Source organism: Phocaeicola fibrisolvens, assembly GCF_025567125.1.
Lineage (GTDB): Bacteria > Bacteroidota > Bacteroidia > Bacteroidales > Bacteroidaceae > Phocaeicola > Phocaeicola fibrisolvens.
The window spans coordinates 57672-103674 of the sequence record NZ_JAOQJI010000010.1 but is presented as its reverse complement, the minus strand read 5'-3'; the positions used below and the strand labels follow the sequence as shown (position 1 = coordinate 103674).

Genomic DNA, 46003 nt, shown 5'->3' with positions numbered 1-46003 from the left:
ATTGCTTGATTCCCTAAAGATACGAAAAATTAGGGAGACGGGCAAGTCCTGACTGAGCGAAGTTTGGGCTTGCCCGATTTTTTTGCAGGCACAAAAAAGGCCATCTCAAATTATATTTCAATTTGAGACAGCCTCTTTTCTATGCTATGGTGATTTTTTAAATCAAGAATCCCAGCAAGATACCGGCAGCTACTGCCGAGCCGATAACACCGGCCACATTCGGACCCATGGCGTGCATCAACAGGTAGTTGGTCGGATCATATTCCGCACCGACAATTTGCGAGATACGGGCAGAGTCGGGCACGGCAGATACACCTGCATTACCGATAAGCGGGTTGATTTTGTTTTCTTTCTTCAATACGAGATTGAATATCTTCACGAAGAGCACTCCCGACGCGGTTGCTATCACGAATGACAAGGCACCCAGGCCGAAAATCTTCAGTGAATCCCATGTGATGAATTCTGAAGCCTGGGTGGAAGCGCCTACGGTCAATCCCAACAGAATGGTGATGGTGTCAATCAGCGGACCGCGGGCTGTCTCTGCCAAACGGCGGGTCACACCGCTTTCTTTTAACAGGTTACCGAAGAACAGCATACCCAACAGCGGAAGACCCGAAGGAACCAGGAAGCAGGTGAGCAACAGACCCATAATGGGGAACAATACTTTTTCGGTATGAGATACGGCGCGTGGGGCTTTCATGCGGATGAGACGTTCTTTCTTGGTGGTCAGCAAACGCATGATAGGCGGCTGGATAACCGGCACCAATGCCATATACGAATAGGCGGACACGGCGATGGCTCCCATCAGGTTGGGTGCCAGCTTCGATGAAAGGAAGATGGCGGTCGGACCGTCTGCACCTCCGATGATGCCGATGGCAGCTGCCTGCATGGGGTCGAATCCCCATTCAAGTGCAATCATATAGGCACCAAAGATACCGAATTGGGCTGCCGCACCGATAAGCATCAGCTTCGGATTGGAAATCAATGCCGAGAAGTCGGTCATGGCTCCAATGCCGAGGAAGATGAGTGGCGGATACCATCCCGATGTCACTCCTTGATATAAGATGTTGAGAACCGAACCCTGTTCGTAGATACCGACTTGCAGGCCGGCCTCCATATTGAAAGGAATGTTGCCCACCAGCATACCGAATCCGATTGGAATCAGTAGCATCGGCTCGAATTCCTTCGCCACGGCAAGATAAATGAAGAATATACCGACGGCTATCATGATGAAATGCTGGTAAGTCGCATTGTAGAAGCCGGTATAAGTCCAGAAATCCGCCAGGTTGCTTTGTAAGAAATTGATAAATTCTCCCATAACTATCCAATGATTATAAGGTCTGTACCTTCGAGTATTGATTCTCCCTTGCTCACCTTGATGGCAGTTACCTTACCGTCACGGTCGGCCTTGATGTCGTTTTCCATCTTCATGGCTTCCAGTACGAGCAATGTCTGTCCGCGTTTCACGGCATCTCCTTCCTTCACCTTGATTTCCAGAATCACGCCCGGAAGCGGCGACTTGATGCCTGACTTGCTTCCTGCTACAGCCGGACGGCTCACGGCGGGAGGAGGAGCTGCCGGTGTGGTAGCTGCCGTACGGACTACCGGTTTGATTTTCGGCCCGGTCTTCTTTTCCATTTCCACGGTATAGGCCGTTCCGTTTACTTCTACATGCACGTTATTGTCTTCTATATCTCCCACGGTCACCTTGTAGAGATTTCCGTTGATTTTATATCTGTATTCTTTCATGGTTTTCGTTATACTTTAGAGGTTATTTCTTATGAGGCGTTTCACGCAAGGTATAAATCTTGGAACTCCACGGTGAGTAGCTCCGTTTCACCCGGCTGATGGTCAGGATGGTTTCTTCCACATCGTGGTCGGCTCCCTGTGCTTCATGCAAGGCCATGGAAATGGCGGCAATGACTTCGCCCGGAGCTTCTCCCAGTCCGCGCTCCTTCGCTTCCTGCTTGTCGGTGACATTCTGAGCCTTCATGGCGTTGCGTTTACGCAGCTTGACGGCAACCTTGCCGATGATGCGGAAGCTGATGTACAATAGAATAAGCCCGATGAAAACCACGGTCATGGCAGTAATGGTCATGCCCAGCCCCGCCGAGTCGTGTTGTTCGAACTTGTCCATCTTCGGGTTTCCTTCCAGCGTCTGGTTGTTTGTGCTTGGAGTCACGTATTTGGTCTCGCTGTCATCCTTTACTTCCCATTGGTCTGCCCCGTCGCTTACCCGCGCATACGACTGGTCTGTCTTCAGTACACCGGCAGGCACAACCACTTCATCCAACAGTTTCCGTCCCGAATCGTATAATCCTACCCAGTTGTCACGGGTCTTGCTTAATACGAAATTGGTATGGAACGTGCCCCGGCGCGGTGCTCCGTCTGCCCAGAAGAGAGCGTGCTGGCGAGGGCTGATGGCAGTCAGTACATCTCCTTTGGGAATGAAATAAGACAGGGTGTCGCCCGGCTCACTGCTCACTTTCAGGTAACATCCTGCCAGGTTGACACTATTATAAGATGTGTTGAATATTTCCACCCATCCGCTATGCACGCCATAATCGTCCTGAAAGTTGTCTTGATTATCCACCAAGACTTCGTTGATGACGATTTTACTGCCCGTATCCGGTGCGGTGCACGAACTGAGCGCACCGACCATAGCAGATGCGAAGAATATTCCGGCTATGTATTTGTTCATAACTAAACGCATTAAAAAGGTGAATGTTACAAAGGAATATTACCGTGTTTCTTGGCCGGATTGGTCAGCTTCTTGGTCTGCAACTGCTGCAAGGCACGAATAATGCGGAAACGTGTGTTACGCGGCTCAATCACATCGTCAATGTAACCATACTTGGCTGCATTATACGGGTTGGCAAACAGCTTGGTATATTCGGCTTCTTTTTCGGCCATAAAGGCTTTCGGATCGGGTGCGTCTTTTGCTTCCTTGGCATACAGCACTTCTACGGCACCGGCTCCACCCATTACGGCAATCTCGGCAGTAGGCCATGCATAATTCATGTCGCCACGCAACTGTTTACAGCTCATCACAATGTGAGAACCGCCATAAGACTTACGAAGGGTCACCGTCACTTTCGGTACAGTAGCCTCCCCATAAGCATACAACAACTTAGCTCCATGCAGAATGACGGCGTTGTATTCTTGTCCCGTGCCCGGCAGGAATCCCGGTACGTCTACCAATGATACGATTGGAATATTGAAAGCATCGCAGAAACGAACGAAACGAGCGGCTTTACGGGATGCATTGCAGTCGAGTACTCCAGCCAGGAACTTCGGCTGGTTGGCTACGATACCGACTGACTGTCCGTTGAAGCGTGCAAAACCGATAATGATGTTCTTGGCAAAATCACGCTGCACCTCGAGGAACTCCCCATTATCGACAATGGCACCGATTACTTCGTACATATCGTATGCCTTGTTCGGGCTGTCAGGGATAATTTCGTTGAGCGAATCTTCCAACCGATCAATCGGATCCATACAGTCTACATAAGGAGGCTCTTCCAAGTTGTTCTGTGGGATATAACTCAACAATTTACGAATCAAGGCCAAGCCTTCTTCTTCTGTTGCTGCCGTGAAATGAGTCACACCTGAACGAGTGGAATGCACACTGGCACCTCCCAAATCTTCCTGTGACACATCCTCTCCTGTCACCGTCTTGACTACCTTTGGTCCGGTAAGGAACATGTAAGAAGTACCTTCCATCATCAAAGTAAAGTCTGTCAAGGCCGGAGAATACACTGCACCTCCTGCACAAGGACCGAAAATACCGGAAATCTGCGGAATCACTCCCGAAGCCAGGATATTGCGTTGGAAAATTTCCGCATAACCCGCCAACGCATTGATACCTTCCTGAATACGTGCACCTCCAGAGTCGTTCAAACCGATGCAAGGAGCCCCCATCTTCATGGCCATATCCATCACTTTACAGATTTTCAATGACATTGTCTCAGACAAAGAACCGGCAGAAACAGTGAAGTCCTGGGCAAAAACATAAACCAGACGGCCTTCGATAGTCCCGTAACCGGTTACGACGCCGTCTCCCAAATAATGTTTCTTGTCCATTCCGAAATTCGTACAGCGATGCTGCACGAACATATCCATTTCTTCAAAGCTTCCTTCATCAAGGAGCATGGCTATACGTTCACGTGCAGTGTACTTTCCTTTATCATGTTGCTTGTCGATGGCTTTCGTGCCTCCACCCAGACGAGCCTGCGCACGAAGCTCTATCAATTCTTTTACTTTTTCAAGTTGGTTACTCATGGTATTAGTCTTTATATGGATAAAATAAAAATGAGGTTCCTTTCCCAATTATTTCTCGCAGAGTTCGGTCAATACTCCCATGGTTGACTTCGGATGCAAGAAAGCAATATGCAGTCCTTCTGCTCCTTTACGGGGGGCCTTGTCAATCAAACGAATTCCAGCTTCTTCCGCCTGTGCCAACGCATTTGCCACTCCGTCTTCTACGGCAAAAGCCACATGATGTACCCCCATACCGCGATTTTCAATAAACTTAGCAATGGTGCTATCGGGACCCGTCGGTTCCAATAATTCGATTTTTGTGTCACCACATTTCAAGAACGCGGTTTTTACCTTCTGGTCTTCTACGGTTTCTATATTATAGCATTTCAATCCGAGGACATTTTCATAATAAGGAAGGGCTTCTTCAATACTCTTGACTGCGATGCCCAAATGTTCAATGTGAGAGATTTTCATAATGGATTTGTTTTTTATGGGTATTAATTTAAAGTTGTGTTTCATATACACGCAGACAAAGAAAAGAAAATTGCGGTGAAAAAAGAAACTTTTTGACGATTTTTTCAAAGAATACCCGTTGTTTAAAGAGAGGTTAATTCATTTTGTTCCTCCCCTACAAACGACTATACATAAATTTTAGTCAATACACGGTTAAGCCAGCCCCAGCGTACGCGAAACCAACGACGACTACTCATCTGCTTTCCTCCGAAACGCAGAATAAAATCACGGTAACCGTATTTCTTAAAAGGCAGACCGGCATCAATGAACTCAAAGTGATCGCAGCCATGCAAACGGGCATATCGAATAGCTCCCCATACAGCCAGCACACCTGGATACTGCAAAGGATAAGTTTTACGCATCCCTCCGGAAAACAAAAGGTAGGCATCACTCCCCGAGAACAGACATACGGACCCTCCAATAATCTTATCCTTGTAACGCACGATAAAAATCTTTCCACAATGGGAAGAATGTTCCAACAAAGTACTGAAAAAACCTATATCTGGCAAATAACGGTGAATCTTAGGTGAATAATAACGTTTTAACATACTGAAAAAGGCCTTCAGTTCTTCCTTCGTATGAGCCACCTCAATAACAGCTCCATTTTTAAGTCCGTGACTAATTTGCTTTTTACGGGAAGCACTCATCCATTTATCCAAGGAATCATGATGGAGAGAATTGCGTACCCGAAGCCAGCGAACTGGGAAATAACCGTTCTGGCGGAAATAACGATATCCAAACAAAGGCTCTTCCAAATTACGAAACTCCAGTATAAAAGCCCGTTCAGAAAATTGAAGGGTAAAATACGACAGCAACTCCCGAAAAATCTCTTCTTTCCGGTAAGAAGACGAAAAATACTCACCTACTCCATACGCATAGCCCTTCTCTACAAAACGACATAGACGTGTACTTCTACGTAAGATACACAATAATTTCCCAATAGGAGTTTCCCCCTCGTAGGCCACCAGTAAACGTGGACAGTAGCCGTTCGTCTGTTCCAGCACATGAAACAGTTCAGTAGAATGAAAGATGTTGGAACCCGGCAAATCGGGCACATCCTTAGCGTGATAATATGTAGCTAAACGGATGCTCATGTCATGCAAATTTACATTTTTTTATTGAGGATTTAACAGGGAAGCCTTATATTTGTCCACACAAATTTATTTTTTATGGAAAACTTCAGTGATTTAATCAGAAACAGACGAAGCATGCGTAAATTCACAGGCGAAGAACTTACCCAAGACCAGGTGCTCACGCTATTGAAAGCTGCATTGATGTCTCCTTCTTCCAAACGCTCCAATTGCTGGCAGTTTATTGTCATCGACGATAAAGACACGTTGGAAAAGCTGTCTTTCTGCAAGGAATCGGGAGCCGCTTTTGTAAAAGATGCCGCTATAGCCATTGCAGTTACAGCCGACCCGCTTGCCAGTGACGTATGGATTGAAGATGCCTCCATTGCTTCTATCATGATACAGCTGCAAGCCGAAGATTTGGGACTGGGAAGCTGCTGGGTACAGATCAGGGAACGCTTCACGGCCAACGGTGTGCCTGCCAATGAATATATCCATGAACTGCTGGACCTACCCTTACAGCTACAAGTGCTTTCCCTCATCGCCATTGGACATAAGGGAATGGAACGCAAACCTTTTGATGAATCACACTTGCAATGGGAAAAGGTACACATCAATAAGTACGGAGAGAAATAATGGCTACATCAACTGGTAAACACAAGGATACGTACCGAGCTACCGCCGTTTTCCTCGTACTGACGGGACTACTCTATCTGATTGACAAATGGGTTGGATTTGACCACCTCGGATTGCCGTGGGTGATGCAGAAGGATACCATGCTACTCTATGCTGCCGTAATTTTCTTATGGTTCAAGAGTGACAAGTCGGTAGGTCTTATTCTGTTGGGCATCTGGCTGATACAAAACATTGGCCTGGTAATCTCCCTGCTGGGGCAAATGTCAACCTTCCTGCTGCCTGCCGTACTGCTGGTCATTGGAGTTTTATTATATTTCTTATCTTCACGCGGATGATGGACACAAAAGATAAATCGATTGTATGTATCGGGGCCGGCAATGTAGCCACCCATCTTTCAAAAGCCTTGCAACAAAAAGGCTTCCAGTTACAGCAGGTGTACAGCCGAACCGAAGAGTCTGCCCGTACGTTAGCCAACACACTGGGATGCAAATGGACAAACCAACTGGCACAAGTTTACGAACAAGCGGATGTGTACATTGTCTCAGTCAAGGATGCTGTATTGGAAACAGTCATTGACCAACTGGCCCATTGCAATCCCGACGCACTCTATCTGCACACGGCCGGAAGCATGCCTATGGAGGTGTGGAAAGGGAAACAGAAAAACTATGGTGTAGCGTATCCCATGCAAACTTTCAGCAAACAACGAGAAGTGCGCATGGAAGAAGTACCCTTCTTCATCGAAGCCAACTCGACTGAAAACCTTTCGCAGCTCCGGGAGATTGCCGAAAGTTTGAGTTCCAAGGTGTATGAAGCCACTTCTGCACAACGGAAATACCTGCACATCGCAGCCGTATTTGCCTGCAACTTCAGCAACCACATGTATGCCATCTGCGAACATTTGCTCACGGCACATCAGTTGCCTTTCGAAACCATGCTGCCCCTGATTGACGAAACAGCCCGGAAAGTACACGAACTGTCCCCCATCGAAGCGCAGACAGGCCCAGCCCGACGGTATGACGAGAATGTCATCCACCGCCACCTGGACATGCTGAAGGAAGAGGAACCGCAACTGGCCGAAATTTACAGGTTACTGAGCCTGCATATCCACCAATATGAAACTGAACATCAAAAATAAGAATCCCCAATATGATTAATTACGATTTGACGAAAATAAAAGCTCTGTTCTTCGACGTGGACGGAGTATTGAGTGCAGAAACCATCTTCCTGCACCCGGATGGAGAGCCGATGCGCTCTGTCGACATCAAAGACGGATACGCCCTTCAACTGGCCGTGAAATGCGGCCTGCATGTAGCCATCATCACAGGCGGAAAGACAGAAGCCGTACGCAAACGTTACGAGGGACTGGGCATCAAGGATGTCTGCCTTGGAGCTGCCATCAAGATCCGCGAATATCAGGAGTTGCTGACCAAATACGACCTGAAACCGGAAGAGGTGCTTTACATGGGCGACGATATACCCGATTACGAAGTGATGCAACTGGTAGGATTGCCCTGCTGCCCGGCAGATGCAGCTCCGGAAATCAAGGCCATCAGCAAGTACATTTCTCACTGCAAAGGTGGATATGGTTGCGGAAGGGACGTGATTGAACAGGTGCTGAAAGCACAAGGAAAATGGATGGCCGGACAAGCCGCTTTCGGATGGTAATTATTAAAAAACTGACAGAAATATGAGACCATTGGAAAATGTTCAGCACTATAAAATTGTATTGGCTTCCAATTCTCCACGCCGACGGGAACTGTTGAGCGGACTGAACGTGAACTACACAGTAAAGGTGCTGCCAGGAATCGACGAAAGTTATCCAGACAATTTGGAAGGAGAGGAAATCCCCATGTATATCTCACGCAAAAAAGCGGATGCCTATCGCAATTCCATGGAAGAGGATGAGCTGATTATCACAGCAGATACAGTAGTATATATCCACGGGAAAGTATTAGGCAAGCCTAAATCACTGGAAGAAGCCAAAGAAATGCTACGGGAACTTTCCGGTGACACCCATCAGGTAATCACCGGCGTGTGTCTGACTACCCGAGAAACACAGCGCACATTCTCGGCTGTGACACAAGTCACCTTCGATGTGCTGACTGAAGATGAAATTGATTTTTATGTAGAGAAATACCATCCACTAGACAAAGCAGGTGCCTACGGAGTACAGGAATGGATTGGCTTTGTAGGTGTATCGAAACTGGAAGGATCGTATTTCAATGTCATGGGACTCCCGGTACAGCGTCTGTATCAGGAACTCAAAAAACTTTAATGCAAAACTCTAGAAAGGGCTGAATAGGTGTTTCGGCCCTTTATTTTTGCCTGCCAAATCAAACTGAAACTCCATCGTTCAGGAATTGTTTTCAACACGGTATTCGCCAAGTTCTGCCGACGGTCGGCTGCGAACTGTGGGCAGAGACGGTGAAATTCCTTCCGCGCCTCACACACGGCTCTCACATTGCCCCAATCGCCTTTCAACAACCAGACAAGGGCGGCACAATAATCCAGAAAAGTACGTACACGCATCACCGGAGCAAGCTCTTCTTCCGGCAAATTCTTATAGAGCATCAACAGATTGTTACGGAAATTCAGAAAGGTTTTCCGTGGATTTTCTTTCTTCAACGTAGCTCCTCCCACATGATATACCGTACTCGAAGGAACACAGACCAACTGAAATCCCCGGCTGCGCAAACGCCAGCACAAATCAATTTCCTCCATGTGGGCAAAGAAGCGAGCATCCAGTCCCCCCACTTTCCGATAGACCTCAAGGCGAATCAGCAATGCAGCACCTGTGGCCCAAAACACCGGGATAATCTCCTCGTATTGTCCTTTATCCTCTTCCACCACATCCATCACACGTCCACGACAAAACGGGTAACCATAACGGTCCATAAAGCCTCCACTGGCTCCTGCATATTCAAACATATTTCGATGACGATAGGACAAAATCTTAGGCTGGCAGGCAGCTGCATCGGGATGGGTATCCATATAAGCCACCATATCCCGAAGCCACCCTTCGGTCACCTCCACGTCACTATTCAACAATACCACATATTCGGCCTCAACTTGTTGTAAAGCTCGGTTATATCCCTCGGCAAAACCATAGTTCCGGTCCAGACGTATCAACTGTACAGAAGGAAATTCTTTTTCCACCACCGCACACGAATCATCGGTAGACGCATTGTCTGCGACATACACCACTGTTGCTTCCTCACAGGAACCGGTGACTACCGACGGAAGGAACTGACGAAGCATCGCCTCGCCGTTCCAGTTCAAGATGACCACTGCTGTCTTTATCATAAAATTGTTCCTTTAAGCGAGGTTTCGTCTTCATTGAAATCCCCTAAACGTACTTTCACCAGATGATTGTCCAACTTCTCATCGTGGGCTAATTCCACCCGGATATAGTTCTTAGTAAAACCGTGCATTGGGGCGCCAGCTTTGGATTTTTCCATCAGTACTTCAGCCTCCTGTCCTATGTGACGGGCATAAAAAGCCTTGGTTTTCTCATCCGACAACTCAAGCAACCGTTGACTTCTGACATGCTTCTCAGGCGCAGGAACTACATAGTCTATTTTTAAAGCCTGTGTACCGGGACGCTCGGAATAGCTGAATACGTGCAGTTGGGTCACATCCAAGCTTTTGATAAACTCATACGCACGTTCAAAATACTCAGGAGTCTCTCCCCGTGTTCCCACAATCACATCTACACCAATAAAAGCATCAGGCATCAAGGACTTGATTTTAGCTACCTTCTCTGCAAACAAGGCGGTATCATAACGACGGCGCATCAACTTCAACACTTCATCGCAACCAGACTGCAAAGGAATATGGAAATGAGGCATGAAGCGACGAGAACGGGCTACATACTCAATAATCTCATCCGTCAGCAAATTAGGCTCAATGGAAGAGATACGGTAACGTTCAATGCCTTCCACCTCGTCTAGCGCCTTGACCAAATCGAAAAAGGTTTCTCCCGTCGTCTTTCCAAAATCTCCAATATTCACCCCGGTCAACACGATTTCTTTTCCGCCTTCTGCAGCCGCCAGCCGGGCTTGTGCCACCAAATCCTCAATCTTACCGTTCCGACTCCTTCCACGAGCAAAAGGAATCGTACAGTAAGAACAGAAATAGTCACAGCCATCCTGCACTTTCAGGAAATAGCGGGTACGGTCTCCTCGTGAGCAAGAAGGTGAAAAAGTACGGATGTCTTTCGTGGCTGTCACTACCGCCTCACCGTGAGCATGCTTTTCCAGATTACCTAGGTAGTTCATGAGTTCTCCTTTCTGTTCAGCACCCAGCACCAAGTCCACCCCTTCTATCTCAGCTACTTGTCCCGGTTTCAACTGCGCATAACATCCGGTTACCACAATAAACGCACCAGGATGCTGCCGAGAAAGACGATGAATGGCTTGACGACATTTCTTGTCGGCCATCTCCGTCACTGAACAGGTATTAATCACACAAATGTCTGCTTTTTCACCTTTCCGGGCCGTACGAACTCCTGCTTCTTTTAAGGTTTTCCCAATAGAAGAAGTTTCTGCAAAATTCAACTTACAGCCTAGCGTATAGTAAACAGCTACTTTATCCTGAAAAATAGTTGTATCAATCATATCTCTTTATCATTTAGAAGTCTGCAAAGGTACATATAATTCACGACTCTTAAAACGAGTTTGTATGGATTGACTTCCTAATTAGACGTTTTTGGAGACTTTTCGGGCTTTCTTGGAAAAATTATCAAATCAAGAAATAAAAAGCTATGTTTTGCAACACATTATCATTCAGAGAGATAAGTTTTAAAACATATTTTTTTGAAAAAAAATCGCCTAAAAGTGAACAACGTATCAGAAAAGTCTATATCTTTGCAACGTTTTAAGAAAACAACATAAGTATTACAGATTAAAAAGCAAAGAAAATGAAAAAATTAGTATTTTTGTTCGTAGCATTTGCTGCAGTTTCTTTCGCTTCTTGCGGAAACAAAGCAGCTAACAGTGAAGCAGCAGCTGATTCAGATTCAGTAGCAGTAGTTGAAGAAGCAGCTCCGGTTGTTGATTCAGCAGCAGTAGTTTGCGATTCAGCAGCAGTAGCTGGTGACTCAGCAGTAGTAGCTGAATAATCTCGAACATCAGAGAGAATTGAAAGTCTGTAAGCTCAGCCTACAGACTTTTTTTATGCCTTTTCGCAACTTCAGACAACTCATCCCACCCCTTTATTTTTATCTTTAAATCCCAATATTGCACATCACTTCATCGCTCTTTTGAAAGATTCTCCTTAAAAGGATTACGTTTTAACAAACCCTGCCTCTATCCGACTGAAATCATTCCATCTAATTTATCCAAAAAATAAACTTCCAGTCACTCTTACATAACGTTCGAAAAAATAAAAAACCCCGAACAGACATACATCCATTCGGGGGATTTATCAAGTATTTACAGATACAAATTAAGCTTCTTCTGCAACTACTTCGAAAGGAATTTCTACAGAAACTTCCTTGTGAAGTTTAACGATAGCCTTGTAGTGTCCAACTTCTTTTACATTGTCCTTTACCACAATAATCTTACGATCAATGTTGTGACCCAACTTAGCCAATTCATCAGCAATCTGAATGCTGCCTACTGAACCGTAGATTGAACCAGTTGCACTAACCTTAGTAGCAATAGTCAATGAAACGCCCTTCAGTGTTTCTGCTACAGCTTCAGCATCTTTCTTAATCTTCTCCAATTTATGAGCACGCTGCTTCAACTCTTCAGCCAACATTTTCTTTGCAGCCGGAGAAGCAATCACTGCTTTACCCGTCGGAATAAGATAGTTACGACCATAACCAGACTTCACGGTTACAATATCATTCTTGTAGCCCAAGTTAACTACGTCTTCTTTCAAAATCAGTTCCATATTCTTATTCCTCCTTTATTATTTCATCATATCAGTTACGAAAGGCAGCAAAGCCAAGTGACGAGCTCTCTTAACAGCCTGCGCAATACGACGCTGGAACTTCAATGAAGTACCTGTAATACGGCGCGGAAGGATCTTTCCTTGTTCATTCAAGAATTTCTTCAAGAATTCAGGATCTTTGTAGTCGATGTACTTAATACCGCTCTTTTTGAAACGACAGTATTTTTTCTTCTTCACGTCTACTGAAGGCGGAGTTAAATATCTGATTTCTGATTGTTGCTGTGCCATGATTAGTTTTCCTCCTTTTTAGTTGATTTTACATTTCTTCTCTTAGCAGCGTATTCTGCAGCATACTTATCCATCTTGAAAGTCAAGAAACGGATTACTCGTTCGTCACGACGGTAGTTTACTTCCAGCTTCTCAATTACAGACGGTTCTGCTTTGAATTCAATCAGTTGATAGAAACCTGTAGACTTCTTCTGAATTGGGTAAGCCAATTTTTTCAAGCCCCAGTTTTCTTCATTGATGATCTCCGCACCTTCCTGAGTCAGGATAGCTTTGAACTTTTCTACCGCTTCCTTCATCTGAACATCAGACAAAACGGGAGTTAAAATGAAAACGGTTTCGTATTGATTCATACTATTCGTTAATTAAATTATTAATAATGATTTTTTATTTGCGCGGCAAAGGTACGATTTTTCAACTAAGAAACCAAAGATTCTCACCTATTTATACAATAAAGAATCTTAAAAAGAGAACAATTTATCATTTCATCTCTCTTTTACCTACTTTATATAGCTGAAATATACTATATTTGCAAGGTTGTTTAAACAATAATTACATGATAGAACAGTTTAATTTTGACATCCAACTGATATTTGCCATACTAAATGGAAAAGTGTCGGCTGCCATCAATCGAAAATTAATCCGCAACTTCAGGCTCAATGGTATGGAAATTACCCCAGAGCAATGGACTGTATTACTTTACCTTTGGGAAAAAGATGGAGTAACCCAGCAGGAATTATGCAATGCCACCTTTAAGGACAAGCCCAGCATGACTCGCCTGATTGACAATATGGAAAAACAACATCTGGTAATACGAGTACCGGATAAGAAAGACCGCCGAACCAACAAAATCCACTTAACAGAAAACGGAAAAAAACTGGAAGAAAAAGCAAGATTCATTGCAAACAAGACACTGAAAGAAGCGCTCCATGGCCTAACCTTGGAGGAATTAAGAGTCAGTCAGGAAGTATTACGGAAAATCTTTACCAACACAAAAGACTAGCCAGAATAACTTCCAACAAAAATATAGAGAGCTCACATCCGTGTAAAAAACATTACATTTGTCAAGCTTTTATAAAAGCCATGATATACATGCTTGAATTTCTGTTTTTTTTCACGAAATAATTTTCTGAATAGAAGAATTATGCTTTAATTTGTAACCATGAATAAATAAACCATAAAAAGAAGACACACATGAAAAGCTTATTACAGAATTTAGGAGTGATATTAGTCATTATCGGTGCTGTAATTCTCATTGCAGGCTATGCAGTAGGTAATGTGAACAACAACGCTGTATTAGGAGGTTCCTTGGTACTTGTTGTGATAGGACTAATTGCTTACATCATCCTGAACAAAAAAATTACAGACTGAATTTTCTCAGCCAACAAACAGCAATAAAAAAGCCTGAATTTTTCAATTCAGGCTTTTTTATTGCTCATCATTTCAAGAACTACATCTCATTCACCTTCTGGAGTAATCAATTTATATCCCTTTCCATGGATATTGATGATTTCAATCGAATCATCTTCTTTCAAATGTTTACGCAGCTTAGTGATATATACATCCATACTTCTTGCATTGAAATAATTGTCATCAATCCAAATGGTTTTCAATGCAAAGTCACGCTGAAGAATTTCATTGGCATGTGCACAAAGCAAACCCAACAATTCTGATTCTTTCGTAGTCAACTTGGTCTGCTTATCACCGATAGACAAAATTTGCTTCTGCGTATCGAATGTAAAACGTCCAATTTTATAAACGGTACTTTCACGATTACGTTTTCCACGAACACGGCGCAAAATCGCTTCAATACGGAAAGTCAGTTCTTCCATACTAAAAGGCTTCGTAATATAATCGTCTGCACCAATCTTGAATCCTTCCAAAATATCTTCTTTCAAGGTCTTTGCCGTCAAGAAAATAATAGGAACTTCTGCATTTGCCTGACGAATTTCCTGAGCCAAGGTAAATCCATCTTTTCTCGGCATCATTACATCCGTTACAACTAAATCGTATTTACTTTTCAAGAAAGCCTTAAATCCAGCTTCTCCATCCGGAAAAAGATCTGCATTATAACCTTTCGCCTGTAAATATTCTCTCAAAAGCATGCCAAGATTCTCATCATCTTCGCACAGCAAAATACGCAATTTGTCGTCCATATCTTATTCTTCTTTAAATAGTGGTATCGTAATAATAAACTTTGTTCCTACATTCAATTCACTTTCGGCCCGAATAGAACCTTTATGATCTGTAATTATCTTTTTCACGTAAGCCAGTCCAAGACCAAAGCCTTTCACATCATGCAAATTTCCCGTATGAACACGGTAGAACTTATCAAATATCTTCTTCAGATTTTCCTTTTTGATGCCAATTCCATTATCCTCCACAGAGATACACAACTTGCAGCCCTCATTCCATGTACGAATTTTCAGGGCAATATCTCTCTCTGGGTTCTTGTATTTCACAGCATTATCCAATAAATTGAAAATCACATTTGTAAAATGCATTTCATCTACAAAAATCACAGGATCTTCCGCCATCAGTTCCGCCTCAAGCGTTCCATTATCTTTTTCAACTTTCAAACGGAAAGTATTGACCACTCCATTGATAAGTTCATGGGCATCTATTTCCTTTTTCTTTAACGTCACACTTTGTCTCTCAAACATAGACATCTGCAACACCTTTTCCACCTGGAATCTCAGGCGCTTCGTTTCATCGTTGATGACGCCAGATATATGCTTGAACATGACAGGTGATTTGGCTACTGCAGGATCATTCAGCATTTGAGCCGCCAACGAAATGGTCGAAATCGGAGTCTTAAACTCATGCGTCATATTATTGATAAAATCATTCTTAATTTCAGTCAATCGTTTCTGACGGAAAATAATATAAATTGTAAAGATGAATGTAATCAATAGTACAACTGTAAAAATAATCGACGGAATCATAAACTTTACAGAACTGAAGATATAATCATCCAGCGTAGGGAAGGAAATATTTACAAATCCCATTTTGGCTGGAGGGTCTTTTTCAAAAATCAACCGAGAATAAATCTTTTCATCATCATGTACATAGTCCGGACACCGATACACTGTTTTCCCATCTCGGTCAGTCACAGAAAAATGATAAGGTATATCGATTCCATTGTTAAACAACTCCGTTTTCAAGAAATGATCCAACTGCTTAAAATTAACCCTTTCTTTCAACGGTTTATCACTCGCCGTATAAAGAATATTATATACAACTTCATCCAATAAAGCACGCTGATAAACATAACGTTCTTTAAGAATCTCCTGTAAAGCCCGCGAAGTCTGAGGTATAGTCTTTCCCGTGGAGATAACCACTTTCGGCACATTAGCCGGTCTGTTCATGATCGTTTTCAGTTCAAAAGTAGAATAAGTGGATCCATCGGGAGCAGTAATCGTATACTGATGATGCTCTACCACATTCTCTCCACTATTGTCACTCGCCGCCTGGTACTTTCTCGATAAAAGTGCCGCACGTTCTTGGGCCGCTACATCCTTTTCCAGATATCTTTTCGTTTCCACCAGTTCCAAATTATGCACAACCTTACCCAGACTACGATTCACGTTCTCTTCAAACTGGCTGCGACGCATCTTGACCATCTCTTCAATATAGCTCACCTGCAAATAGAGCAAGCTTAGAAAAGATAATCCCATTACAACTCCTAATATCCAAATAGTAGACTTTTTCATACGGGCAAATTTAACAACCTGACAAATACAACCCTAGTAGCTTAACAAGTTTTAATTGGGAGTTTGTCGTATATTAACCGAAAATCAGATTTTACCTGCGAAATTCTTCACCAATCTGTCTTTTCAGCTTGCACATATCGCAAAAATAATAAAAAATTGGATTAACAACAAATAAACAGTCCGTTTTGTTTAAGCTAAGTTAAACAAAAAAGCCGTGTCTTTTTAAGAAACACGGCCTTTTTACCTATAAAAATCACAACTAATGTTATGCTTCGTCCTTTTCCTGCTCTTCAAACTCCTTCATCAGCTTGTTCTGGACATCAGTCGGAACCAGTTCATAGCTGGCAAACTTCATAATAAATGAAGCACGACCTCCTGTCAACGAACTCAATGAAGTAGAATAATTGGACATTTCTTTCAAAGGCACTTTTGCGCACAACTTTTCATATCCTTTTTCACTGGTCATACCCATAATCATTCCACGACGCCCTTGCATGTCACTCATTACATCGCCCAATTTATCACTTGGCACAAATACTTCCACATCATAAATCGGTTCCAGAATCTTCGGCCCGGCATTCTTGAAGGCTTCACTGAATGCATGACGTCCAGCCAACATAAAGGAGATTTCATTGGAGTCTACTGGATGCATCTTTCCATCATATACGATAACACGCACATCACGTGCATAAGAACCGGTCAACGGACCTTGCTCCATACGGCTCATGATACCTTTCAGGATGGCCGGCATGAAACGTGCATCGATGGCTCCACCTACCACACTGTTCACAAATACCAGTTTTCCACCCCATTCCAGGTCGATTACTTCCGTACCTTTCACATTCATCTTATATTCCTGTCCGTTGAACTTGTAGGTTTCCGGAGCTGGCATACCTTCATAATATGGCTCTACAATCAAGTGTACCTCACCAAACTGACCGGCACCACCCGACTGCTTTTTATGACGATAGTCGGCACGCGCAGCCTTCGTGATGGTTTCACGATAAGGAATCTTCGGTTCATAAAACTGGATAGGCAATTTCTCATTGTTTTCCAGACGCCATTTCAACGTGCGCAAATGGAACTCACCTTGTCCGTGTACCAGAATCTGACGCAGTTCTTTGGATTGCTCTACAACCCATGTCGGATCTTCCTCACGCATACGATTCAATACCGCCATCATCTTTTCCGTATCCGCCTCATTAACCGGTTTGATAGCTCTTGTATATTTCGGATTCGGATACTTGATAAAGTTGAAACGGTTTTCACAATCCTTTCCGTTCAACGTATTTCCAGTCTTTACGTCTTTCAGTTTCACCGTACAACCGATATCTCCCGCACGAAGTTCATCCACCTTTTCACGGTTTGCTCCTGCACACACATACAATTGGGCCATACGTTCTTTGGAACCTCTATCCGCATTACTCAAGTCGTCTCCTTCGTGAACCACTCCACTCATCACCTTAAAATACTGTACATCACCGATATGAGGTTCTACGGCCGTCTTAAGGAAATAAAGTGAAGTCGGACCATTCGGATCAGGAGGAACAGGTACACCGCGTGTGTTATGCACCACCGGCATTTCATCTACAAACGGAACCACATTTCCCAAAAATTCCATCAAACGGCGAACGCCCATGTCTTTTCCCGCACACACGCAGAATACAGGAAACATCCCTCTGGCTGCCAAGCCCTTACGGATACCTTCACGCATTTCGTCTTCTGTCAGCGATTCAGCCTCAAAGAATTTCTCCATTAGGCTCTCATCATGTTCCGCAGCGGCTTCTACCAAAGTCTTATGCCATTCCTGTGCCTTTTCCATCTCTTCCGCCGGAATATCTTCGATAGTAGGGGCTCCACCGTCGGGTCCCCAAGAATATTTCTTCATTAAAAGTACATCAATCAACGAATTGAAGTCGGGTCCTGTAGCCAACGGATACTGAACCGGAACAACCTTAGAGCCATAATTCTCTTTCAACTGTTCAAGCACATGGTCGAAATCACATTTTTCACTATCCAGCTGGTTCACCAGGAAAATCACCGGTTTACCCAGTTTTTCAGTATAACGGAAGTGATTCTGCGTACCCACTTCCGGACCATATTGCCCGTTCAGCAACAAGATGGCAGTATCAGTCACATTCAACGCGGTAATAGCAGCCCCTACGAAGTCATCACTTCCCGGGCAGTCTATAATATTGAGTTTCTTCCCGTTCCATTCCACATGATATACAGTAGAAAATACTGAATATCCATATTCCTGCTCCACCGGGAAATAATCACTCACCGTATTTTTGGCAGTAATTCTTCCGCGACGTTTTATAATACCACTCTCATAGAGCAAGGCTTCTGTGAGAGTGGTTTTACCTGAGCCGTCATTACCGAGAAGGGCAATGTTCTTGATTTCGTTTGTCTGATATACTTTCATGGTATTTCAAGATTTAGTTTAGTAACGAAAGGATATGCTTTTCATATCTCTTATTTTTTAACGAAGCGCAAATTAGAGATTATAATTCAGAAAAACAATAAAAAGTTTCGTGTTACTAAACTATGTTTTCAGACATAGTAATCCAAAATTCTTTCCGTCCTCCCTAAATTATCCGTATATTTACACCCGCAAAACCAATTCTTACAGTTAATTGTTTATGGCTGGAATCTACCTTCATATCCCCTTCTGCAAACGACGTTGCATCTACTGTGACTTCTTTTCCACTACTGAAAATGAAAAGAAAGAGGCTTATATCCAAACCCTTGTCAAAGAGCTGAAACTCCGAAAAGACTACCTAAGTGGAGAAACCATAGATACCATCTATTTGGGAGGAGGTACCCCTTCTCAGCTGGAAGAAAAAGATTTTGCCCAATTGTTCGACTATATATATAAGGTATATCCTGTAAACCCTGAAGCCGAAATCACACTCGAAGCTAATCCGGACGATTTGACACCAGCATACGTGAACATGCTCCGCAGCCTTCCTTTCAACCGACTGAGCATGGGCATACAGACTTTCAAGGAAGACACCCTCCGCCTGTTGCATCGCCGGCATACAGCCGCCCAAGCCCGACAAGCATACCAGCGTTGCCGGGAAGCTGGATTTCAGAACATCAGCATCGACTTGATGTACGGACTACCCGGTGAAACACTGGAGGACTGGCAGAAAGACCTGCAAACAGCCATTGATATGTACCCGGAACATATTTCCGCCTATCACCTGATTTATGAGGAAGGCACCCCTTTGTGGAAACTGAAAGAGGCGCACAAAGTGGAAGAAACTGATGAGGACTTGAGCGTATCCTTATTCAAGGAACTGATCCATACCTTAAAAGCCCATGGATACGAACATTATGAAATATCCAACTTCTGCCAACCCGGATATTATTCACGCCACAATTCAAGTTACTGGACGGGCAAAAAATACTTAGGATGTGGTCCTTCCGCCCATTCATACGATGGAATCTCCCGCCAATGGAATGTGGCCTCCCTTTCCCAATATATACAAGGTATCCAACAGGGAACACCCTGTCAGGAGAAAGAAGAACTCGATCTCTATACCCGCTACAACGACTTTGTCATCACGCGCCTGCGTACAGTTTACGGAATTCCTACTGACCTATTGAAAAACACATTTGGAGAAACTTTATACAACTACTGCATGCGTATGGCCTCGTCTTATCTGAAACAAGGTCTGCTGACCTGGGATCATCATATTCTGAAGCTGACCGAAAAGGGGATATTTATCTCCGACGGGATTATGAGCGACCTGCTTTGGGTGGTAGATTAGATTTTTTAACAATTTCTACGTAGGGGATTTACTACATTTCTGCGTTTTCATAACAAACCCCTAAAAACAAATGTCATGGAAACTCAAAAAGTAATTCTTCCTTTCTTTTACGCGTTGTTCCTTCCGGACTTTCCTCAGGAAAACGAGTCAGATTCCCGTCCGACGGAAAACAATGAAAAATCACACTCCCAACCCATCCCTCAAATCACGCTGGAAAAAGAATAAAATCACACCAAACAACTTCTTATTCATTCAAAGTCACAAAAAAATCCCAGAATAAGGCAGAAGTACCATTTCCACCTCATTCCGGGATTCCTCTTATTACTCTTATTACTTATATAGACGTATAAAGCTACTTATTTGGCCAAGCTATACACGATATCCATAATCTGCTTACCCAATTCCTCTGCCGCTTCCATGGTAGAAGCTTCTGAATACACACGGATAATCGGTTCTGTATTACTCTTGCGGAGGTGTACCCACTTGTCCGGGAAATCAATCTTCACTCCGTCGATATCATTGATTTCTTCATTCTTGTACAATTCCTTCACCTTCGCCAGAATGGCGTCTACATCTGTTTCCGGAGTCAAGTCAATACGGTTCTTGGCAATGAAATAGTTCGGATAAGTAGCACGCAACTCACTTACCTTCTTTCCTTCGTGTGCCAGATGGCTCAGGAACAAAGCGATACCTACCAAAGCATCCCGTCCGTAATGAGATTCCGGATAGATTACTCCACCGTTTCCTTCTCCACCAATCACGGCATGTGTTGCTTTCATCTTGGCAACCACATTCACTTCACCTACCGCAGAAGCATTGTATTCCATGCCATATTTGCGAGTCACATCACGCAACGCACGGGTAGAACTCAAGTTAGATACCGTATTGCCCGGAGTGTGTTTCAACACATAATCCGCTACAGTGACCAACGTATACTCTTCTCCATACATCGCTCCATTCTCACAGATAATAGCCAAGCGATCCACATCCGGGTCTACTACGAAAGCCACGTCACAAGTACCTTTCTTCATCAATCCCATGATGTCGCCCAGATTCTTTTCCAACGGTTCCGGATTGTGCTGGAAATCACCCGTAGGTTCGCAATACAGTTTTTCCACATGCTGCACGCCCAACTGTTCCAACAACTGAGGAAGTACGATACCTCCAACTGAGTTCACACAATCGATAGCCACACGGAAATTAGCCTTACGGATAGCTTCTACGTCCACCAGCTTCAATGCCAGCACACTGTCAATGTGTTTCTGGTTGTATGTATTGTCTTCCCGATATTTACCGATGTGGTCTACATCTGCAAATTCAAATTCTTCTGCAGCTGCAATGCGCAATACTTCGTTTCCTTCGGCTGCATTCAGGAATTCACCATGTTCATTCAACAGTTTCAACGCATTCCATTGTCTCGGATTGTGACTGGCAGTCAGAATAATTCCACCGCAAGCCCCTTCCATTGTCACTGCAAGTTCGGTTGTCGGAGTAGAAGCCAGACCGATGTTCACCACATCGAATCCCATTCCCATCAAGGTACCGCAAACTACATTCTTCACCATCTCACCAGAGATACGTGCATCACGGCCTACTACAATCTTATTGGTTTTGATGGTAGTCGTTTTCCGAATCAACGTAGCATAAGCAGAAGTGAATTTCACGATGTCCAAAGGATTCAGTCCTTCACCGGCATGGCCGCCTATAGTACCACGAATACCGGAAATAGATTTAATAAGTGTCATAAAATAAAGGTTTTTATTTAGGTTATCTTGTCATGTTATAGGTTAGTTCATAAAAACACGGATATACGGACTGTGTGGCAGAAGAAGTTCCCTCACTATGTGGTACAATCAGTTTCACACGCGCTATTTTCTCCGAATCATTCGTACGCCCCGGTTTCAAATAGCGCAACGGAATCAGCCAACCTGATGGCACAGCCACTGTACCATACATGCCGTACATACTGTAACTATCACTCCGAGTGAATGAAGCAGAATAAGAATCACCACTGATAGTCAACTTAAAATCCTCCCCATTAATCGTATAAGAAGGATTGGCTACATGCATGTTTGCCAACAAAGTATCTCCGGCGGTCATCCCCAAGTCACTTCTCGTCTGAAGAGCTATTTCTACAAAACGGGCTACCATATCATACGTGCCGTTTCCCAACACTTCCTTCCCAGTACCACGATTGACTACATGCATATATACTCCACTTTCATCCAACAGCACATATTCATTTTCTTTCGTCGTAGAATCCTGCGCCGCAAACTCCGCCTCAGAAATGACCTTGATGTCGTTCTCTACAATAAACTTATTAATGGCATCAGCTTCATCTTCCTTCATTTCGGCGTAAGTTTTCCCATTGTTACAGCTTTGCAGCGTCCACATTATCAGGCCCGTCACAGCCCACAACAAATAGTTCTTTTTCATGTTACATGCATCATTTACATAGGCAAATGTAGTAAAATGTCTCCAAAACATCCCACTTATTTTGTCCAATTATGTCTAATATTGTTCAAGAATAAAATTTTAAATCAATTTTTCAATAACAGGTTTTCGTATTTCACCAATGCCTGTTTAAACAAATCTATGGCTTCATCCATTGTGCCATAGAATTCCCCTCCTGAAGCATTCAAATGTCCGCCACCGTTAAAGAATTCGGCAGCCACTTTGTTGCAAGGAAATGTTCCTACAGAACGGAGGGATACTTTAATCATGTTTTTATCCGTATCCTCACGCAAGAATACAGAAAAACAAATCCCTTTCATCTGAAGAGGCATATTGACAAAACCTTCCGTATCCCCTTTCACATACTGAAATTTACTTTGCTCATTTTTAGACAAACAAATCAATGCCGAACGAAACTGCGGATATACCTGCATTTTCTCATAGAGCACATACCCCATCAACCGCAGACGTCCTTCCGAATAGGTATTGAATACCTTGCGGTAAATTTCGTCTTTATCAATTCCTTTCGAAAGTAATTCACTGATAATGAAATAAATCTCCCGATTATTGGAATTATAGGTGAATCCACCGGTATCGGTCATCATACCGGTATAAATACATTCCGCTCCTTCCAACGTAATATCATCAAAGCAACCTAGCCGACAAATCAAGCGAAAAATAAGTTCAGAAGTAGACGATATTTCCGGATGTGAGATTGTCACCCGGCAGAAAGGTTCCGGATTCAGATGATGATCTATCATCACTTTACGTCCAGGAGCATTTCTTACCACATCAGCCATCTGGTCAATGCGCGACAAAGCATTAAAATCCAAGCAACAAATCACCTCCGCTTCCGTAATCAGTTTATCAGCAAACTCCGCATACTTATCATAACGGATAATATCTTTTGCACCTGGCATCCAACGCAGAAAATCAGGGAAGGCATTCGGTACAATGACGTTTACCGTCTTACCCTGTACCGACAGAAAATGGTATAATCCAAGCGATGAACCCAACGCATCTCCGTCGGGAGAAACGTGAGTCACAATCACTATTTTATCAGCCCGGTCGAAATAAGTCTCAACCTTATCGATGTGGGCCTGAAGAATCACTTTTGACAACATATTCTTTTTCTTAAACTTACACTTTTTGAAAGGAGCAAAAGTACAAATTTATTTTTACATACTACAGAACAACAGAGTAAGAACCACAAACAGAAAGGTCGGTATAAGATATTTTAAGTAATTGACATTCTTTTATCAGTCTTTCCCGATAACCGCTACTCAGGGACGCATCCAAAATAACCTGATGAATTTCGAAAAGTTCATTCAATCGAGTAAGGTTTCCCTTAAAACCACGACAAATATACGCATAGTCCAAAGGCAAACGCCAAGAGGCCCTACAGGTACTCCACCTGTCATCATCCAAAAGTCCTACACGAATGTTCCCAATTTGCATCAAGCCGGAATCAGAAGTATGGGTCGACACATCCTGCCCCTGACTGGTATAGACCTCCGAACGGAAAAAGGACAAACAGGTCGGTGTAGGTTGCAGCTGCCTTACCCAACAAGCTAATACAAAGAACTGACAAACCAGCAACAACCGGTACCAATCGTATGCCTTTCTTCCGGCTCCAACACGCCAGCATCGATAAACACAAACCAACACCCCTATCAGCAAGAAAGCCTGGAATGCAGACAAATAAATGGATGTAATCTGTGAACCATACATTTGTTGTACGATCCACATACATTGATTCAATCCAGAAGTAACTGTGTTCAGCAATTGCACCAGGCCACTTCCCAAAAGAGGAACAGAAGAAAAAAACAAGGCTGCCAATGCAAGTGAAAAGATACACACGGCCAATGGAGAAACGACCAAATTAGCCAACAAAAAATACGTCGGAAACGAACCGAAATAAACCAATACAAAAGGAAAAGTTCCCAGTTGGGCCGAAAAAGATACACACAACAACGTCCAAAGATAACGAAGCAGACGATTCTTCACAGTAAGAAGCCGGACACACAACGGATAAAATGCCAGAATAGAACTTACTGCGGCAAACGACAACTGAAAGCTGACATCAAAAAGGTAAAAAGGATTATAGGCCAACATCAGGAAAGCCGACAGCACCAATGAATGAATTCCTGCAAAACGTTCTTCTGAAAAAAAGGAACCCAGTACATACAAACTACACATCACCACGGCACGAACGACCGATGCACTCAGTCCGGACACATAAGCAAATCCCCATAACAAAAGAATGACACATACAGACAATAATCTGCGCCCATGCCGTAGATAAGTAAGCGGATAAAGAAAAACACAAAGTAGACCGGAAAGAATCCCTATATGCAATCCTGATAAAGCCAGTACATGGCTGGCTCCTGCCGCACTGTAGACCTCTTTCAGTTCAGCAGTCAATTCACTTTTATCACCTATGGTCAATGCAGAAACCACCGACCGTACCTCTTCGTCCAAGGGCCAGTTCCGGTAAATCTCCACCACCTTCTGCTGGCACAACCTGGCCTGCTGAAGCAAATCCAGCGACGATTTCTTGTTCAAACGATGCCAATGTCCAGCATAGGCCAATGCCGTTCCACTGATACCCTTCCGCAATAAATAATCCGCATAGTCAAATCCGGTCAGTTTCTTTTCTGAAAAAGGACGAGTCACCCGAGCATAAAAACAAAGATTATCTCCACAAGATAACGACTTTTGCAAAGAATCAGGCATCCAAGAAAGCAAAATGGTCCGACCCACTTGTTTCAGTTTTCCGTTTCCGACATATTCATCTGTCACATAGACTTCTGCACGAAAAGTTTTCCCACGTTTTTCCGGAACTGTCTGTACAATACCCCGATATACTTTCGGATTTTCTCCCCATTGGTAAGTCACAAATGTACGTTCCTGCCACACCCGCAGGCCACCCCATAGAAAAAAAGCACTGCCTGCTAAAAAGCCGAAAACCCAACGTTGTTTCCAAGCGCGGAGATAAAAAGCGAGACATGCGCATAAAAAGAGAAACACAAAAAACACCCCCGCCACAGGCCATTCCTCCCCTTTCGACAAATATATATCGAATAAAAAAATTCCGGCTGCCATACAAACAGTCAACCGGAACAATGGATAAGTCCTCCAAAGGGATGTGGTTTCTTGCACCTATTTCACATATTTCAGTTGATGAATCATCTGCAACATATCCGAAGCTTTAAACACAGCATTACCCGCCACCAGCACATCCACTCCTGCCTCTGCCAACAACGGTGCCGTCTGCATGTTCACTCCTCCGTCCACTTCAATACATGCTGAAGAACCCGTACGAGCTATCAGTTCACGCAATTGTCTCACCTTTTTCAACGTATTGGGAATGAACTTCTGTCCTCCAAACCCTGGATTCACGCTCATCAACAACACCATATCCACCTCCGTGATAATATCTTCCAGCATGGCCACCGGAGTAGAAGGATTTAAGGTCACCCCCGCTTTCATTCCACTCTCCTTAATCTGCTGGACAACCCGGTGTAAATGCGTACATGCCTCATAATGCACATTCATCATCATTGCTCCCAATGCTTTCACTTCTGGAATGAACTTTTCCGGCTGCACAATCATCAGATGTACATCCAGTGGTTTCTCACTCAACTCTGCCACATATTTCAATACCGGGAAGCCAAATGATATATTGGGAACAAATACACCATCCATAATATCCAAGTGCAGCCAATCAGCTTCGCTTCGATTGATTTTTTCCAGGTCACTTCTCAAATCTGCAAAATTCGCAGAAAGCAAAGATGGAGCTATCTTAATCTCTTTCGCCATAATAATGTTCATAAATACTTATCACAACAAAGATAAGCATATTTTCTTATGGGCACCTATCGGCAGAAAAATTTATTTTATCACATGGAAACGAAGCCCTAACTGCAGATTGAAATTGAAAGGATGTTCCTTCCGAATGGTTTCTACGCCACTATGGTCATCAAAGTAATAAGCTACTCCAGGTTCCAAATACAACCCCAATCGGGAAGTAAAATTGACCTGTGCTCCTGCAGCAGCTGCCACAGACCACTGCAAAGGATCCACCTCCAGCGATGTACGTTCCGACGTACGGTTTCCCCCATTGGTTACGGTAACCGATTCCAACCTTCCAGACACACATTTCTCTACAGCCCCTCCCACAGAAGCATATACCGAGAACCACCTGTTCTGCCAGATAGAACGACGTATCTTCAATGGAATTCCCACATAATGCAATTTCTGCGTTTCTTCCACGTATGACTTGGAACCCGAACGGATATCAGAAGAGAGTAATGTATAATTCAATCCTGTTTCCAATGTCCAGTTCTTATCCAGATTCCAGTCCAATGAGAAACCTATTGTTACCGGCATGTGATGCTTGACACTTGTCTGTGGACTCTGTGCTGCATTCTCCAATAAAATTTGACTGTATGCCAGTCCTCCGTTATTTACCGGAGCCATATTCAAGTCTGAAGAAACATAATAAGCCGACCGTGCCACAAAACTCCCCATTCCATCGAAAGTACTCAAAGAACCGTAAGGTGTATTTCCAGCTCCAACTCCCAGTGAAAATCCGGAAGACCGCGTTGATTTGCTCTTTGCTTCTTCCGCATTCTGCTTCATGCGTTCCCGGTCTGCCTCCCGACTCGCACGTAATCTCTTCTTTTGCTGAACCTGCGTATCCGCTGTTTCTGTCAGCGTTTCATTTTTTATCGTTTTCGATTCTTCCTTTTCCGGTTCTTCCACAATCACCTCATCCGTTTTCTCTTCTTCGACCGACACCTTCCGTACGGCCTGTTCCAAAACGACATCAGTACTTGCAGTAAGCTTCATTTCCGGTTCTGACTTTCCCGGCATAGCAACCTCGGCTGTTACCTGGTCCTGAATCGGACGATTCTCAGGCAAAGGGGTATCTTTTACCTCCACCGCCAATTGCTGATTCTGGAAGTCGGCTTCCGGAGACGACCAAAACCAATATGTAAGTGAAGACACCAACAAAATCAGCACAGCAGCTGCTGCCTGCCAGCGTCTCCATAAAGGAATCACTTTCGGCTTATTCTGTTCCTCCAACTCCGTCTCCAGTTTATCCCAAAGCCCGTCGGGAAGAGGTTCAGAATAATCTTCCATTTGACTACGCAAATTATTTATCCATTTTTCCTCATTCTTCATTGCCTACAATATGCTCTTTCTATATTCATTTATTTTTTTCGCCAACAAAGTCTTTGCACGGTAAAATTGGGAAGAAGAAGTATGCTCCGTAATTCCCAGTAATTGTGCAATTTCCTTGTGACTCTTATCCTCAAACACATATAAGTTGAATACCGTGCGATATCCGTCAGGCAGTTCCGCAATCATTTTCATCAGTACTTTCTGAGGTATATCTCCTATTCCCTCGTCCGTTTCCTCCGTATCGGGTAGCTGTTCCATCAAAACTTCTTGCTGCGATAACTGGTTGCGTTTTCTCAAATAACCCAACGCCTCATTTACCATCACACGCGAAAGCCAAGCCTTCAATGAGCCCTTTCCTTGATAAGTAAACTGAGCTATAGACTGAAAGATACGGATAAAGCCATCATGCAACACGTCTTCCGCTGCCTCACGGTCTCCTATATAACGAAGACAAATAGCCATCAGCGAACCGCCATACAGCTCGTACAACTCTTTGCGAGCCTGATTATCTGCCAGCTTGCATTTCGATGCCAATTCTTCTTCTGTCATATTCAGCTTATCGTGCTTTGATTAGTAAATGATAGGAGTACAAAAATACTGCACCTTTATTTCGAAATTCTTCGTTAAAATGTTTTTAACTAAAAAAGATGCAGTATTCACCTTTCATTGCATTTATCAGGTAAAGAATCATTCAGACATGAAATGGAATAAAAATACATTACTTCTCTTCTTGTTAGTTTTATTGTGCGAAATAGGAACTTCCTGTACAAGCCACGATGATGAACTCTTGCAATCATCAGGAATTGGAAGCTTCTCCACATTAGGTACAGTAGTCAATACAGCACGATTGACCGTCCATTCGGACAGTTATGGTCCTTTATTACCCATGAACACGGATATTTTCATAAAGAACAATGCAAATGCACTCGGGCAAAGAGTCTTACTGGAAGTTTTGTTTCTTGACAGTCAGCAGAAAAGCGATAGTTTGGAGATGAAGGAAGTGGAAGTTATCAGTCTTTATAAGGTATTGACGAAAGACGCCAACATCATACAGTCTGGAACTGCAGAAACTGCAGTCAACGATACTTTTGGAACTGCTCCTATTCCAATTACTTCCACCACCGTCAGTCAGGAGCACTTAAACATACAATATGAAATAAAAGGCTACAATGAAAATATAAGCCATCGCATCAGTCTGCTGGTTTCAGATAATGCACAACTAGATGAAAACGGGTTACTCCCCGTAGAACTTCGCCATAATCCGGAAACAGATGTACAGATTAATAGTTACTGGGGCGTTGTATCCTTTAATCTTTCAAGTATTCCCCAATATAAGAATCCGGAATTCAAGGGCTTCCGTATCCTTTATAAAAAATATGACGGAAGTGCTGCATACACTACCGTCACCTTTTAAAAGTCACCGCCTTTCGGTTATTTCTATTCCACATAAGAGTCTTCCACATGGCGATACCCGCGAAGGAAATCGGCCACGTCCATCCGTTTCTTTCCGGCCAGCTGCAACGACAACACACGCAGGAAGCCATCGGTTGAAGCGATGTGGAAATAAGTTTTCTTATCTGTCACTACCGTTCCCGGTTTCAAGGAATGAGGAGTAAACACCTTTTCCGTTTTAAAAATCTTCAACGACATGGGAGCCGCTTCCCCCTGATGCAACTCCGTCCACGCGGCTGGATAAGGAGAAAGTCCACGCACAAAATCATACACTTTCTTCACCCCGGCATTCCAGTCAATACGGCAGGTCTCCTTGAAAATTTTGGGAGCCGGACGCAATTCCGCAGCCGTAGCCAGCTGCTCTTGCGGAATGGTCTTGACATTTCCCTCCAGAATGGCATCCACCGTCTTCACCACGAGGTCGCCCCCCAGTTTCATCAGTTTGTCGTACACCACTTCCACATTGTCCGTATCGGCAATGGGTACCCGCACCTGATCGATAATTTCTCCAGTATCAATTTCATGCTTCAGGAAAAAAGTCGTAATTCCGGTTTCAGTCTCTCCGTTGATGACCGCCCAGTTGATAGGAGCTGCCCCACGATATTGCGGCAACAAAGAGGCGTGCAGGTTGAACGTACCCAGACTAGGCATGTTCCACACCACTTCCGGCAGCATGCGGAAAGCCACGACAATCTGCAAGTCGGCTTTCAGGGCCCTCAGCTCTTCCAGAAACTCTTCGTTTTTCAGTTTTTCCGGCTGGAGCACCTTCAGCCCCTGCGATACGGCATACTGTTTCACCGGGCTAGGCTGGAGAACACTTCCATGCCGCCCCATGGGCTTGTCGGGCATCGTAATGACTCCTACCACCTGATAGCCCCCTTCCACCAGGCGCTTCAAGCTTTCCACGGCAAATTCAGGGGTACCCATATATACGATTCGTAAGTCTTTCTTTTCCATATTTCTTGTTTGTTGTTTATTCTGCTGAAAAATCCACCATCACCTGACGGTACGTCGACAGGATACGCGACTTGGACACGAAGCCAATGTACTTGTTGTCTTCATCCACCACCGGAAGATTCCAGGAGCCAGTCTTGTCAAACTTATCCATCACGTCCTCCATAGAGTCTGTGGTAATGATACGTGCCTTGGGAGCCACCATAAAATTCTCCACATGGTACTTGTGATACAGTTCCTGACGGAAAATAATGTTACGGATATCGTTCAGAATCACGACCCCAAGCAACTCATTGTGCACATCGACCACCGGGAACAGATTACGAGCGGATTTGGAAATCGCCTTCACCATCTCTCCCAGATCCATGTCCGGACGAACCACCTGGAAATCAGTTTCAATCACGCTCTCCATGCTCATCATGGTCAGCGCAGCCTTGTCTTTATGGTGGGTAATCAGCTCGCCACTCTTAGCCAGACGCATAGAGTAGATACTGTGCGGTTCGAATACGATAATGGTCAGGTAGGCGCATACAGACACAATCATCAGCGGCAGGAACAGGTCATATCCTCCAGTCAGCTCCGCAATCAGGAAGATACCGGTGAGCGGCGCATGCATGACACCCGACATCAGCCCGGCCATTCCCATCAGGGCGAAGTTTTTCTCCGGAATGTAGGTCCCCCCCAAATGGAACTCATTGCAGACGTAGGAAAATACGAAACCGGCAATGCAGCCCAGAAACAGACTCGGAGCGAAGATACCACCGCAACCGCCACCGCCATTCGTCGCACTGGAAGCAAATACCTTAAACAGAATTATCAGTATCAGATACAGTACCAGCAAATGGGAGTTGCCATAAAACAAAGAATTGTTCATCACCGTATCCCAGTCGGCCGAAGAGGTTCCGTTGAGCAACAATGAAATGGTGTCGTATCCTTCACCGTAGAGCGGCGGGAACAAGAAAATCAGAATACTCAACATCGCACCTCCAATGACAAACTTCACGTATGGATTGCTGTAACGGCGGAAAATATTTTCAATCCAGTTCATGGAGCGGGTGAAATACCATGCCACCAAACCGCAGAAGATACCCAATGCAATGGCATAGGGAATACGTTCCAGCGAGAACGGATAATCCAGGTGAAACTGGAACATGGCTTCCGTACCCGTCAGCAGATACGACACAGAAGCCGCCGTCACACTGGTAATCAGCAAAGGCAGCAACGAAGCCATGGTCAAATCAATCATCAGCACTTCCAGCGTAAACACCACACCCGCAATCGGGGCCTTGAAAATGCCCGAAACGGCTCCAGCGGCTCCACAGCCCACCAGCAACATCAGCGTCTTGTGGTCCATGCGGAAAATACTGCCCAGATTCGACCCGATGGCAGAACCTGTCAGCACAATCGGGGCTTCGGCTCCTACAGACCCACCACAACCGATGGTGATGGCAGAGGCAAAAATAGAAGACCACACATTATGCCGCTTGATACGGCTCTGCTTCCGCGATATGGCATACAGGATTTTGGTCACACCGTGGCTGATGTCATCGCGCACCACTTTGCGAATGAACAGTCCGGTCAGGAAGATACCCACTACCGGATAAACCAAATACAGCCAGTTTACACCTGTGGAATCGAAGTTCTCTGTCAGGAACTCCTTGATGTACTCCACGAGAAATTTCAACAAAAAAGCGGCCAAGGCCGTAAAGATTCCTACCAGGAAACTTAAAATCAAGACGAACTGCTTGTCTTTTATGTGTTTCTCCCTCCAATGAAGAAATCCCTGCAGCAGTCCGTTTTTCTCATCTACCACTTTCATGAAAGGAACTATTTATTCTCTAATAATCTTTACTACGCCTCCTTTACCCAGCTTGATGATGCTGGAAGGTTTCGGATGTCCGGTTTCTTCCCGGCGATAATCGACCACATAATCCACAGCCTGCTTGATTTCTTCGCTGATTTCACTGAATACAGCCGGAGCCGGCTGTCCGCTAATATTGGCCGAAGTAGACACGATGGCCTTACGGAAACGGAAACACAGCTGTTTGGAGAACTCTTCCGAAGTGACACGGATGCCTACACTGCCATCGGCAGCAATCAGGTTAGGAGCCAGGTTGCGTGCCCCGTCGTAAATGATGGTCAGGGGCTTGGTCGTCATTTCAATCAAATCCCATGCCACCGAAGGCACATCCTGTACGTAAAAATCCACTTTCACCGGACTGTCCACCAACACCAGCATGGCTTTGCTGTCGGCACGCTGCTTGATTTCAAACACGCGCTTCACCGCCTCCTCGTTCGTGGCATCACATCCTATCCCCCACACGGTATCCGTAGGATAGAGGATCACTCCTCCCTTCTGCATCACCTCGCAGGCTTTCTTAATTTCATCTTTCATCATAATATCTTTAGTTTTTTGTGGTCAAAAAGTCATTAAAAGCGATTTTACAAACAGCAAAAATACAAATGATTTTTAGGATATCCCAAGAATGTTTTGTTTTTTTGCAGAAAAGCTATCAGCCCTTCCATGAATACCGAACGGAAAATCATTCATATAGACATGGACGCTTTCTATGCGTCGGTCGAGCAGCGTGACCATCCTGAACTGAAAGGAAAGCCCATTGCAGTGGGGCATGCGGAAAAAAGGGGTGTAGTGGCTGCCGCCAGCTATGAGGCCCGCAAATTCGGGGTACGTTCGGCCATGTCGTCTCAAAAGGCCAAGAAACTGTGCCCGCAACTTATCTTCGTGGAGGGCCGGATGGAGGTGTACAAAAGCGTATCGGCACAGATTCACGAGATTTTCCACGAATATACCGACCTCATCGAACCCATTTCGCTGGATGAAGCCTTTCTGGACGTCACCCACAACAAGAAAGGGATTCCCCTGGCCGTAGACATTGCCCGAGAAATCAAGCAGCGCATCCGCCAGGACCTTCATCTGGTAGCCTCAGCCGGGGTGTCCTACAACAAATTTCTGGCAAAGATAGCCTCCGACTACCGGAAGCCCGACGGACTCTGCACCATTCATCCCGACCAGGCCGAAGAGTTTATCCGGCATCTGCCCATCGAAGCTTTCTGGGGAGTGGGGCCCATCACGGCCAAAAAGATGCACACACTGGGCATTTACAACGGGGATACCCTCCGACAATGCTCCTTGGAAATGCTGCAACGGCAGTTTGGAAAGAACGGCCTCATTTATTTCAATTTCGCCCGCGGCATCGACGACCGACCCGTGGAAGCCGTCCGCATCCGCAAGTCCATCGGCTGCGAACATACGCTGGAAAAAGATATCTCAGCCGAGATGGCCCTCATCATCGAGCTGTATCACGTGGCGCGTGAACTCATTGAGCGGCTGAAAGCCAAGGACTTCAAGGGGAACACCCTCACCCTGAAGGTCAAATTCGATGACTTTTCCCAGATTACCCGCAGTGTTAGTGTACGGCAGCCTCTGCAACGCTTGGAAGAGATTCTTCCTTTGGCCAAACGGCTCCTGAAGGGAGTAGACCACAGTCAGCATGCCATCCGCCTGCTAGGGCTGTCTGTGTCCAATCCTCCGGAAGAAAAGGAAGGAGACACAATCGCCGCTTCCGGCCCCATCCAACTAGAGCTGGAGTTTAAAGAGGAATGACCCACCACCTATTCTCCGAACCTCCCCTAACCATAACTACAAACGTACTTGAATCATCTCTGTTTCACACTGCGGGATTTGTATTCCACAGTGTGAAATATGTATCCCACACTGTGGTTTTTATATCCCACACTGTGGGACAGAGAATTCGCCTAGTGGTTTCAAAGAAAACTCCAGCAGTAAAAGATGTATGAATCAGGAAGATACAAAAAAAGCGAAGACTCATCCCAGCCTCCGCTTCTTTCTGTTCGATTTATTTTCTTATCAATGTGTATGCACAATCTCCGTAGGTGCCTGTTCGGCATTGCGCTTTTCAGTCTGTATCACGACGTTGCGTGCCAAATCCATAAAGGCCATACCGGTGACTGAATTTTCATCGAGGGCAGCCGGTGTACCTGCATCGCCACTTTCGCAAATGCTCTGCACGATAGGAATCTGTCCGAGCAGCGGCACATGCAGCTCTTCTGCCAAGCGTTTGGTACCTTCCTTGCCAAACAGGTAGTACTTGTTGCCAGGAAGTTCGGCTGGAGTGAACCACGCCATGTTTTCCACCAGCCCGAGGATAGGCACGTTCACCTTGTCGTTGGTGTACATGTTGATACCCTTACGTGCATCGGCCAGTGCCACTTGCTGCGGAGTGCTGACAATCACGGCTCCTGTAATGGCCAAGGTCTGGAGTAAGGTCAGATGGATGTCACTGGTGCCCGGAGGAGTATCCAGTACGAAATAATCCAGTTCGCCCCAGTTGGCATCGGCTACCAGCTGCTTCAGGGCATTGCTGGCCATACCGCCACGCCACAGCGTAGCCTGATCTGGGTCTACAAAGAAACCGATGGAAAGCAGTTTGATGCCGTATTTTTCAACCGGTACAATCAGGTCGCGGCCGTTCACTTCTTCTGCATACGGACGAGCGTCTTCCACCTGGAACATCTTAGGCACCGAAGGACCGAAAATGTCCGCATCCAGCAAACCTACCTTGTAACCCAGTTTGGCCAAAGCCACTGCCAGGTTGGCGGCTACCGTAGACTTACCCACTCCTCCTTTACCGGAAGACACAGCAATCACGTTTTTCACCTGCGGCAACATCTTGCCCGGTTCGGGGCGGGCTGCCTGCTTGCTTTCGGTGGCAATCGTCACCTCCACATCCTTCGACACATAGGTATGAATGGCGGTTTCAGCCGATTTGACTACCGATTTCATGAAAGGGTCGGTCGGCTTCTCAAATATCAGCGAGAAACTTACCTTCATCCCGTCAATGCGAAGATTGTCGGCCACCATCTCCGCTTCCACAATATTTTTTCCGTTGCCCGGATAACGCACCGTAGCCAGTGCGTCCATAATCAATTTCGGATAAAGTGTCATATCTTTTCAGTTTTAAATCATTTGCTTGTTTTCAGTCCGCTCCGCTTGCTCCGGTTGTAGCTCCGGTAATCGTCCAGTTCGATTTCCACGTCGGGTTCCTGAAGTTCTCCTTCCTGCGGCAGACGGAACTGGATGTACTTGATGTTCAGGCCGCGATCGAGCCACTGCTGTTCGTAATAGGTGCGGATGCTCAGAATGTCATCGTCCATGCCGGAGTGATACAAATCGTCGGTGATGAATTCTACCGGGAAATGATTGGCCTCTACCATATATTTAGTATAGGTAAACATAAAATTACTGTCCGTCTTCAGGTGTACCAGTCCGTCCGGAATCAGGAAACGGCGGTAACGGTTCATGAAATAGGTAGAAGTCAGGCGCTTGGTAGCCTTCTTCATCTGAGGGTCCGAGAAAGTCAGCCAGATTTCGCTCACCTCACCCGGCACAAAGAAGCGGTCGATGATTTCGATGTTGGTACGCAAAAAAGCCACATTCTTCAAACCTTCATTCAGTGCTTCGGTGGCTCCCGTCCACATGCGGGCTCCCTTGATGTCCACCCCGATGAAGTTCTTGCCCGGATAGCGGCGTGCCAGTCCTACGGTGTATTCCCCACGTCCGCATCCCAGTTCCAGGACAATCGGATTCTCGTTCTTGAAGAAATCCTGGTTCCAGCGTCCCTTCATCTCGAAAGGGACCTCATCCACCACCGAATACGGATATTCAAACACATGCGGATATTCCGCCATATCTGCGAATTTCGCTAATTTTCCTTTTCCCATATTTTTCGTGAAACGTTTCCTTAATGCCCGCAAAGGTAAAGTTTTTCGATGGAACACACAACTTTACCCTCAATTACCCGAAAGAATCGGGAAACGAAACAGAAAACCTACGTTATTCTAGAAAAAAAGAAATATGAAAACAAACTTTTTTAGCCTCCAACTGATACTTGTTTTATTATTGTGCCTTGGTGGATGCACCCTCGACACCCTTCTGCCCACCATCCAAACTACATACATCCGAGGAGGAAAAATAAATGGTTTTCATCCTTCTTCACGCAATTCCACCCCCCAATCCTTACCGGTAGGGAGCCAAATAACATTCTACAGCCAGGGTGGACTCACTGCTGAAGGAACCCTTCTGACATACAATGGCAGCTACTGGGAAGGTGATATCGACCTCACCTGGAACACCGAGCATTCCCAAGCACAAACCTGTGCATTTTATCCCCCATTCTATCGCAATCACTCTTCCATTTATCAGGAAGGAAAGCTCCCTGACATCCTCTGCTCCCAAAAAGATTTCCGTCAAGGAGAAGAAATACGACTTTCATTCAGCCATCTATTTTCCCGTCTGACTTTTCAGGTATCACATAATCTTAACCAACGCTTGGAACGCATCACCTTCACCCCCTCCACTTCCGTTTCGGATATCCAACCAGAGACAGGAGAACTGTCCCTACAAAACGCTAAAATACCTCTGACATTGGAACATAACGATTCCGGAGAGTATTCTTTCTTACTACCTCCAACCAACCAATCTGTTCACATCCAGATTTCTACTCCCGACGGGAACAGTCTTGAAACGACCATGGGAACACACTCCTTTCTGGCAGGCTACGAATATACTTGCCCACTCAAACTGTCAGGAAATGATCCCGGCATAGAAACCGTAGAAGATTTTATTGCATTTACCCATCTGATAAACGGAGAAACATACGAAAACAGGTCACTGGAAGAATTCGGAGAAACAACTGGAGAAACAACAACTTATTATCTGCACAACGATCTAAGCTTCACGCCAGAAGAAGCCGCAAAAATACAAATGATCGGCATGTATGGCACAGCCAATGGCTCACAAAAGAGACTGTTTAACGACACGTTTGACGGACAAGGACACAGCCTCAGCAATCTCCTGTTCCAGCAATCGTATCTCGGTTACTATTATGTAGGACTGTTCAGTGGAGTATCTCCATCAGGTGTCATCAAGAATCTGATTATCAGCGAAGCTACATACGATAAAACGAAAGACACTAAAAGCGCCTCTTTTTTGGCCGGCCTTAACAGAGGTATCATTGACAACTGCATCATCAAAAACTGCATCATCAAAAATGTCGATGATGAAAGTGAATTCGGCAGCATATCCTCTCAAAACGAAGGACTGATTATCAACTGTCAGGTAGACAATATCTCGCTAAAAAGTGTCATAAACTATGCCAGTGGAATTGTCCGTTACAACAACAAAGGAAAAATCCTGAACTGTTTCGTTTCAAACTGCAACTTCAGTAAAGCCAAACTCGGAGGATTTATCTGTACAAAAAGTCTGAACGGAGAAATTCAAAACTGTTACGTTACTGGCAACGCATACAAATGTAATCCCATCAGTTTCGCCACCGAGTATACCAACGTAATCAGATGCTGCTATTATCCTCAATCGAACAGTAAATCCCCTGCAGGTAATGCCCATACAGTATTAAAATCCGATTCGCTCATGAAATACGGCTCACTGCAATCCATCACTGTAGAAAACTTATATCACACACTGAACCTATGGATTCAGGGAACTGGAGCTACCACATACCCTGAACTTTCGTTTCGTTCTTGGGAAAAAGGAGAAAGTCTGCCTGCTGTTTTGGTTTCTCCTTAATACTATTTTTTCCTAAAATAAAAACGTGGTCTCCACAAAATGTTGTATTTTTGTGCCAAATGCAAAAATTAAAACCATGAGCAACAACAAAAAACTGATTATTGCAATCATCATATTGGCAGCAATCGTAGCCATTGTATCTTTCTTCGCGATAAACGAAGCTCGCAAAAACAGCGAAATGAGCCAGCTTTTCGCTGTGGAAAAACAAGAAATGGAAAACGAATACAGTACTTTTGCCACACAATACGATGAATTACAGGTTCAAATAAACAACGACTCCCTTCGTGAAAAACTGGAAAGCGAAAAATTAAAGACGCAACGCCTGCTGGAAGAACTTCGTCAAGTAAAAACCAGTGACGCAGCCGAAATCATGCGGTTAAAGAAAGAGCTGAAAACGGTACGCGCAGTCCTGAGAAGTTATGTCATGCAAATCGACTCCTTGAACAAAATCAACGCGGCTCTGATGCAGGAAAACCAGGAAGTAAAAACAAAATATACAGCTGCTACCGCCCAAATTTCCAATTTGTCGGAAGAAAAGAAAAGCTTACATGAAAAGGTAACACTCGCAGCACAACTGGATGCGACCAATATTCAAGTAAAAACACTGAACAAAAGAGGACGGGAAACAGAAAGGGTAAAGAACATAAAGAAAATTGCCATTTCGTTTACCATCGTCAAGAATATTACAGCGCAAACTGGAAACAAAACGGTTTACATACGAATTGCCAAACCTGACAACGAAATCCTGACCAAAAGTGCCGGAAACCAATTTAAATTTGAAGACAGAAACATAGCCTATTCCATCAAGAAATACATTGAATACACCGGTGAAGAACAAACCGTTACGGTATACTGGGATGTGGAAGAATTCCTGTCTGCAGGAACATACCAAATCTATATCTTTGCCGATGGCAATATGATCGGACAAGGTTCATTCAGAATGAAATAACCACTGCAACCATGAAAAAAGACATCAGCCGCCTGCTATATGCCTGCCTCGCCTTGATGGGACTACTTTCTTCGTGCGGCGAGGACCGTTCGGGAGAATATTACGCACTTATTGCTACAAAAACCTGGATTTATGAAGTGATGCAGGAGAATTATCTTTTTTACGAAGATATTCCGGCGGAAGAAAAACTGAACTTTTTCAAGAAACCTGCAGAATTTCTTGCATCGGCAGCTTCTTCCAAAGACCAAAAAAACGGCTATGTATTTTCACACGTAGATTCTGTACTCACACGTGCAACCAGCACATACCCCTGCTTTGGATTCGAGGCGGTATTGGTACGAACCGATGGAGGTTCCAATGCCTTGAGGGTCTTATATACTGAACCGGATTCTCCGGCAGAAGAAGCAGGATTGAAACGGGGAGATTGGATTATTGCCATCGACAACAAAAAAATCTCAACCAGTGACTACACGACTTATATTAATCGGCCCACAAAAGCGTACAGCTTTACTTTAGCCAACTACAACCCGTATCCGGAAGAAGTGGATGACCCGGAGTTTAATTACGTGGAGTTTGATACACTAGGTACTATACAAATGCCCTCACCAAGATACGTAGAAGAACAAGATATCTTAAAAACAGGAACAATCTCTGCTGGCAACCGAAAAGCTTTCTACATATTATATAATGAATTTGGTGAGAACACGGATGTACTGAAAGAACTCTTCTCACAATTAAACGGACAAACATTTGACGACATCATCCTCGATTTAAGGTATAATCCAGGAGGATACGTATCTACTTCACAATTAATGGGAACGGCACTGGCTCCTGCCTCTGCCATGGGGCAACCTTTCCTGCAAATGACCTACAATGACAAAATCAACAAAACTGAAGTACTGAATTTCGACGCCAGCCTACTGCCAGGAAGTACAACCTTGTCTTATCAAAACTTATACATACTTACCTCTGGCAACACGGCTTCTGCTTCTGAAATTATCATCAACTGCCTGAGACCTTATATGGAAGGCAGGCTGTACCAAGTGGGTATGCCTACTTTCGGAAAGAATGTAGCACAACAGCTTTTCACAAATGAAGAAGCACCTAATATCGAGTTATGGCTCACTACAACCTACCTGAGCAATTCTCAAGGTTTTTATGAGTACTATACCAACGGACTACAGCCTGATTTTGAGGTGGAAGAAAATTATGCAGAAAAACTGGGAGAGCTTGGTTCAGAAGAAGACCAACTCATGCAACCTGTATTGTATAGAATGGCCTATGGAAATTTCCCTTCTTCAGGAAATTCAGAAGAAAACATGTCCAGACACATCTCCACACACCCCCGAGTACAAGTACTGTACAACTCTATTTCACAAAAGCCTCATGCAAATCTGCTGAAATAAATTTGTAATTGGATACACTTGGCAGGAAAAAATAAGTTTTATTACCTATTCTTTTCAACAAAACACTTTGACTATTTGTTGTAAAGTCATACATTTGCAATGTTGCATAAGCAACCAAATAAAAGTCAGCATCAGCAATGAAAAGAATTTCAAGTTTACTCTTACTGCTCGGCACGGCATTCAGCTGTTATGCCCAACAGATACTCACTCTGGACAGCTGCCGGGCATTGGCCTTGGCCAACAACAAAGAGCTCCGGATTTCACAGGAGAAAGTGAATGCCGCCCACTACGAGAAAAAAGCAGCATTCACTAATTATCTGCCTAAGATTGACTTGGCAGGAGGGTACATGCGTACACAAAAAGAAATATCCCTGCTCAGTGATGCCCAAAAGCAAACCATCGGCAATTTAGGAACAAACGTCGGAGGACAACTGCAACAAGGTATGCAGTCTGCAGAATTTCAGGCCGCCATGCAGCAACTTGCAGCCTCCAACCCCGGATTGGCAGCAGGACTGCAAGGTCTTCTACCTGGAGCCGTAGCCGGATTGACAGATGGATTAAACAGTATCGGACAAAGCTTGGTAGATGCCTTCCACACCGACACACGAAATCTGACTGTGGGAGCAGCCACGCTTACTCAACCCATTTTTATGGGAGGAAAAATTATTGCTTACAACAAGATTACCAAATATGCAGAGCGGTTAGCTGAATCACAGCACGCTACCGGAATGCAGGATTTAATCCTACAGACAGATCAGGCCTACTGGCAAATCATTTCACTTGTCAACAAAAAGAAATTGGCAGAAAACTTCTTGCAATTGGTACAGAAACTGGATTCAGATGTGGACAAGATGATTCAGGAAGGGGTGGCCACGAAAGCCGATGGATTAAGTGTCAAGGTGAAAGTCAACGAAGCTGAAATGATGCTTACGCAAGTAGACAATGGATTAAGTCTGTCGAAAATGCTGCTCTGCCAGCTATGCGGACTCCCGCTGGATACCCCACTTCGACTGGCTGACGAAGACATGCAAGATCTTCCGCTTCCCAATACCTATACGGAAGCCAACGTCAGTACGGCACTCAGCAACCGGGAAGAACTCAAAAGTTTGGAACTGGCTTCCGAAATATACCGTCAAAAAGTAAATGTAATCCGGGCTGATTTCCTGCCTTCCGTAGCACTGACAGCCAATTACCTGGTGACGAACCCTTCACTTGTCAATGGGTTTGAGAATAAATTCCGCGGCATGTGGGCAGCAGGAATTATTGTAAAAATACCAGTATTCCACTGGGGAGAAGGTATATATAAGGTCAAAGCCGCCAAGGCAGAAGCAAACATAGCCCGCTACAAACTGGAAGATACCAAAGAAAAAGTTGAACTTCAAGTAACCCAAAACTCTTATAAAGTAAACGAATCGACCAAGAAACTGGCCATGGCTGAAAAAAACATGGAAAAAGCAGAAGAAAACCTGCGATACGCCAACTTGGGATTTAAAGAAGGAGTAATTCCGACAAGCAACGTACTGGAAGCACAAACTGCATGGTTCTCTGCTCAAGCAGGGAAAATAGACGCACAGATAGACGTCAAGATGAATGAACTTTATTTAAACAAATCAATGGGAATTTTAAAATAACACAGAATATGGAAAAGACTCAACGCAACAATATCATGCTGGCATTCTTCACACTGTTAGCCGTTATCGTCATCGTCAGCATTATCGGGTTCTTCACCTTAGGAAAGGGCCCTGAAATCATTCAAGGGCAAGCAGAAGCTACAGAATACCGAGTATCCAGCAAAGTGCCGGGACGTATTCTGAAATTTTTTGTCAGCGAAGGTGATAAGGTTAAAGCCGGAGATACACTGGCCATCCTGGAAGCACCCGACGTAATGGCTAAGTTATCGCAAGCGCAGGCAGCAGAAGAGGCAGCCCAGGCTTTAAACGAAAAGGCTCTCCGCGGCACGAGAAGCGAACAACTGCAAGCTGCGTATGAAATGTGGCAGAAAGCCAAAGCCGGACTGGAGATTGCTGAAAAATCTTACAACCGGGTCAACCGCCTGTATGAAGAAGGAGTGATGAGTGCTCAAAAGAGAGACGAAGCCAAAGCCCAGTTCGATGCTATGAAAGCTACCGAAAGGGCAGCTCACGCACAATACACAATGGCCCAAAACGGAGCTCAGCGGGAAGACAAAGCCATGGCTGCAGCTCAAGTACAACGCGCTAAGGGAGCCGTAGCCGAAGTATCTTCTTACGTATCGGAAACGTATCTCACAGCCTCAGCCGATGGGGAAGTGTCTGAAATTTTCCCCAAAGTAGGTGAATTGGTAGGAACAGGAGCCCCTATCATGAACGTGGCTCAACTGAACGATATGTGGGTTACATTTAATGTACGTGAAGATTTCCTGAAAGACTTTTCCGTAGGAAACAAGATAAAGGCCTATGTCCCGGCTTTGGAAAAAGACGTGGAATTTCAGGTTACGGTCATGAAAGACCTCGGAACTTATGCCGCCTGGAAGGCCACAAAAACAACCGGACAATTCGACCTTAAAACATTTGAAGTAAAAGCAAAACCCGTAACACCTGTTGACAACCTGCGCCCAGGCATGTCTGCCATCATTGAAAAATAAAGATTATGTCGCCAGCCACTTATAAATGTTTTCTGAACGTGGTGCGGCGGGAAATCTACCGCATTGCCACCAAGCCGATGTACTTGTTCTGCATGATCATCGCGCCGGTATTCTGTTTTCTGTTCTTCACTACCCTGATGGAAAACGGACTACCTACAAATCTGCCGGCAGGCGTGGTGGACCTCGACAACACCGCAACTACACGCAGTATCATACGCAACCTGGATGCCTTTCAGCAAACCCAGATTGTGGCCCATTATCCTAGCGTGACAGAAGCCCGACAGGCCGTTCAACGAGGAGAAATCTACTCCTTTTATTACATACCCAAAGGCACAACGGAAGCAGCCTTATCTGGAAGACAGCCCAAGGTTTCTTTTTACATCAATTATTCTTACCTGATAGCAGGATCTCTACTCTACAAAGACCAACGGACAATGTCGGAACTGGCCTCTGCCGCTGTAGGACAAGCTACTTTGCTGGGCAAAGGAGCCACAGAAGACCAGGCTGTAGCTTTCTTACAGCCTGTCGTCATATCCACACATGCCTTGAACAACCCTTGGCTGAACTATTCGGTATACTTGTGCAACACCTTGTTTCCAGGTATCCTGATGCTGCTTATTTTCCTGACTACTGTATACACTATCGGTACAGAATTGAAGGAGAACACCTCTAAGGAACTCATGAAAATGGCTGATAATTCCATTGTGACGGCACTGACCGGAAAATTATTTCCCCAAACAGTCACTTTTTTTATTATGGCCACTTTTTACAATGTATACCTGTACGGCTTCCTGCACTACCCATGCCACAGCGGCATTTTTCCCATGCTGATGGCTGGCCTGCTACTAGTACTGGCTTCTCAGGCTTTCGGCGTATTTCTCTTCGGTCTGTTCGGTTCTCTCCGCCTGGCCCTGAGTGCCGCCTCCTTGTGGGGAGTCATTTCGTTCTCCATATCCGGATTCACTTTCCCGGTTATGGCCATGCATCCTACCCTTCAAGCTCTGTCGGTTTTATTCCCGCTGCGCCATTATTTTCTGATTTATGTAAACCTGGCACTCAACGGCTATCCGGTAATTTATGCATGGCATGCTATCATAGCTCTGCTGCTGTTCATGCTGTTGCCTTTCTTCTATCTCAAAAAGATACGAACCGCCATGCTGCATTATGTTTACATACCTTAACCCTTTAGGACTCATGAAAAAAGAATCGTTGAAACAAACCATACGTCAAGGTATCTCGGGACTCTTTCATATCTGTACTCAAGAACTGAAGGCTGTGTTCAAAGATCAGGGAGTACTGATTTTTTTCCTGCTAGTACCACTGGCCTATCCGCTGGTATACGCATTTATCTACACCAATGAAGTGGTGCGGGAAGTACCAGCAGCCGTCATCGATCACAGCAATTCGGCCATCAGCCGCGAATTTGTCCGACATATTGACGCAAGTGCAGACGTACATATCCAGTCATACTGCGCAGATATGGAAGAAGCCAAGACTCTGCTAAAAGAAACAAAAGTCTACGGAATCATCTATATTCCAGAGAGTTTCAGCAAAGACATTGCCTCAGGAAAACAGACCACTGTCAGTGTTTTCTGTGACATGAGTGGCATGCTGTACTACAAAGCGCTCGTATTGGCCAGCACCAATGCATCCCTGGCCCTGAATAAAAACATCCAAATCAAACGTCTGGGCAATACGACTGAACGACAAGATGAAATCAGTACAGCCCCTATTGAATATGAAGATATCTCATTGTTTAACCCACAGGATGGATTTGCCAGTTTTCTATTGCCTGCCGTACTGATGTTGATTATACAACAGACTTTACTGCTGGGTGTAGGACTTTCTGCCGGAACTGCCCGAGAAAACAACCGATTCAAAGATCTCGTCCCCATTACCCGACAATATCAGGGCACTCTTCGTATCGTATTGGGAAAATCTTTTGCTTATTTTCTCATCTATGCACTTGTAGCAGCCTATATTCTGTGCCTGGTTCCCAAACTATTCAGTCTGGTACAGATTGCCCAGCCAGCTACCCTACTGGCTTTCGTTGTTCCCTATATTTTGGCATGTATATTCTTTGCCATGACATGTTCCATTTTCATTCACCACAGAGAATCATGCTTGATGATTTATGTATTCACTTCCGTACCACTCCTGTTTATTTCCGGAATCTCATGGCCTGGAGCCTCTGTACCCGTTTTCTGGAAAGTCTTTTCCTGGCTTTTCCCATCGACTTTCGGCATTAACGGATTTGTCCGAATCAATAACATGGGAGCCACACTGCCCGAGGTATTGTTCGAATACCGAGCACTCTGGTTACAAACAGGAATATACTTCCTTACCACTTGTATGGTCTACCGTCGACAGATTATATTGAGCCGTCGACATGCCATCGAACGCTTACGCATGTTCCGGTTACGGAAACTGGCTACAAAAACTTCCAAATAAGTATAGTTCAAACATATTATATCCGGACTTGCCACTCCAAGCAAGCCCGGATTATTTATCTTTATTAACACCTCTCTACGAGTGAATCCACTAGATTACTTGTAGCTTTGCAAATATTTATAAACTAGCTTATGAAACGTCTTTTTCATATACTTTTTTGGATTGCAATTCTTCAGGTGTCAATATGCCAGTTAGGTGCTTCTTCATGGGAAAATAAGACACAGCATTTTCGCATTACCGTACTGAATTCGGGAGGAGACCCTCAGCAAGGTATCATCCTAAAGGTACTGGGATACAGCACCGAATATGTCAGTGACGAACAAGGACTGATTGATTTTGAACAAACGGTAGAAAATAATTATACACGTACAGCCAGTCTCTATCTCCCCACAGATAAAAACAGGGTAGTCAAAACAATCCGCTTGGATGAATCAGCCCAAGATACGATTCTCCGGATAGACCGACCGGAAGACTTGGCTAAATACAAACAAAGCGGAAAAACATTTCCGGTCAACGGAGTCGTAATGGAAGGAAATAAACCTATCCCCCATGCGGAAATCAGTATTCAAGGAACAGGAAGACATACCTTTTCAGACCCGCACGGGGCATTCAGCATCGATGCGGATTATAGCCACATGGTCATGATCCGAGCTGAAAAAATGGAAAACAAGTACCTCGACATCGAGAGCTTTCTCAGCCGTCCAGACCAACCTTTGGAGATACGGATGACACGAAAGGGAGCCGACCGT

At 44.6% G+C, this 46003-nt stretch carries 46 protein-coding genes (1 of these 46 running past the window's edge); 20 read left to right on the top strand and 26 right to left on the bottom strand.

All coding sequences use genetic code 11. The annotated features are described in order from the left end of the window. Positions 1–157: 157 nt before the first annotated feature. From OCV81_RS06525 to OCV81_RS06500, 6 genes are all read right to left on the bottom strand, one after another. The gene (locus OCV81_RS06525; protein WP_117672303.1) at positions 158–1318 is read right to left on the bottom strand and encodes a sodium ion-translocating decarboxylase subunit beta; all 1161 of its coding nucleotides are present in this window, start codon (positions 1316–1318) and stop codon (positions 158–160) included. A 2-nt stretch (positions 1319–1320) separates the two neighbouring features. Continuing rightward, entirely contained in the window at positions 1321–1749 is a 429-nt protein-coding gene (locus OCV81_RS06520; protein ID WP_148329360.1) for a biotin/lipoyl-containing protein, read from the bottom strand. Positions 1750–1771: 22 nt separating this feature from the next. Then, entirely contained in the window at positions 1772–2701 is a 930-nt protein-coding gene (locus tag OCV81_RS06515; RefSeq protein WP_117672299.1) for an OadG family transporter subunit, read from the bottom strand. A 26-nt stretch (positions 2702–2727) separates the two neighbouring features. Then, positions 2728–4281, bottom strand: coding sequence for an acyl-CoA carboxylase subunit beta (locus OCV81_RS06510; RefSeq protein WP_148329359.1), 1554 nt, complete (start codon positions 4279–4281; stop codon positions 2728–2730). 48 nt (positions 4282–4329) lie between these two features. Continuing rightward, the gene (mce, locus tag OCV81_RS06505; RefSeq protein ID WP_148329358.1) at positions 4330–4734 is read right to left on the bottom strand and encodes a methylmalonyl-CoA epimerase; all 405 of its coding nucleotides are present in this window, start codon (positions 4732–4734) and stop codon (positions 4330–4332) included. Positions 4735–4898: 164 nt separating this feature from the next. Continuing rightward, positions 4899–5867: a GNAT family N-acetyltransferase gene (locus OCV81_RS06500; RefSeq protein WP_148329357.1), complete on the bottom strand. Its 969-nt coding sequence runs from the start codon at positions 5865–5867 to the stop codon at positions 4899–4901. A 75-nt stretch (positions 5868–5942) separates the two neighbouring features. Here OCV81_RS06500 and OCV81_RS06495 point away from each other — a divergent pair, with 75 nt between their 5' ends. Genes OCV81_RS06495 through OCV81_RS06475 form a run of 5 tightly spaced genes read left to right on the top strand, consistent with a single transcriptional unit; the run spans position 5943 to position 8754 of the window. Further along, complete coding sequence (locus OCV81_RS06495; protein ID WP_148329356.1) at positions 5943–6479, top strand: nitroreductase family protein; 537 nt, start codon at positions 5943–5945, stop codon at positions 6477–6479. Next, positions 6479–6814 (top strand): hypothetical protein, encoded by a 336-nt coding sequence (locus OCV81_RS06490; RefSeq protein WP_148329355.1) that lies wholly within the window; start codon positions 6479–6481, stop codon positions 6812–6814. The genes OCV81_RS06495 and OCV81_RS06490 overlap by 1 nt, the downstream gene beginning before the upstream one ends. Continuing rightward, positions 6811–7614, top strand: a complete 804-nt coding sequence (locus OCV81_RS06485) for a Rossmann-like and DUF2520 domain-containing protein (RefSeq protein ID WP_148329354.1) — start codon at positions 6811–6813, stop codon at positions 7612–7614. Before OCV81_RS06490 ends, OCV81_RS06485 begins: the two co-directional genes overlap by 4 nt. 11 nt (positions 7615–7625) lie before the next feature. Beyond that, positions 7626–8144 (top strand): KdsC family phosphatase, encoded by a 519-nt coding sequence (locus OCV81_RS06480; RefSeq protein WP_148329353.1) that lies wholly within the window; start codon positions 7626–7628, stop codon positions 8142–8144. A 22-nt stretch (positions 8145–8166) separates the two neighbouring features. Further along, on the top strand, positions 8167–8754 hold the full coding sequence (locus tag OCV81_RS06475; RefSeq protein ID WP_148329352.1) for a Maf-like protein: 588 nt from the start codon (positions 8167–8169) through the stop codon (positions 8752–8754). Here OCV81_RS06475 and OCV81_RS06470 read toward each other — a convergent pair. Together OCV81_RS06470 and mtaB are read right to left on the bottom strand one after the other, a co-directional pair. Then, complete coding sequence (locus tag OCV81_RS06470) at positions 8751–9779, bottom strand: glycosyltransferase family 2 protein (protein ID WP_204432592.1); 1029 nt, start codon at positions 9777–9779, stop codon at positions 8751–8753. The genes OCV81_RS06475 and OCV81_RS06470 overlap by 4 nt on opposite strands. Beyond that, the gene (mtaB, locus tag OCV81_RS06465) at positions 9779–11095 is read right to left on the bottom strand and encodes a tRNA (N(6)-L-threonylcarbamoyladenosine(37)-C(2))-methylthiotransferase MtaB (RefSeq protein ID WP_148329350.1); all 1317 of its coding nucleotides are present in this window, start codon (positions 11093–11095) and stop codon (positions 9779–9781) included. Before mtaB ends, OCV81_RS06470 begins: the two co-directional genes overlap by 1 nt. Positions 11096–11397: 302 nt before the next feature. Between mtaB and OCV81_RS06460 the strand changes: the two genes are divergently transcribed. Then, positions 11398–11598, top strand: a complete 201-nt coding sequence (locus OCV81_RS06460) for a PG1828 family lipoprotein (RefSeq protein WP_148329349.1) — start codon at positions 11398–11400, stop codon at positions 11596–11598. Positions 11599–11924: 326 nt separating this feature from the next. Here OCV81_RS06460 and rplI read toward each other — a convergent pair whose 3' ends face one another. Genes rplI through rpsF form a run of 3 tightly spaced genes read right to left on the bottom strand, consistent with a single transcriptional unit; the run spans position 11925 to position 13012 of the window. After that, the gene (gene rplI / locus OCV81_RS06455) at positions 11925–12374 is read right to left on the bottom strand and encodes a 50S ribosomal protein L9 (protein WP_022353203.1); all 450 of its coding nucleotides are present in this window, start codon (positions 12372–12374) and stop codon (positions 11925–11927) included. Positions 12375–12392: 18 nt separating this feature from the next. Further along, the gene (gene rpsR / locus OCV81_RS06450) at positions 12393–12662 is read right to left on the bottom strand and encodes a 30S ribosomal protein S18 (protein ID WP_005841178.1); all 270 of its coding nucleotides are present in this window, start codon (positions 12660–12662) and stop codon (positions 12393–12395) included. A gap of 2 nt (positions 12663–12664) precedes the next feature. After that, positions 12665–13012 (bottom strand): 30S ribosomal protein S6, encoded by a 348-nt coding sequence (rpsF, locus tag OCV81_RS06445; protein WP_007563184.1) that lies wholly within the window; start codon positions 13010–13012, stop codon positions 12665–12667. 203 nt (positions 13013–13215) lie between these two features. Here rpsF and OCV81_RS06440 point away from each other — a divergent pair, with 203 nt between their 5' ends. Next, complete coding sequence (locus OCV81_RS06440) at positions 13216–13662, top strand: MarR family winged helix-turn-helix transcriptional regulator (RefSeq protein WP_148329348.1); 447 nt, start codon at positions 13216–13218, stop codon at positions 13660–13662. 191 nt (positions 13663–13853) lie between these two features. Beyond that, positions 13854–14030, top strand: a complete 177-nt coding sequence (locus OCV81_RS06435) for a hypothetical protein (protein ID WP_204432524.1) — start codon at positions 13854–13856, stop codon at positions 14028–14030. An 86-nt stretch (positions 14031–14116) separates the two neighbouring features. On the opposite strand, the gene rprY is transcribed toward OCV81_RS06435, so the two are convergent. The 3 genes from rprY to OCV81_RS06420 form a co-directional block, all read right to left on the bottom strand. Beyond that, complete coding sequence (rprY, locus tag OCV81_RS06430; protein WP_022353206.1) at positions 14117–14815, bottom strand: response regulator transcription factor RprY; 699 nt, start codon at positions 14813–14815, stop codon at positions 14117–14119. A 3-nt stretch (positions 14816–14818) separates the two neighbouring features. Next, positions 14819–16372 carry a sensor histidine kinase gene (locus OCV81_RS06425; RefSeq protein WP_148329347.1) on the bottom strand — a complete coding sequence of 518 codons (1554 nt, stop codon included), beginning with the start codon at positions 16370–16372 and terminating at the stop codon, positions 14819–14821. A 265-nt stretch (positions 16373–16637) separates the two neighbouring features. Continuing rightward, positions 16638–18797, bottom strand: a complete 2160-nt coding sequence (locus tag OCV81_RS06420) for an elongation factor G (protein ID WP_148329346.1) — start codon at positions 18795–18797, stop codon at positions 16638–16640. Positions 18798–19014: 217 nt separating this feature from the next. On the opposite strand from OCV81_RS06420, the gene hemW reads away from it, so the two are divergent. Continuing rightward, the gene (gene hemW, locus OCV81_RS06415) at positions 19015–20148 is read left to right on the top strand and encodes a radical SAM family heme chaperone HemW (protein ID WP_148329345.1); all 1134 of its coding nucleotides are present in this window, start codon (positions 19015–19017) and stop codon (positions 20146–20148) included. A gap of 75 nt (positions 20149–20223) precedes the next feature. After that, the gene (locus tag OCV81_RS06410; protein WP_022353210.1) at positions 20224–20373 is read left to right on the top strand and encodes a hypothetical protein; all 150 of its coding nucleotides are present in this window, start codon (positions 20224–20226) and stop codon (positions 20371–20373) included. A 131-nt stretch (positions 20374–20504) separates the two neighbouring features. On the opposite strand, the gene glmM is transcribed toward OCV81_RS06410, so the two are convergent. The 7 genes from glmM to OCV81_RS06375 all read right to left on the bottom strand — a co-directional run bounded on the left by glmM (position 20505) and on the right by OCV81_RS06375 (position 28341). Continuing rightward, positions 20505–21893, bottom strand: coding sequence for a phosphoglucosamine mutase (gene glmM / locus OCV81_RS06405; RefSeq protein WP_022353211.1), 1389 nt, complete (start codon positions 21891–21893; stop codon positions 20505–20507). 22 nt (positions 21894–21915) lie between these two features. After that, positions 21916–22584, bottom strand: coding sequence for a DUF4827 domain-containing protein (locus OCV81_RS06400; RefSeq protein WP_148329344.1), 669 nt, complete (start codon positions 22582–22584; stop codon positions 21916–21918). A gap of 104 nt (positions 22585–22688) precedes the next feature. Continuing rightward, positions 22689–23726 (bottom strand): DHH family phosphoesterase, encoded by a 1038-nt coding sequence (locus tag OCV81_RS06395; RefSeq protein WP_022353213.1) that lies wholly within the window; start codon positions 23724–23726, stop codon positions 22689–22691. Between the two features lie 61 nt (positions 23727–23787). Continuing rightward, complete coding sequence (locus tag OCV81_RS06390) at positions 23788–25707, bottom strand: ComEC/Rec2 family competence protein (RefSeq protein ID WP_148329343.1); 1920 nt, start codon at positions 25705–25707, stop codon at positions 23788–23790. Positions 25708–25764: 57 nt separating this feature from the next. After that, positions 25765–26424: a ribulose-phosphate 3-epimerase gene (gene rpe / locus OCV81_RS06385; protein WP_148329342.1), complete on the bottom strand. Its 660-nt coding sequence runs from the start codon at positions 26422–26424 to the stop codon at positions 25765–25767. Between the two features lie 72 nt (positions 26425–26496). Next, entirely contained in the window at positions 26497–27750 is a 1254-nt protein-coding gene (locus OCV81_RS06380) for an outer membrane beta-barrel protein (RefSeq protein ID WP_262640216.1), read from the bottom strand. Positions 27751–27795: 45 nt separating this feature from the next. After that, positions 27796–28341, bottom strand: a complete 546-nt coding sequence (locus OCV81_RS06375) for an RNA polymerase sigma factor (protein ID WP_022353217.1) — start codon at positions 28339–28341, stop codon at positions 27796–27798. Positions 28342–28489: 148 nt separating this feature from the next. On the opposite strand from OCV81_RS06375, the gene OCV81_RS06370 reads away from it, so the two are divergent. Then, on the top strand, positions 28490–29206 hold the full coding sequence (locus OCV81_RS06370; RefSeq protein ID WP_262640215.1) for a NigD1/NigD2 family lipoprotein: 717 nt from the start codon (positions 28490–28492) through the stop codon (positions 29204–29206). A 23-nt stretch (positions 29207–29229) separates the two neighbouring features. Here OCV81_RS06370 and fmt read toward each other — a convergent pair whose 3' ends face one another. Genes fmt through OCV81_RS06355 form a run of 3 tightly spaced genes read right to left on the bottom strand, consistent with a single transcriptional unit; the run spans position 29230 to position 32593 of the window. After that, on the bottom strand, positions 29230–30201 hold the full coding sequence (gene fmt / locus OCV81_RS06365) for a methionyl-tRNA formyltransferase (protein ID WP_148329337.1): 972 nt from the start codon (positions 30199–30201) through the stop codon (positions 29230–29232). Between the two features lie 16 nt (positions 30202–30217). Beyond that, complete coding sequence (locus tag OCV81_RS06360; RefSeq protein WP_022353220.1) at positions 30218–32017, bottom strand: chloride channel protein; 1800 nt, start codon at positions 32015–32017, stop codon at positions 30218–30220. Positions 32018–32029: 12 nt separating this feature from the next. After that, positions 32030–32593 (bottom strand): L-threonylcarbamoyladenylate synthase, encoded by a 564-nt coding sequence (locus tag OCV81_RS06355; protein ID WP_148329364.1) that lies wholly within the window; start codon positions 32591–32593, stop codon positions 32030–32032. Between the two features lie 129 nt (positions 32594–32722). Here OCV81_RS06355 and dinB point away from each other — a divergent pair, with 129 nt between their 5' ends. Continuing rightward, positions 32723–33823 (top strand): DNA polymerase IV, encoded by a 1101-nt coding sequence (dinB, locus tag OCV81_RS06350; RefSeq protein ID WP_148329335.1) that lies wholly within the window; start codon positions 32723–32725, stop codon positions 33821–33823. Between the two features lie 264 nt (positions 33824–34087). Here dinB and OCV81_RS06345 read toward each other — a convergent pair whose 3' ends face one another. After that, positions 34088–35185 carry an Mrp/NBP35 family ATP-binding protein gene (locus tag OCV81_RS06345; protein WP_022354847.1) on the bottom strand — a complete coding sequence of 366 codons (1098 nt, stop codon included), beginning with the start codon at positions 35183–35185 and terminating at the stop codon, positions 34088–34090. A gap of 17 nt (positions 35186–35202) precedes the next feature. Beyond that, complete coding sequence (gene trmB / locus OCV81_RS06340) at positions 35203–35961, bottom strand: tRNA (guanosine(46)-N7)-methyltransferase TrmB (protein WP_148329333.1); 759 nt, start codon at positions 35959–35961, stop codon at positions 35203–35205. 133 nt (positions 35962–36094) lie between these two features. Here trmB and OCV81_RS06335 point away from each other — a divergent pair, with 133 nt between their 5' ends. From OCV81_RS06335 to OCV81_RS06300, 8 genes are all read left to right on the top strand, one after another. Beyond that, positions 36095–37825, top strand: a complete 1731-nt coding sequence (locus OCV81_RS06335) for a fimbrillin family protein (protein ID WP_148329331.1) — start codon at positions 36095–36097, stop codon at positions 37823–37825. Between the two features lie 76 nt (positions 37826–37901). Further along, on the top strand, positions 37902–38774 hold the full coding sequence (locus tag OCV81_RS06330; RefSeq protein WP_148329329.1) for a hypothetical protein: 873 nt from the start codon (positions 37902–37904) through the stop codon (positions 38772–38774). Between the two features lie 11 nt (positions 38775–38785). Beyond that, a complete protein-coding gene (locus OCV81_RS06325; protein ID WP_239464661.1) occupies positions 38786–40180 on the top strand; it encodes a S41 family peptidase in 1395 nt (464 codons plus the stop codon). A gap of 137 nt (positions 40181–40317) precedes the next feature. Then, entirely contained in the window at positions 40318–41811 is a 1494-nt protein-coding gene (locus OCV81_RS06320) for a TolC family protein (protein WP_148329328.1), read from the top strand. Positions 41812–41819: 8 nt separating this feature from the next. Continuing rightward, a complete protein-coding gene (locus OCV81_RS06315; protein WP_148329326.1) occupies positions 41820–42803 on the top strand; it encodes an HlyD family secretion protein in 984 nt (327 codons plus the stop codon). Positions 42804–42808: 5 nt separating this feature from the next. Then, a complete protein-coding gene (locus tag OCV81_RS06310) occupies positions 42809–43984 on the top strand; it encodes an ABC transporter permease (protein ID WP_148329324.1) in 1176 nt (391 codons plus the stop codon). A 13-nt stretch (positions 43985–43997) separates the two neighbouring features. Further along, positions 43998–45254, top strand: coding sequence for an ABC transporter permease (locus OCV81_RS06305; RefSeq protein ID WP_148329322.1), 1257 nt, complete (start codon positions 43998–44000; stop codon positions 45252–45254). A 131-nt stretch (positions 45255–45385) separates the two neighbouring features. Next, positions 45386–46003: the 5' portion of an energy transducer TonB gene (locus OCV81_RS06300; protein WP_148329320.1), read on the top strand. Its footprint extends 705 nt past the window's final position; 618 of the gene's 1323 nt are visible here — the first part of the coding sequence; it begins with the start codon at positions 45386–45388; its stop codon lies off the right edge, out of view.

Bases quoted from the DNA above. Each gene is read 5' to 3' on its own strand.
- OCV81_RS06525 (WP_117672303.1), bottom strand. From the start codon at position 1,318: ATGGGAGAATTTATCAATTTCTTACAAAGCAACCTGGCGGATTTCTGG.
- OCV81_RS06520 (WP_148329360.1), bottom strand. From the start codon at position 1,749: ATGAAAGAATACAGATATAAAATCAACGGAAATCTCTACAAGGTGACC.
- OCV81_RS06515 (WP_117672299.1), bottom strand. From the start codon at position 2,701: ATGAACAAATACATAGCCGGAATATTCTTCGCATCTGCTATGGTCGGT.
- OCV81_RS06510 (WP_148329359.1), bottom strand. From the start codon at position 4,281: ATGAGTAACCAACTTGAAAAAGTAAAAGAATTGATAGAGCTTCGTGCG.
- mce (WP_148329358.1), bottom strand. From the start codon at position 4,734: ATGAAAATCTCTCACATTGAACATTTGGGCATCGCAGTCAAGAGTATT.
- OCV81_RS06500 (WP_148329357.1), bottom strand. From the start codon at position 5,867: ATGAGCATCCGTTTAGCTACATATTATCACGCTAAGGATGTGCCCGAT.
- OCV81_RS06495 (WP_148329356.1), top strand. From the start codon at position 5,943: ATGGAAAACTTCAGTGATTTAATCAGAAACAGACGAAGCATGCGTAAA.
- OCV81_RS06490 (WP_148329355.1), top strand. From the start codon at position 6,479: ATGGCTACATCAACTGGTAAACACAAGGATACGTACCGAGCTACCGCC.
- OCV81_RS06485 (WP_148329354.1), top strand. From the start codon at position 6,811: ATGATGGACACAAAAGATAAATCGATTGTATGTATCGGGGCCGGCAAT.
- OCV81_RS06480 (WP_148329353.1), top strand. From the start codon at position 7,626: ATGATTAATTACGATTTGACGAAAATAAAAGCTCTGTTCTTCGACGTG.
- OCV81_RS06475 (WP_148329352.1), top strand. From the start codon at position 8,167: ATGAGACCATTGGAAAATGTTCAGCACTATAAAATTGTATTGGCTTCC.
- mtaB (WP_148329350.1), bottom strand. From the start codon at position 11,095: ATGATTGATACAACTATTTTTCAGGATAAAGTAGCTGTTTACTATACG.
- OCV81_RS06460 (WP_148329349.1), top strand. From the start codon at position 11,398: ATGAAAAAATTAGTATTTTTGTTCGTAGCATTTGCTGCAGTTTCTTTC.
- rplI (WP_022353203.1), bottom strand. From the start codon at position 12,374: ATGGAACTGATTTTGAAAGAAGACGTAGTTAACTTGGGCTACAAGAAT.
- rpsR (WP_005841178.1), bottom strand. From the start codon at position 12,662: ATGGCACAGCAACAATCAGAAATCAGATATTTAACTCCGCCTTCAGTA.
- rpsF (WP_007563184.1), bottom strand. From the start codon at position 13,012: ATGAATCAATACGAAACCGTTTTCATTTTAACTCCCGTTTTGTCTGAT.
- OCV81_RS06440 (WP_148329348.1), top strand. From the start codon at position 13,216: ATGATAGAACAGTTTAATTTTGACATCCAACTGATATTTGCCATACTA.
- OCV81_RS06435 (WP_204432524.1), top strand. From the start codon at position 13,854: ATGAAAAGCTTATTACAGAATTTAGGAGTGATATTAGTCATTATCGGT.
- rprY (WP_022353206.1), bottom strand. From the start codon at position 14,815: ATGGACGACAAATTGCGTATTTTGCTGTGCGAAGATGATGAGAATCTT.
- OCV81_RS06425 (WP_148329347.1), bottom strand. From the start codon at position 16,372: ATGAAAAAGTCTACTATTTGGATATTAGGAGTTGTAATGGGATTATCT.
- OCV81_RS06420 (WP_148329346.1), bottom strand. From the start codon at position 18,797: ATGAAAGTATATCAGACAAACGAAATCAAGAACATTGCCCTTCTCGGT.
- hemW (WP_148329345.1), top strand. From the start codon at position 19,015: ATGGCTGGAATCTACCTTCATATCCCCTTCTGCAAACGACGTTGCATC.
- OCV81_RS06410 (WP_022353210.1), top strand. From the start codon at position 20,224: ATGGAAACTCAAAAAGTAATTCTTCCTTTCTTTTACGCGTTGTTCCTT.
- glmM (WP_022353211.1), bottom strand. From the start codon at position 21,893: ATGACACTTATTAAATCTATTTCCGGTATTCGTGGTACTATAGGCGGC.
- OCV81_RS06400 (WP_148329344.1), bottom strand. From the start codon at position 22,584: ATGAAAAAGAACTATTTGTTGTGGGCTGTGACGGGCCTGATAATGTGG.
- OCV81_RS06395 (WP_022353213.1), bottom strand. From the start codon at position 23,726: ATGTTGTCAAAAGTGATTCTTCAGGCCCACATCGATAAGGTTGAGACT.
- OCV81_RS06390 (WP_148329343.1), bottom strand. From the start codon at position 25,707: ATGGCAGCCGGAATTTTTTTATTCGATATATATTTGTCGAAAGGGGAG.
- rpe (WP_148329342.1), bottom strand. From the start codon at position 26,424: ATGGCGAAAGAGATTAAGATAGCTCCATCTTTGCTTTCTGCGAATTTT.
- OCV81_RS06380 (WP_262640216.1), bottom strand. From the start codon at position 27,750: ATGGAAGATTATTCTGAACCTCTTCCCGACGGGCTTTGGGATAAACTG.
- OCV81_RS06375 (WP_022353217.1), bottom strand. From the start codon at position 28,341: ATGACAGAAGAAGAATTGGCATCGAAATGCAAGCTGGCAGATAATCAG.
- OCV81_RS06370 (WP_262640215.1), top strand. From the start codon at position 28,490: ATGAAATGGAATAAAAATACATTACTTCTCTTCTTGTTAGTTTTATTG.
- fmt (WP_148329337.1), bottom strand. From the start codon at position 30,201: ATGGAAAAGAAAGACTTACGAATCGTATATATGGGTACCCCTGAATTT.
- OCV81_RS06360 (WP_022353220.1), bottom strand. From the start codon at position 32,017: ATGAAAGTGGTAGATGAGAAAAACGGACTGCTGCAGGGATTTCTTCAT.
- OCV81_RS06355 (WP_148329364.1), bottom strand. From the start codon at position 32,593: ATGAAAGATGAAATTAAGAAAGCCTGCGAGGTGATGCAGAAGGGAGGA.
- dinB (WP_148329335.1), top strand. From the start codon at position 32,723: ATGAATACCGAACGGAAAATCATTCATATAGACATGGACGCTTTCTAT.
- OCV81_RS06345 (WP_022354847.1), bottom strand. From the start codon at position 35,185: ATGACACTTTATCCGAAATTGATTATGGACGCACTGGCTACGGTGCGT.
- trmB (WP_148329333.1), bottom strand. From the start codon at position 35,961: ATGGGAAAAGGAAAATTAGCGAAATTCGCAGATATGGCGGAATATCCG.
- OCV81_RS06335 (WP_148329331.1), top strand. From the start codon at position 36,095: ATGAAAACAAACTTTTTTAGCCTCCAACTGATACTTGTTTTATTATTG.
- OCV81_RS06330 (WP_148329329.1), top strand. From the start codon at position 37,902: ATGAGCAACAACAAAAAACTGATTATTGCAATCATCATATTGGCAGCA.
- OCV81_RS06325 (WP_239464661.1), top strand. From the start codon at position 38,786: ATGAAAAAAGACATCAGCCGCCTGCTATATGCCTGCCTCGCCTTGATG.
- OCV81_RS06320 (WP_148329328.1), top strand. From the start codon at position 40,318: ATGAAAAGAATTTCAAGTTTACTCTTACTGCTCGGCACGGCATTCAGC.
- OCV81_RS06315 (WP_148329326.1), top strand. From the start codon at position 41,820: ATGGAAAAGACTCAACGCAACAATATCATGCTGGCATTCTTCACACTG.
- OCV81_RS06310 (WP_148329324.1), top strand. From the start codon at position 42,809: ATGTCGCCAGCCACTTATAAATGTTTTCTGAACGTGGTGCGGCGGGAA.
- OCV81_RS06305 (WP_148329322.1), top strand. From the start codon at position 43,998: ATGAAAAAAGAATCGTTGAAACAAACCATACGTCAAGGTATCTCGGGA.